This window comes from Priestia abyssalis, assembly GCF_002019595.1.
GTDB classification, from domain to species: domain Bacteria; phylum Bacillota; class Bacilli; order Bacillales; family Bacillaceae_H; genus Bacillus_BA; species Bacillus_BA abyssalis.
Genome location: NZ_KV917369.1, coordinates 2,917,637 through 2,975,307, shown reverse-complemented (window position 1 = coordinate 2,975,307; position 57,671 = coordinate 2,917,637). Strand labels below are relative to the sequence as shown.

General features: G+C 39.4%; 51 protein-coding genes (1 of these 51 cut by a window edge). 45 read left to right on the top strand and 6 right to left on the bottom strand.

The window, feature by feature from the left end:
• Positions 1 to 337 precede the first annotated feature (337 nt).
• Entirely contained in the window at positions 338 to 1,111 is a 774-nt protein-coding gene (locus BK575_RS14200) for a TerC family protein (protein ID WP_078410957.1), read from the top strand.
• 348 nt (positions 1,112 to 1,459) lie between these two features.
• Here BK575_RS14200 and BK575_RS14195 read toward each other — a convergent pair whose 3' ends face one another.
• Positions 1,460 to 2,371, bottom strand: a complete 912-nt coding sequence (locus BK575_RS14195) for a LysR family transcriptional regulator (RefSeq protein ID WP_078410956.1) — start codon at positions 2,369 to 2,371, stop codon at positions 1,460 to 1,462.
• A 146-nt stretch (positions 2,372 to 2,517) separates the two neighbouring features.
• Here BK575_RS14195 and gdhA point away from each other — a divergent pair, with 146 nt between their 5' ends.
• The 8 genes from gdhA (at position 2,518) to BK575_RS14155 (ending at position 11,335) form a co-directional block, all read left to right on the top strand.
• Positions 2,518 to 3,900, top strand: coding sequence for an NADP-specific glutamate dehydrogenase (gdhA, locus tag BK575_RS14190; RefSeq protein ID WP_078410955.1), 1,383 nt, complete (start codon positions 2,518 to 2,520; stop codon positions 3,898 to 3,900).
• A 552-nt stretch (positions 3,901 to 4,452) separates the two neighbouring features.
• Positions 4,453 to 6,978, top strand: coding sequence for a SpoIID/LytB domain-containing protein (locus BK575_RS14185; protein WP_078410954.1), 2,526 nt, complete (start codon positions 4,453 to 4,455; stop codon positions 6,976 to 6,978).
• Between the two features lie 496 nt (positions 6,979 to 7,474).
• Positions 7,475 to 7,642: a hypothetical protein gene (locus tag BK575_RS28635; RefSeq protein ID WP_169907810.1), complete on the top strand. Its 168-nt coding sequence runs from the start codon at positions 7,475 to 7,477 to the stop codon at positions 7,640 to 7,642.
• Between the two features lie 350 nt (positions 7,643 to 7,992).
• Entirely contained in the window at positions 7,993 to 8,574 is a 582-nt protein-coding gene (locus BK575_RS14180; protein WP_078410953.1) for an SMI1/KNR4 family protein, read from the top strand.
• Between the two features lie 76 nt (positions 8,575 to 8,650).
• Positions 8,651 to 9,304, top strand: coding sequence for a hypothetical protein (locus tag BK575_RS14175; RefSeq protein ID WP_078410952.1), 654 nt, complete (start codon positions 8,651 to 8,653; stop codon positions 9,302 to 9,304).
• A gap of 150 nt (positions 9,305 to 9,454) precedes the next feature.
• Positions 9,455 to 9,868, top strand: coding sequence for a hypothetical protein (locus tag BK575_RS14170; RefSeq protein WP_078410951.1), 414 nt, complete (start codon positions 9,455 to 9,457; stop codon positions 9,866 to 9,868).
• Positions 9,869 to 10,531: 663 nt separating this feature from the next.
• The gene (locus BK575_RS14160; protein ID WP_078410949.1) at positions 10,532 to 10,954 is read left to right on the top strand and encodes a hypothetical protein; all 423 of its coding nucleotides are present in this window, start codon (positions 10,532 to 10,534) and stop codon (positions 10,952 to 10,954) included.
• A gap of 192 nt (positions 10,955 to 11,146) precedes the next feature.
• Positions 11,147 to 11,335, top strand: a complete 189-nt coding sequence (locus tag BK575_RS14155) for a transcription initiation factor TFIIIB (protein ID WP_078410948.1) — start codon at positions 11,147 to 11,149, stop codon at positions 11,333 to 11,335.
• Between the two features lie 448 nt (positions 11,336 to 11,783).
• Here BK575_RS14155 and BK575_RS14150 read toward each other — a convergent pair whose 3' ends face one another.
• A complete protein-coding gene (locus BK575_RS14150; protein ID WP_139368146.1) occupies positions 11,784 to 12,668 on the bottom strand; it encodes an AraC family transcriptional regulator in 885 nt (294 codons plus the stop codon).
• Positions 12,669 to 12,780: 112 nt separating this feature from the next.
• On the opposite strand from BK575_RS14150, the gene BK575_RS14145 reads away from it, so the two are divergent.
• From BK575_RS14145 to BK575_RS14110, 8 genes are all read left to right on the top strand, one after another.
• Positions 12,781 to 13,734, top strand: a complete 954-nt coding sequence (locus tag BK575_RS14145) for a DMT family transporter (RefSeq protein WP_078414793.1) — start codon at positions 12,781 to 12,783, stop codon at positions 13,732 to 13,734.
• Between the two features lie 777 nt (positions 13,735 to 14,511).
• Entirely contained in the window at positions 14,512 to 16,050 is a 1,539-nt protein-coding gene (gene nikA / locus BK575_RS14140) for a nickel ABC transporter substrate-binding protein (protein ID WP_078410946.1), read from the top strand.
• On the top strand, positions 16,047 to 16,988 hold the full coding sequence (gene nikB / locus BK575_RS14135; protein ID WP_078410945.1) for a nickel ABC transporter permease: 942 nt from the start codon (positions 16,047 to 16,049) through the stop codon (positions 16,986 to 16,988). The genes nikA and nikB overlap by 4 nt, the downstream gene beginning before the upstream one ends.
• Before the next feature lie 17 nt (positions 16,989 to 17,005).
• Positions 17,006 to 17,821, top strand: a complete 816-nt coding sequence (gene nikC / locus BK575_RS14130) for a nickel transporter permease (RefSeq protein ID WP_078414792.1) — start codon at positions 17,006 to 17,008, stop codon at positions 17,819 to 17,821.
• Entirely contained in the window at positions 17,821 to 18,642 is an 822-nt protein-coding gene (locus tag BK575_RS14125) for an ABC transporter ATP-binding protein (protein WP_078410944.1), read from the top strand. The genes nikC and BK575_RS14125 overlap by 1 nt, the downstream gene beginning before the upstream one ends.
• Before the next feature lie 61 nt (positions 18,643 to 18,703).
• Positions 18,704 to 19,450 carry an ATP-binding cassette domain-containing protein gene (locus BK575_RS14120; protein WP_235867485.1) on the top strand — a complete coding sequence of 249 codons (747 nt, stop codon included), beginning with the start codon at positions 18,704 to 18,706 and terminating at the stop codon, positions 19,448 to 19,450.
• Positions 19,451 to 19,463: 13 nt separating this feature from the next.
• A complete protein-coding gene (locus BK575_RS14115; protein WP_078414791.1) occupies positions 19,464 to 20,798 on the top strand; it encodes an MATE family efflux transporter in 1,335 nt (444 codons plus the stop codon).
• Positions 20,799 to 20,879: 81 nt separating this feature from the next.
• Complete coding sequence (locus BK575_RS14110; RefSeq protein ID WP_078410942.1) at positions 20,880 to 21,218, top strand: hypothetical protein; 339 nt, start codon at positions 20,880 to 20,882, stop codon at positions 21,216 to 21,218.
• A gap of 673 nt (positions 21,219 to 21,891) precedes the next feature.
• Here the strand turns inward: BK575_RS14110 and rpsN are convergent.
• On the bottom strand, positions 21,892 to 22,161 hold the full coding sequence (gene rpsN, locus BK575_RS14100; RefSeq protein WP_078410941.1) for a 30S ribosomal protein S14: 270 nt from the start codon (positions 22,159 to 22,161) through the stop codon (positions 21,892 to 21,894).
• Positions 22,162 to 22,299: 138 nt separating this feature from the next.
• A complete protein-coding gene (locus BK575_RS29600; protein ID WP_078410940.1) occupies positions 22,300 to 22,722 on the bottom strand; it encodes a Fur family transcriptional regulator in 423 nt (140 codons plus the stop codon).
• An 808-nt stretch (positions 22,723 to 23,530) separates the two neighbouring features.
• Here BK575_RS29600 and BK575_RS14090 point away from each other — a divergent pair.
• The 6 genes from BK575_RS14090 (at position 23,531) to BK575_RS14065 (ending at position 30,109) form a co-directional block, all read left to right on the top strand.
• Positions 23,531 to 24,730 carry a GTP-binding protein gene (locus BK575_RS14090; protein ID WP_078410939.1) on the top strand — a complete coding sequence of 400 codons (1,200 nt, stop codon included), beginning with the start codon at positions 23,531 to 23,533 and terminating at the stop codon, positions 24,728 to 24,730.
• A gap of 18 nt (positions 24,731 to 24,748) precedes the next feature.
• The gene (gene dcd, locus BK575_RS14085; RefSeq protein ID WP_078410938.1) at positions 24,749 to 25,300 is read left to right on the top strand and encodes a dCTP deaminase; all 552 of its coding nucleotides are present in this window, start codon (positions 24,749 to 24,751) and stop codon (positions 25,298 to 25,300) included.
• Positions 25,301 to 25,353: 53 nt separating this feature from the next.
• Positions 25,354 to 26,295, top strand: a complete 942-nt coding sequence (locus BK575_RS14080; protein WP_078410937.1) for a CobW family GTP-binding protein — start codon at positions 25,354 to 25,356, stop codon at positions 26,293 to 26,295.
• A 220-nt stretch (positions 26,296 to 26,515) separates the two neighbouring features.
• The gene (locus BK575_RS14075; protein WP_078410936.1) at positions 26,516 to 27,631 is read left to right on the top strand and encodes an NAD(P)/FAD-dependent oxidoreductase; all 1,116 of its coding nucleotides are present in this window, start codon (positions 26,516 to 26,518) and stop codon (positions 27,629 to 27,631) included.
• Positions 27,625 to 29,286: a nucleoside recognition domain-containing protein gene (locus BK575_RS14070; RefSeq protein WP_078410935.1), complete on the top strand. Its 1,662-nt coding sequence runs from the start codon at positions 27,625 to 27,627 to the stop codon at positions 29,284 to 29,286. Before BK575_RS14075 ends, BK575_RS14070 begins: the two co-directional genes overlap by 7 nt.
• 307 nt (positions 29,287 to 29,593) lie before the next feature.
• Positions 29,594 to 30,109, top strand: a complete 516-nt coding sequence (locus BK575_RS14065) for a MogA/MoaB family molybdenum cofactor biosynthesis protein (RefSeq protein WP_078410934.1) — start codon at positions 29,594 to 29,596, stop codon at positions 30,107 to 30,109.
• 234 nt (positions 30,110 to 30,343) lie between these two features.
• On the opposite strand, the gene folE2 is transcribed toward BK575_RS14065, so the two are convergent.
• The gene (gene folE2 / locus BK575_RS14060) at positions 30,344 to 31,237 is read right to left on the bottom strand and encodes a GTP cyclohydrolase FolE2 (RefSeq protein WP_078410933.1); all 894 of its coding nucleotides are present in this window, start codon (positions 31,235 to 31,237) and stop codon (positions 30,344 to 30,346) included.
• Between the two features lie 412 nt (positions 31,238 to 31,649).
• Between folE2 and BK575_RS14055 the strand changes: the two genes are divergently transcribed.
• The 5 genes from BK575_RS14055 (at position 31,650) to BK575_RS14035 (ending at position 35,370) form a co-directional block, all read left to right on the top strand.
• Positions 31,650 to 32,825, top strand: coding sequence for an NAD(P)-binding domain-containing protein (locus tag BK575_RS14055; RefSeq protein ID WP_078410932.1), 1,176 nt, complete (start codon positions 31,650 to 31,652; stop codon positions 32,823 to 32,825).
• Positions 32,826 to 32,987: 162 nt separating this feature from the next.
• Positions 32,988 to 34,169 carry a GTP-binding protein gene (locus tag BK575_RS14050; protein WP_078410931.1) on the top strand — a complete coding sequence of 394 codons (1,182 nt, stop codon included), beginning with the start codon at positions 32,988 to 32,990 and terminating at the stop codon, positions 34,167 to 34,169.
• 21 nt (positions 34,170 to 34,190) lie between these two features.
• Complete coding sequence (gene rpmG / locus BK575_RS14045; RefSeq protein ID WP_046525338.1) at positions 34,191 to 34,340, top strand: 50S ribosomal protein L33; 150 nt, start codon at positions 34,191 to 34,193, stop codon at positions 34,338 to 34,340.
• A 74-nt stretch (positions 34,341 to 34,414) separates the two neighbouring features.
• Positions 34,415 to 34,675, top strand: coding sequence for an ABC transporter substrate-binding protein (locus BK575_RS14040; RefSeq protein ID WP_078410930.1), 261 nt, complete (start codon positions 34,415 to 34,417; stop codon positions 34,673 to 34,675).
• A gap of 368 nt (positions 34,676 to 35,043) precedes the next feature.
• On the top strand, positions 35,044 to 35,370 hold the full coding sequence (locus BK575_RS14035; protein WP_078410929.1) for a hypothetical protein: 327 nt from the start codon (positions 35,044 to 35,046) through the stop codon (positions 35,368 to 35,370).
• Between the two features lie 125 nt (positions 35,371 to 35,495).
• Here the strand turns inward: BK575_RS14035 and BK575_RS14030 are convergent, their stop codons facing one another.
• Positions 35,496 to 36,557: a lactonase family protein gene (locus BK575_RS14030; protein ID WP_078410928.1), complete on the bottom strand. Its 1,062-nt coding sequence runs from the start codon at positions 36,555 to 36,557 to the stop codon at positions 35,496 to 35,498.
• Positions 36,558 to 37,012: 455 nt separating this feature from the next.
• Between BK575_RS14030 and ppc the strand changes: the two genes are divergently transcribed.
• The 17 genes from ppc to BK575_RS13945 all read left to right on the top strand — a co-directional run.
• Positions 37,013 to 39,778, top strand: a complete 2,766-nt coding sequence (gene ppc / locus BK575_RS14025) for a phosphoenolpyruvate carboxylase (RefSeq protein ID WP_078410927.1) — start codon at positions 37,013 to 37,015, stop codon at positions 39,776 to 39,778.
• A 340-nt stretch (positions 39,779 to 40,118) separates the two neighbouring features.
• A complete protein-coding gene (locus BK575_RS14020) occupies positions 40,119 to 41,843 on the top strand; it encodes an ATP-binding protein (protein WP_078410926.1) in 1,725 nt (574 codons plus the stop codon).
• 220 nt (positions 41,844 to 42,063) lie between these two features.
• On the top strand, positions 42,064 to 42,411 hold the full coding sequence (locus BK575_RS14015; protein WP_139368039.1) for a hypothetical protein: 348 nt from the start codon (positions 42,064 to 42,066) through the stop codon (positions 42,409 to 42,411).
• A 448-nt stretch (positions 42,412 to 42,859) separates the two neighbouring features.
• The gene (locus tag BK575_RS14010) at positions 42,860 to 43,702 is read left to right on the top strand and encodes an STAS domain-containing protein (protein WP_407984346.1); all 843 of its coding nucleotides are present in this window, start codon (positions 42,860 to 42,862) and stop codon (positions 43,700 to 43,702) included.
• 229 nt (positions 43,703 to 43,931) lie between these two features.
• Positions 43,932 to 44,804: a permease gene (locus BK575_RS14005; protein ID WP_078410923.1), complete on the top strand. Its 873-nt coding sequence runs from the start codon at positions 43,932 to 43,934 to the stop codon at positions 44,802 to 44,804.
• Positions 44,805 to 44,823: 19 nt separating this feature from the next.
• The gene (locus BK575_RS14000) at positions 44,824 to 45,663 is read left to right on the top strand and encodes a TIGR03943 family putative permease subunit (RefSeq protein WP_078410922.1); all 840 of its coding nucleotides are present in this window, start codon (positions 44,824 to 44,826) and stop codon (positions 45,661 to 45,663) included.
• Between the two features lie 253 nt (positions 45,664 to 45,916).
• Positions 45,917 to 48,139 (top strand): YcdB/YcdC domain-containing protein, encoded by a 2,223-nt coding sequence (locus BK575_RS13995; RefSeq protein ID WP_078410921.1) that lies wholly within the window; start codon positions 45,917 to 45,919, stop codon positions 48,137 to 48,139.
• 161 nt (positions 48,140 to 48,300) lie between these two features.
• Positions 48,301 to 49,635: a polysaccharide biosynthesis protein gene (locus BK575_RS13990; protein ID WP_078410920.1), complete on the top strand. Its 1,335-nt coding sequence runs from the start codon at positions 48,301 to 48,303 to the stop codon at positions 49,633 to 49,635.
• A 167-nt stretch (positions 49,636 to 49,802) separates the two neighbouring features.
• Positions 49,803 to 50,288: an IS200/IS605 family transposase gene (tnpA, locus tag BK575_RS13985; RefSeq protein ID WP_078409725.1), complete on the top strand. Its 486-nt coding sequence runs from the start codon at positions 49,803 to 49,805 to the stop codon at positions 50,286 to 50,288.
• 424 nt (positions 50,289 to 50,712) lie between these two features.
• Positions 50,713 to 50,967 carry a hypothetical protein gene (locus BK575_RS13980; protein ID WP_078410919.1) on the top strand — a complete coding sequence of 85 codons (255 nt, stop codon included), beginning with the start codon at positions 50,713 to 50,715 and terminating at the stop codon, positions 50,965 to 50,967.
• 338 nt (positions 50,968 to 51,305) lie between these two features.
• Positions 51,306 to 52,634 carry an NAD-dependent malic enzyme gene (locus tag BK575_RS13975; RefSeq protein ID WP_078410918.1) on the top strand — a complete coding sequence of 443 codons (1,329 nt, stop codon included), beginning with the start codon at positions 51,306 to 51,308 and terminating at the stop codon, positions 52,632 to 52,634.
• 246 nt (positions 52,635 to 52,880) lie between these two features.
• Positions 52,881 to 53,075, top strand: a complete 195-nt coding sequence (locus BK575_RS13970; RefSeq protein ID WP_078410917.1) for a hypothetical protein — start codon at positions 52,881 to 52,883, stop codon at positions 53,073 to 53,075.
• Between the two features lie 202 nt (positions 53,076 to 53,277).
• Complete coding sequence (locus tag BK575_RS13965) at positions 53,278 to 54,276, top strand: permease (protein WP_078410916.1); 999 nt, start codon at positions 53,278 to 53,280, stop codon at positions 54,274 to 54,276.
• Positions 54,277 to 54,293: 17 nt separating this feature from the next.
• Entirely contained in the window at positions 54,294 to 55,295 is a 1,002-nt protein-coding gene (locus tag BK575_RS13960; protein WP_139368038.1) for a TIGR03943 family putative permease subunit, read from the top strand.
• A 185-nt stretch (positions 55,296 to 55,480) separates the two neighbouring features.
• Complete coding sequence (locus BK575_RS13955; RefSeq protein WP_078410914.1) at positions 55,481 to 56,413, top strand: cation diffusion facilitator family transporter; 933 nt, start codon at positions 55,481 to 55,483, stop codon at positions 56,411 to 56,413.
• Between the two features lie 165 nt (positions 56,414 to 56,578).
• Entirely contained in the window at positions 56,579 to 57,199 is a 621-nt protein-coding gene (locus BK575_RS13950; RefSeq protein WP_078410913.1) for a class I SAM-dependent methyltransferase, read from the top strand.
• Positions 57,200 to 57,207: 8 nt separating this feature from the next.
• Positions 57,208 to 57,671 carry the beginning of a sensor histidine kinase gene (locus tag BK575_RS13945; RefSeq protein ID WP_078410912.1) on the top strand. It continues 922 nt past the right edge of the window, so only the first 464 of its 1,386 coding nucleotides appear in the window; it begins with the start codon at positions 57,208 to 57,210; the stop codon falls past the right edge of the window.

Sequence of the window (57,671 nt, the reverse complement as noted above, 5' to 3'; positions counted from 1 at the left end):
CTTAAACAAAGTATGCCATCATAACAAAGTAACTTCAAAGACCTTAGTCGTAATAGCCAAATAGGCAGGGGAATTGAAGAAGGTGTTAAAAGGCCACGATGTTTTAAAAGTTTATCGACAACCTGAAAAAGGTATATGGATATCGTAAATCCCTAAAGGTCTATACAAAAATTCAAGAATCTGGTTTTTATTTAACTTATAGCGAATAGAGTACAGGGGAATAGCTGCCTAAATAATTACAGCCGTATTCTCAAGGAATATCTGTGCCTTATAGGGCAATTCTATTGTTAGCGGGATCTTTAAATAACATTTTAAGTTTTAGAAAGGAGAGAGGTGGATGGAGTCTCTCTGGCTAGAGTATGCTTGGGCATTGTTAATTCTAATTGGATTAGAAGGATTGTTATCGGCTGACAATGCCCTTGTACTAGCAGTTATAGCCAAGCATTTACCCGAAGATCAGAAAAAAAGAGCTATAAATTACGGAATCGTTATGGCCTTTGCTTTCCGATTTGCTGCACTTTTTGCCATTTCTTTTATCGCAAACGTCTGGCAGATACAGGCGATAGGAGCAGTTTATCTTCTTTACTTAGGCTTAAAGCATGTCATTCAGGCCCGCTTCGGAAAAGAAAATGAGAATATTCAAAAGGACGTTGAAGAGGAATCCGCTGGGAAAGGGTTCTGGCCCACAGTAGGGAAGATTGCTATAGCTGACCTGGCTTTTGCAATTGATTCGATTTTAGCTGCGGTTGCTCTAGCCCTCGGTCTTCCAGATTCACCGCTTGATGACTTCGGCGGCATGGATGGAGGACAGTTTATTGTAGTTCTTCTTGGAGGTATTGCTGGCCTTGTTTTGATTAAGTATGCAGCAACTTGGTTTGTGCAACTTCTTGATAAACGTCCAGCACTGGAAACAACAGCATATGCAATTGTTGCCTGGGTCGGTGTCAAACTTGCTGTCATTACTTTTGCCCATGAGGATATAGGTGTCTTAGATCATCATTTTCCTCACAGTACCGCTTGGACGCTGATTTTCTATGGAGTATTAGTTGGTATTGCTCTAATTGGTTGGTTTGCACCAGGAAAAAAATCACTCGAGAAGAAAAATGCCTAAAAGGTAACAAAGAAAGATTGCCGGGGCGATCTATTGAAGTAGTTATGTTTACAACTATGAAATATTAGTGAAAAACAGACAGAAATTTTATTTTTTCTGTCTGTTTTTCCTCTTAAAATGAGTATGATTCACTGTCATCGGGCACTAATGCATGGAAGAAAACTTTCTAATCATGGATATTGCCAGTATTATGGAATTATTAATTGATTGAGTCAATAAAGAAAATGGTTTCTTGAGGATGATTTTGATTTTATAGGAAAAAATCTAATTTTGTCGAAATATAAGATGAATGGAGATGGTTAAAAGTGATTAATGAAGCAAAGAACCATCCCCTTTCTTTTCCGTTTTTTACTTTCCAAACTCATTTAGTCTTTCATAAGTTTCAAGCAGGAAATCATAAAACAAGGCTTCGGTTGGGAGCAGTTCACGTTGGGTCGGGTAGATGACCCCGACTGTTCTTGTAAGACCTGCATCTGATATTGGAATCATGACGGTGGACCGCGGTGTGTTGTCTACCAAAGTCATCTCTGGCATCAATGCGACACCTAAGCCTGCAGAGACTAACCCTTTTAAGGCATCAATATCTTTCCCTTCGAATGCAATTTGTGGCGAAAAGCCTGCATCATTACATGCTTGCACCACTTGCTTGCGAAATATAAACCCTTCAGGCAGGACACAGAATGGGTCAGCTTTTAACTCCCGTAATCTAATCGATTTCCGTTCAGCTAATGGATGATGAAAAGGGATGAGGGCAACTATATTTTCTGTGAAAAGAGTCGCTCCTTTAATTTTTTTCTCTTTTTCCGGATTGGGCATGGGTGCAATCATGGCCAAATTAAATTCACCATTTACGACACCATCGATTAAATCATAATAAAGTGCATTGCTCATTTGAAATTTAGCCTCTGGGTACCGAGTGCGAAAAGAATAAATGATGGAAGGTAATGTATGAGCCGCCATACTAATAGGGAATGCAATTCGAACGGTCCCTTTTTCAGGATTTAAATATTCTTCTACTTCTCTCTTTGCATCCTCCATCAAATTCCACACTTGTTTCATCCGTTCGAAAAAAATTCTGCCTAGAGGGGTCAGCTTTACGCTTCTTCCCTCACGTATAAAAAGTTCTACACCTAATTCGCTTTCTAAATTGAAAATTTGTCTGCTAACAGAAGATTGGGCGACATGCAAGGCATCTGCTGCCTCTGTTACATGCTCTCTTTTTGCAACTTCCAGAAAATATTTAATTTGCCTCGTTTCCATTTTGATCACTCCATTTTAATGCGTTTAACGCATTAATTTCATCGGAAATTAATATTGGAACTATTAATTATAAAATTATAAAATGAAAACACATTTAAGAAAAGAAAATTTTCCGAACTTTAAAATATATTTAGGGGCTGAATGTTATGAAAGTGCTGGATAAAGTAGAAGAGAATCAAACGCAAATCGTGAAAGAGTACGTAAATCGGTTGTTTCAAAGTGTTCAAATGCGTAATTCGAATGAGTGGGAATTCCAGCAGGCTGTTAAAGAAGTACTGGATTCTTTAGTACCTGTCCTTGTGAAAAATCCGATCTATATGAAACAAGCCGTTCTAGAAAGAATGATTGAACCAGAGCGATTGATTACCTTTAGAGTTCCATGGGTGGATGATAAAGGGAATGTAAAAGTGAACCGCGGATATCGTGTTCAGTTTAATAGTGCCATCGGGCCTTATAAGGGGGGATTAAGATTTCACCCTTCTGTTAACGCAAGCATTATAAAATTTCTCGGGTTTGAGCAAATCTTCAAAAATTCATTAACAGGGCAGCCGATAGGCGGTGGAAAAGGCGGTTCTGACTTCGATCCAAAAGGTAAATCTGATTTAGAAATCATGCGCTTTTGTCAGAGCTTTATGACGGAGCTTAGCAAACATATTGGGCCGGATATCGATGTTCCCGCCGGGGATATAGGAGTAGGGGCTAAAGAGATCGGTTATATGTTCGGGCAATATAAAAAATTAAAAGGTGCTTATGAAGCAGGTGTACTAACTGGAAAAGGCATTGGTTATGGAGGAAGCTTAGGCCGGAAAGAAGCGACAGGATATGGAGCGGTATATTTTGTAGAAGAAATGCTTAAAAATCAGGGATTAAGCTTTAAGGGAAGTACAGTTGTGGTATCTGGTTCAGGAAATGTTTCGATTTATGCAATGGAAAAAGCAATGCAGTTTGGTGCAAAAGTGGTAGCATGCAGCGATTCAAGCGGCTATGTTTTTGATCCAAATGGAATTAACCTAAATACGGTTAAACGATTAAAAGAAGTAGAGAATAAAAGAATTGTTGAATATGTCAACGAACATCCAGATGCTATATATCAAGAAGGGTGTTCAGGCATATGGGCGATCCCGTGCGATATCGCTTTGCCATGTGCAACGCAAAATGAGTTAAATAAGGAAGCGGCAGAAATACTAGTGTCGAACGGGGTAAAGGCAGTGGGCGAAGGTGCAAATATGCCTTCTACTCAAGGAGCCATCGATATATTTATGGATCACCATATTTTATTTGCTCCCGGAAAAGCAGCAAATGCAGGCGGAGTTGCAGTCTCCGCGTTAGAAATGGCGCAAAATAGTGCAAGGCTGGCTTGGACACAAGAAGAAGTGGATATGAAATTACAAGGTATCATGAAAGATATTTATTGTAAAAGTATGAAAGCATCAGAAGATTATGATGCTCCAGGGAATCTTATTGTCGGCGCTAATATAGCTGGATTCGTAAAAGTAGCTGATGCCATGATCGAGCAGGGAGTTATCTAAATCTAGTTATCTAAGAGTGTTTTTGTGATTCTATTTCTTTCATTTTTTATGGTGGTTGGAGTGGCACTTTGTATGTCTCCTTCCGAGGCTAAAATGCTGATTTATCAAGTGTGTATGAATAAAAAAATAGACAAGTCAAAATCCCTTGGGCTTCAAGGGATTTTTTTTTCGTTTTTTCTAACATGAACTCGTATGTCAATTAAAAATGTATAGAACATCCACTGTTCTTTTTCGATTAAATGGAATTTAAAGGATTTTTTTGCGTATGTCAACAAAAAGAGGTTGGGTACTTTTGGGACGTCTAAAAAGGTATCCAACCTCTTTTATTGCTATGGAAACTAATAGGAAATCTCCTGTTTTTTTCTTATAAGAAAGTCTAAATCTGATACGGTACTTGCAATCGATTAGGATTTTTTATACCAGAACGGATTTTGGCATAAAAAGTAGAAGGTTCATAGATAGTATAAAAATTAGTAGAAAATATTTATTGATGTATAATTTTGGAGCGGTTACTATTATTTAGTAAATGATTAACAAGAGAGGGGTTCATACATGAAAACATTACGGAAGGGAATGCTGTTAGCTTTAGTATTTGTCATGATCCTGTCGTTGATTCCAGGAATACCGGCAAAGGCAGCAGAAGAGCCCATTATTCGAGTAAAACTTAAAAACTATCTTGGTAACCGATCCGAGATTATCGTCAGACCAGAAGTATTGTACACAACGAATCTATCAAACTTAAAACTGGAAGCTAATCAGACGTACACGCTGAAGGTTAGCAATGGCAACATTATTATTCTGAAGGGTTCAACCGAAGTGGGCAAAGCCTCGCAGGTGGAAGTGAAGCCTGAGAAAGGAAAAGGTCCGCTTTCCATTAATGGCCGTCGATATTTAGGGAGCTTCACATTTGCTGTTGAAGATCAGAAATACGTCCGCCCAATTAATTCTATTGGTCTTGAAGATTATTTAAAAGGAGTCGTCCCGGCTGAAATGCCACCTTCTTGGCATGAGGATGCCTTGAAGGCACAGACTGTTGCGGCGCGAACCTATGCCATGGGCTATATCAACAAAATTCCTGATGACACACAATATTACCAGGTATACGGCGGATACACTTGGGACGAAAATGCGACGAAAGCAGTTGAAGAAACAGAAGGCCAAGTGATTACTTACGGTGGTAAACCGATTGGTTCCGATGCCCTCTTTTCATCGAGCAATGGAGGGAAGACCGAATCAAATGCAAATGTTTGGAACAGCACAGCGCGGCCATACTTGCCGATCAAAGACGATCCATATGATCTACAAATTGAGTGGAACTTAAGTATTAAGAAGAAACAAATCGACACTTCTGAATTAGACCTCACGAAAGCGGATATGTGGTGGGCTTCTACAATGGAGGCTGAACAAACAACCATTCTGGCTAATATTAAAACTTGGCTGCAAGCCAATGGGTACGCAAACAAGGAAATTAAAATTACCACTATTTCTGATTTTTCTCTGCATGGAAAAACATCTGGCGGCAGGGTAAGCAAAGGGAGCATTACGATTGAATTTTTAATCAAGGAACAGGGAAAAGCATTACTAGAGCGTCGTGAATTGAAAGACGTATCTGCTTCGACAATAAGAGCGATGGTGGGCCTTGACGAAAAGAAAAGATACTTCTTAATGAAAAGCTATTTAGTAGACACGGTTGAGACTACTGACGAAACCATTGAAGTATCAGGAAAGGGCTTTGGGCATGGTGTTGGATTAAGCCAGTATGGGGCCAAGAAAGCGGCGGAATCCGGTAAAACCTATCAAGAGATTCTCGCTTTCTATTATGAAAAAACTAGTCTGATAACAGCTTACCACTCAACGCCTGAGCAGCCTGGACCAGTCGAACCGGCACCGGTTCCGACTCCTGAGCCTGAAAAGGATGTAACAGCACCTGCGATTAAAGACGTGAAGACATCTTATGATTCAAAAACAAATCAGGCCACACTCAACTTCGCTACTAACGAAAACGCGAAAGTGACTGTGTATGTTAAAGATCAAAACGGCAAAGTTTTATCCTACCTTGTCAATGGTGCTCAAAAGCAGGCAGGAATTCATTCAGCCGTATGGAAGGCAACCAGCGTGAATAAGGAGAAATATACATGGAGTATTACAGCTGTCGACAGCCACAACAATAAGAGCTCATTATCCGTTCTATTCACACTAACAAGTCCTGCACCAATAGAACCGAAAGTAATGTGGGGAGCTAATGAATTGGCAAAGGGACAAATTGGAAGAATTGTCTTCCTCAAAGATGTGAAGCTGTATAAACGAGATTCCAGTGGACCTTCTTTCCATAGAGTAGCCAAAAAAGGTTCGATGTGGAGAGTTTACGATATTAAAAATATTAATGGAATTTCGGTTTATAATTTAAGTGGAAATGTTTTTGTATCTCGGTCAAACCTTTCTACCTATGAAAAGGCTCCTGATGAAAAAATCCAAGCATTAGGAGTGAAGGTGCATGACCTTTCTCTTCCATTACTCGGTCAAAGAGAAAGCTCCAGCGGGGTTCCTCTTTCTTATGAAGTGAACTATCCACAATTTTCTGGTCTTTACAACAAAACGATTGAAAACAATATGAATACTTTATTTTTTAATATGGCAAACGAAGCAAGGAAAGAGCAAATCAAATTATTTGAACAGAAGACAGAAAAGCCGAATTATCATGACTCCGGCAGCATGTATTATTCGGTAGAGTACAATCGTAACAATGTATTGAGCACCAATGTCATGTTTCATAAAGACAATAAAGTGATGTATTCAACTGTTAATTTTAACTTAATGACAGGTAAAAGGATTTACCTGAAAGATGTGCTAACAAGAAAAGAGCAAGTTGAAAAAGTAACTCAATACATAAAAGAAAAATATGTATTTGCTAACCGATTTGGCCAGATGAACTTAAGTGAATATGACTTTTACTTTGTTGATGAATTAACATTTAACGGAAATGAACAAGAACATTTATCCGGAATATATATTATCCTTAAAGATCCATTCACATCGGAATGTTATCCAGCTTACGTTCCAAAACATATTTATCAGTAGTTTTTCTTCAAAAATTTAAAGAGGCTGCCTCATAGCCTCTAACAAAACATAAAAACTGGTTTTTTCTTGAAGGACTCGTCACATAATCTCTTGGTTTTACAGGGGACTCATGGGACCTTTCAGGAGGATGACCAAAAAGGGCCGTATTTTGCCCTTTTCGGTCATCCTCTTTTTAGCTTTTTCATTTACTAAGAAATAAAGGCAATATAGATTTTGTGCAGTAAACAAAGAGAAACTGAGTTGGATTAAATGGAGGATGTAGTTGTTTCTGTTCGCAGCGATTGTATCAGAAATAAAGTAAGCTAATATTCAATGCGTTAGGAGGGGCGGTTAGTTATTACATTTTTCAAGAAAAGAAGGGCTGATCTCCACAGAGAAGGTCAACCATTCATTTAGACAAATTGAAAGCTCGATAGCAAATGTTTCGGACGAAGTTCAAAAGGCAGGGGCATCCATTGCACAGGTTCATACAAGCAGCAATGATATCGTTCATGTAATGGATACGGTAAAAGAAGTCGCTGAAAGGGCAGCCTACTTCAGCCGGGAAAGCTCGTCAGCTACTCAGGAACAAGCAGCATCCGAGGAAATTTCCGCTTCTGCCGGCTCGTTAGCCCAACTAGCTGCACAGCTGCAGCAGACATTAACAAAATTTACAGTTAGATAGAACGGTGACAACGAAAGCCCTGCTGTGACGGCAGGGTTTCAACTGAATAAAAAGGAGATTTCAAAGGAATTTGATGCTATTTCATACAGGAGGTTGATTATTATTGTGGAAAACGCTAAAGAAATGAGCTTTTTGTAAAAATAAGAATTGCATAAAAACCTTGTTATTTATTCATTTCCAGAGGGTTTAAATACTGATATATCAATGATGTATAAAATCGTGCATAAACGATAAAATGGGCCAACTTGAAACTCCTTGGCACTCAAGAGTTTTGTTTGTGTTTGATTTTTTGTAAGAAGTTTTATGTAAACTAAAATTGTATACTATATTCATAGCAGGAGGGATGTAAAGTGAAGGAGATTTGGAACAGATTTGAACAATGGGTAGAGTTAAATTGTCCGAGTATTTTAGAGACTTTGAATGATGCAGCGACGGAAGCAGAGATCTCTCAAGTCGAACAAAAAATGGGGCTTATATTTCCAAAAAGTTTTAAAGAATTATTACTCATACATAATGGACAAAGAGATGAAGGTATTGGAGTTATCGGGAACTATTATTTATTATCCCTAGAGGAGATATTATATACATGGATAACCATGAAAGAGCTATTAGATAACAAGGAATTTGAAGACTTTGAAGAGGTAGAACCTGTTGGACCAGTGAAGAAAGAATATTGGTGGAACCCTCGTTGGATTTCAATAGCTACAAATGGTGCTGGTGATGATATTTGTATTGATTTAGATCCAGCTGAGGGAGGAACAATGGGCCAAATTATTACATTTTGGCATGATTGGGAAGAACGTAAGGTTATATCAACCGGTTTAGAGGATTGGTTTAGACGGATTATAGAAAAAATTGAAGATGGAACATACAAGCTAATTGAAGAAGATGGAGAGCTGCTTTTTAACGATGATGGCTTCACTGGAGAGTAATTTAATATAACTTCCACCTTCGGGTTTTATGTAAATTAAAAATGTATTTGTTGGGAAAGAAAAAGAGGAGAACTATATGGATTATATATCTGGCGGATATTATCTTATTAAATCGACGCACAGTTCAGTTCTTTCAGCTAGTGAGTGTATATGTGATAGGTATCCTGATATTTTTAGAGTGTTATGGAGTACTGTTATAAAGCAAGAAGTGGCAAGGGAAGAACTAAATCTAACGATAGAACAATTTTCAACTTTTCAGTCCTGGTTAGAGAAAAAAATAGATAACAGCTCTATTTTAGCTCCACCTACTTCATTTTGTGATTTGAATACAGCAAAAGATGCCTATTTTCACTTTTTGCATCGCATTCCCGATTTAAAGCTAATAGGAATTGGATTACCTCCTGTATTTATAAAGGATTTTGTTAGAATCCAGGGTGAATCGATTGTAGAAAAACAGCTTTATTTACAAAATCAGCTAGATCCTCGTGGAAAAGATTTAGGGTATGAAATATTAGGTTTAGATGATGCAGGAAACACACTACACTCCTATATTTGTAATGGATTAGATAAAGATTTTCAAATGTCCCACTCATTACAGTTAAACAAATATGGTTTTATTAATACTATAGACGAAGCTAAAAAGCTCTCAACGTATGCAAATGATATGTTGGAAGAAACGGATGTTGAGTATTGGGGACCTTGGATTGTTAGAGAATACAATTTGAAATAAGCGATAATTTCCGATGATCTGCACTTATGTGAACTCCTCTTGAAGACAGCAAGGGGGGTGTTTTTATTGAACCGTCTTTTTGCACTAACGGGCGCAGGTTAGTTCAACAAGAAGTATAATGTTTTTAGACCGAGAAAGAGGAGAATAGAAATGAAACGTAAGTTAAACGAAAAACAGTTGTTGAAACTGGCAGAAGAAATTCGTGATAAACAATACAACGGTGAACCCTTTGCCGAAGAGATGAAGGAGTTTCAAAAAAATGTACTATACCCAAATGTAGAAGAATTGTTTTTTAACGACCAAAATGAAAAATACATTGTAAAACGTGCATTGAGCTACAAAAACATAAAGCCAGGTGATTTATCCAGAGACGAGTTAATAAATCTGGTTAAAAGAATCCAAAACAATGAGGCGGACGAAGAATATAAAGCAGACCAGTTGATTCAAATAGTCAGTGACGCTGTAGTAGACCCTTATATTACTGATTATATTTTCTTTGAAGATGAATTAACTGCTGAACAAATAGTAGATAAGGCTCTCTCGTATAAACCGATTATTCTTTAATCTCTTCTAAAATGAGTCTTGTTAAGCTAACGGGGGCATTACTTCAATAAGAGGGATCGCTTTTTCTTATTGAACAAACGTGGTTTGTTAAATGGGGATTTTACAATATATACCGTTATCTGAGATTTTCCTTTATAAGATACAATAAAAAGAAAACTATTAAAGAATGGTGACCTTATATATGAAAAACTTTCTTATTAGGGCTATTTCGGGACTTGTAATTTTGTGTTTTCTCTTATATGTAGCCCCTATTTTAAATATTGAGTGGGTTCAAGAAGGAAATCCGAATCGTATGTTTATTGTACCTGTAGCCTTAGCTGGAGGATGGCTGAGTTCGTATCTTTACAAAGCAATGAAGAAATAAAGGATCTACTTTTTATCCAAATCTTTGTTTTACTAACGGAGGGAGTAGAAGAAGAACCAAAAATATAGCTGCTTATTTAGGCAGCTTTTTTACTTTATCGAAAGTATGATTTTAGATAAGAGCTTACATTCGCTGAATTTTATCCTAAATTAAAATTAATGTATAGCCGATTATATATTTAGAAACAAATACAACTAGCATATGGAGAAGAATATGGCTAACGAATTGCTTACTTGAGGAAAAAGGTAGAACAATAAGATATTAAATGAAATTCAGCCTATTATAAGGAGTTTATGAAAATGAGTATGGCAACTTATATTGGTTTAAATTTTGCAGTAAAACTTAGTGAATATTATACAGAGGATGAAGTTGAAATAGATTATGTTTTCTCTGAAGAAGAAAATCGTAATGTAGTTAAGCAGAAGCATTTTACTACGCCATATATTTATGAAGTATCTGAAAAAGGTCATCCTATTTGGCAAATGAATAAACATCACAAGATTCATTCACCACATAATTACGAAAAATCTAAAAATACTTTTCTCTATTTATGTCACCTACTGAAAGAGTTGCTTCCACAAGGGGATTATTGTGAAATTTATATTTGTTGGTTAGGTGAAGAGGATGAAGAACGTGAGAATGAGTTGAAAATTAATTTAGATAATCTACAAATTGAAACAATAGATATTTATGAAAAATGCTTTATTCGAATAGAAAATTAAATGGTTCAACTGAAAATAGATTAGCACTACTTTTTATTAGACTTACTAAATTAAAGTTGAGCTTTAGTTGAACAAAAATGGAGGAAACCCTATTTATCTGAGTTTCCTTTAATTTTGAGCCTATTATTAACATTAAAATTTAACAGAGCTAATAAATAAAGAAGTGATCCAAATGAAAGTTAGGTGGTATCTGTGGCAAATGAAAATTGCAATAAATGTGGGAATAGAACTTTGAATGAAGGGAAACTAAGTGGTTATGCTTCTGTACAACCAATTAATAAAATCTTTAGTACTGGTTCACCAATAAGGGTTTACTTTTGCTCCAAATGTGGTGAAGTAATGTCTATGCAAGTAGAAAATCCAGAGAAGTTCAACAAATAAAGGTTAAACTAACAGAGAAGTTTAAGCAGAGATAAAAAGCGAGCTGACTATTTAGGTGGCTTTTTCATTTATGAAAGTATGATTTCATATAAAAATCATACTTTCATTCCTTTAAATTTATTTGCTTTTATCGGAAAGGATATTACAGTGAATTCATCCAAAAGAATCGTACATTCAAATTCTTTATTTTAAAGGTGTTTAGAGAGTGGCTGGATTATCAACTGTTCTCCGGTATAAGAAAACAGGCGTAAAGAGCTAAACTCTTTACGCTTATTTCATTTCATTTCATAGAAAATGCATTTTAATTGGGATTTACGGGAAAAATTAAGATTTTATGTCGAAGTGGGCATTGAACCAATGGTCTTCGTTCAAATTTACAGCGGCCGATGCTACCATATGCTCTTTTCCTTGTTTGGACTCATTCGTGCAAATAAGCCGAAAATTAACCCTATATTTTAACAGAACTTAATTTTTTGTATGCCAATGGAGTCATGTTCATTGACTTTCGGAATTGATCAATGAAGTAGCTCGTGCTATTAAATCCCACTTGATAGGCAACCTCTGTCACGGTAGATTCTGCTTGTTGCAGCAGGATCAGGCTTTTCTGAATGCGATAATCGGTTACGTAATGGAGCGGTGTTTTCTTTAACACTCGTTTGAAATATCGACAGCACTCAGAGCGGCTCAATTGGCCGGCTTTGGCAATATCGTCTAATCTGATTTTCTCCGCATAATGAAGATGAATCCAGTTCAACATTTGTTTCATTCGCTGGCTTTTTACCATTTCCGTTTGGTCGTATTCCAATTGAATGCCATTGATGATTAAGTTTTGCCAGATTAACGTCAGCTGTACAGAAATGTCAATTTCATAGTACGGTGATTGTTGTTGAATCCATTGATTGATTTTTAGAATGGCATCGAAAATGTTTTTTGCCCAAAGTTCATTTGCGTCTAAGTATACGTAAGGTAAATTTGTCGCTTGGATATAGGGATATACATAGGTTGTATACAGTTCTTGCGATAAAACGAAATGAGGAGAAACATTTAAACAAATGTAGACACAGCCCGACTGATTTTTTTCTTCCGCCATGTGCAGGCAGCCGCTGTTAATAAATAGGCCGTTTCCTTCTCCGATCACCAGTTTTTCTTCATTGATTTGAAAGAGGGCTTCTCCTTTTACAATCAACACAAATTGAATTTCATCATGCCAGTGAAGGGGGATATACCCGTTTATATTTTGATGAATCGTTGTTTCATAACAGGCGATCGGCAGCACGACTGTACGGTGTTCGGTTAGCTCTTTTAAGTTTTGATCGATCCTGAAATTTTTTATTTGCAAACGATCACCTCAATATATTGATATTTTTTTGTTCAATTTAAGTATTTTTTACACGAATTTTCACTTATTATAACACTATTATGATATTTGAGGTGGAGAATCAATGATGAATAAATCTGCTAGAAAAATAGGATTAATTCTCGTGATGACGGGAGCAGTATTTTGGGGTGTTGGCGGCACTGTTGCACAAAAACTCTTTCAGCAATACGCCATCGATGTCAATTGGCTTGTCACGACACGATTGCTCGCGGCTGGTTTTTTACTATTGGCCGTTCAATTTTATGGAAAAGACCGTTCGCAAATTTTCGGTGTCTGGAAGAATAAAAGAGCAGCTTTTCAACTGATGATCTTCGGATTACTCGGCATGCTTGCAGTTCAATACACGTATATGGCATCGATTAAGCATGGGAATGCCGCTGTGGCCACGTTATTACAATATTTAGCACCTGTCATGATTATCATTTATTTACTTTTACGTAAACAATCCGTTCTGACACGACAGGATGTGGTAACTGTTTCGCTTGCTTTAGTGGGTTGCTTTTTCTTGTTGACGAACGGCTCCATCTCCCAGCTGTCTGTACCGGCCTCCGCCATCATTTGGGGTCTTTTATCGGGGCTGGCGTTAGCCTTTTATACGTTATATGCCGTTCCTTTATTGAAACAATACGACTCGCTTGTGATTGTCGGCTGGGCGATGGTGATCGGCGGCTTGGCCTTAAGTTTTATCCATCCGCCTTGGCGAATCGACATGACGAACTTAGCGGCAGAAGCCTATATTTACTTAGTTTTCGTCATCATCTTCGGTACGATGCTTGCCTTTTGGTTTTATATAGAAAGCCTGCAGAGCCTTTCGCCGAAAGAATCAAGCCTTCTCGGCAGTATAGAGCCCCTGGCAGCGGTTTTGACGACGGTTATTTGGCTAAAAGAACCGTTTGGCTTGTTTCAATGGGTGGGGACAGCGTGCATCATGGGCATGATTTTATTATTGGCATTGAATAAAAAGTCTTCTTCAGATAATGGCCGGCCTGTAAAAAATGAAAAGCCCCTCAGAGTCAGCTAATTTTGTTTCGAACGGTGAGGGGACTTTTAGGGAGATGAGTAAAAAGGGTGTTTTTTGTTCCTTTTTACTCATCCCCTTTTAGTTCAAAATCCTTCGACTTTGTTTGGGCGGGAAAAATGGATGGTTCATCTTTCTCATAGACTTCAATAGTTGTCGGCTGAAGCGGGATATCGGCGTTGTTTTGTAAATGGTTATGCTTGAAACGATCCCGATGACGGCATTGAATTATTTTTGTTCAATGAGCATCCATAATTATGATTGACTAGGGTGGCATAAGGTGGTAAGATTTCTTCAGTAAATCGTAATTCTTACGATTTTCAAAAAAGGGGATAGAAAATAAAATAGAAATGAGATTCAGTAGGGAGGGGAGCATGAAAAACGATGTCATTCTTGTCATCTTATCTTCGTATCATCATGAATGCACGTGTAAAGGTAGTCCGTTTATTGATTCCTTCACCGGAGTCCGGTTTTTTTTAAGATTGTAATCGTAATTGTTCTTATTTATCTAATGATGAAACAGAGAAGAGTCACTTTATTGAAGGGGAAATGTCCCCGGAAGCAATGGCTTTGCTCGTGTTTACTATCACGGATGCTAATCCTTCTGGGAAACTGTTTTACTATTCTATATACTCGATTTACATACCATTTTGTTGACGGCGGCTGCCGCTGCGAGTATCTGCTATTTAAGCAAAATAGCAATCAAAGACAGTATAAAACCATTAACTTTTAAGTCTTACACATTTTAAATCGTAATGATTTCAATTTAGGGGGGGCCATATGTTGGTACATAAACTAAAGATGGGTGTGGTCATGAGCATTTTGCTGCTCGTTCTATCTGCATGCACATCTTCACAAGAGAAAAGCACATCTTCAACCGATCAAACTGAAAAGAAGGAATTAACGTTTTTATCGAATTTTCCGAGTGAAACATTAGATCCGCATTTAAACTGGACACCGGTGAGAGCCGGGATGGCGGAAACACTTGTGAAAATGAATGAAGAATTGAAGCTTGAACCATGGATTGCAAAAGAATGGAAGGGCGATGAAAGCGGCCAAGTGTGGACGTTCATCATCAGGGATGGCGTGACATTCCAAAACGGTAAAAAAGTCGACGCCGAAGCGGTAAAAGCATCATTGGAACGAAACATCGAAGTGAGCGAAGCCATGAAAAACGCGCTGAAAATCAAGACGTTGGAAGCAAGCGGCCAAACGTTAACGATCACGACGGAACAGCCTCTGCCGCAATTCCCGTCCGAGCTTGTCCACCCGAACGCTGCGATCATTGATGTGAGCGAAGCGAACGTGGACCAAAAACCGATCGGTACAGGTCCATTTAAAGTTGTGTCATTTGAAGCGAACAACAAGCTCGTATTAGAGCGTTATGAAGACTATTGGGACGGTAAAGCGAACCTTGAGGGGGCGACGCTTACATTCAATGAAGATGCAAATGCACGTACATTGGCTCTTCAATCAGGAGACGCCGATATCGTGTATCGTCCTGCCATCGAAAGCCTTGAAAGCTTAAAAAGCGACAAAACGATTAAAACGGATGTCGTACCAAGCTTGCGAACACATTTATTGATGTATAACACGAGCGACGAGGCCTTGGCGGATGTGAATGTAAGAAAAGCGTTCGATGCGCTAATCGACCGTGAAGAAGTCGTTAACAGCATCATGGCCGGGCAGGCAATGGTTGCCGAAGGCCCGTTTTTGTCAAACTTCCCGTTTACACCGGCTTATGAGAAAAAAGAGTTTGGAATTGAAAAGGCAAAGGATTATTTAGAGACGGCGGGATATGAGATTAAAGACGGCAGGGCACTGAAAAACGGAAAGCCTTTATCACTCAAGCTCATCACCTATTCCTACCGTCCGGAGCTTCCGTTAATCGCACAGCTTTTGCAGTCGAATGCGAAACAGCTTGGAATTGCTATTGACATTCAAGTCGTGGAAAACATTGATGAATATTTGGCTGCAAATGATTGGGATTTGGCGACATACAGTTTAAACACGGCACCTAGAGGAGATGCGAGCTATTTCCTTAATTCAGCTTACATGCCAGGCGGTGCGATGAACTTCGCAAACGTTCAACACGAAGAAGTGTCCCGCATTGTCAACGAGTTAAATCAAACGGTAGAGGAAGAGAAGCGCAATCAGCTGGCAAAAGAGGCTGTGACGATTCTTGATCAAGAAATGCTTCATTCATCAATTGTTCATCCAAATAATTTCGTGTCCTATAAAGACTATGTGGAAAATTGGATGACGAGCATCAGCGAGTTTTATGTGATTACGAAAGATTTAGGTGTGAAGACAAAGTGAAGACGATAGGAAAAAGGTTACTCGAATTCGTCTTGTTTTTCTTTTTGTTGTCTTTTATCAGCTTTGCATTCATGAAATTGGCTCCGGGAGACCCTGTCCGACATATGTTGAACGTCATTGATGTGCAAACGTCCGATGAGCAAATCGAAGGGCTGCGAGAGGAATTAGGGTTTAATGATCCCATCTATATTCAATATGGAAACTGGCTGCTTCGTTTCGTTCAACTGGATTTGGGAAATTCCTATATGACAAACAAGCCCGTATTTGAGGAATTGGCGGCAAGAGTCCCGTCGACGCTGACGTTGACAGGGGCTTCCCTCCTTATTATGACACTGATCGCCGTACCGGTTGGAACGCTCGCTGCCGTCTATAAGCATACGTGGATTGATCATACGAGCCGAATTTTTTCTTTAATTGGTGCAGCAGTGCCCAGCTTTTGGCTGGGCCTGCTGTTTATCCAGTTTTTTTCCGTAAAATGGGGACTATTGCCGTCAATGGGAAAAGGAACGATTCTTCATTTGATTTTGCCTTCCTTAACATTAGGGCTGGCAATGTCGGCGGTATATGTCAGATTGCTTCGTTCCAGTTTACTAGAAACATTGGGGCAAGATTTTATCCGCTCGGCCAGAGCAAGAGGATTAAGCAATAGGAGGATTTTTTTCTTCCATGCCTTTCGTTACAGCCTCATCCCGGTCATTACGATTTTTGGTGTGAGCCTTGGCAGCTTGCTTGGCGGCACGGTCATTATTGAAGTGTTGTTCGCTTATCCCGGAATTGGAAAACTTGTAGTCGAAGCGATTGCCCGCCGGGATTATCCAGTCATTCAAGGGTACATTTTGTTCATGGGGCTTTTTGTCGTTACTATTAATCTAGTTGTCGATCTTGCCTACCGGTATTTGAATCCGGAGATACGATTAAAGGAGGTGGACCGCACATGAATCCAAAAGGTGCTCGTATGTTTCCTTTACATTCATATGGAATCACCGGCTTCTTTTTATTCTTTATCCTCTTTTTGGCGACTGCTCCTTTCATGGCACCCTTTGACCCGACGGAGGTGCAGTTAGGGGAACGATTACAGCCTTTAAGCCGGGAACATCTTCTAGGGACCGATCACCTGGGCAGGGATATTTTTTCCCGTATGCTGGCAGGAGCTCAAACAACCGTTGGAACAAGCATCTTTGTTTTAGCCGTCTCGATCACTATCGGGCTGCCGGTCGGGCTTCTTTCCGGGTACATAGGAGGAAGAGTGGATCGTTTTTTTATGAGGATTGTCGATGCTTTTCTTGCCTTTCCCGATTATATTGTCGCGATTGTGCTAAGCGGCTTATTGGGGCCTGGGTTATTCAATCTCGTCTTCGCCATTGTGGTTGTAAGATGGGTGCAGTATGCCCGATTGGTTCGCAGTACTGTCATATCGGAAAAGCAAAAGGATTATATCGCAATGGCCAAAATTAACGGACTCGGTTCTTTTGCGATTTTACGAAAGCATTTGCTTCCGCATGTGGCGGGCAATCTGCTGGTGCTGGCCAGCTTAGACCTCGGGAAAATCATTTTAATCATTGCCTCGCTTTCTTACATTGGGCTAGGAGCACAGCCTCCCGCGCCTGAATGGGGGGCCATGTTGAACGAAGGAAAGGCGTTTTTTCATAATGCTCCTCAATTAATGATTATTCCGGGTTTGGCCATTATGGTGGTGGTCCTGCTTTTCAATCTGTTGGGAGACTTCCTGAGGGATCATTTTGACGTGAAAAATGAAAAGGGAGAGAGGTAATGGTGATTTTAACGATTAAGGATCTTGCGATTAAGCATCAAGGCGAGCTGATTGTTCATAACGTTCATTTGACGATCCGAGAAGGGGAATGGCTCGCATTAGTCGGCGAAAGCGGAAGCGGCAAAAGCGTGACGGCTTCCGCCATTGGAGGCCTGCTGCCATCCGGGTTGACGGTTTCGGCGGGAAGTGTGCTGCTGCAGGGCCAAGATTTACTGAGTGTAAAGGAAAAGGAGCTTCAACGGATTCGCGGCAAGGACATCGCCTATGTTTTTCAAGATTACCAGGGGGCTTTTACCCCGTTTATCACAGTTGGAAAACAGTTTGACGAAGTGTTGAAAACCCATACGGATATGTCCAAAAGCGAGCGCAAAGAATGTTCTTTGAATGCCTTAAAAAGTGTATGCCTTCCTGAAGAGAGAGTGTATAAAAGTTATCCTTTTCAGCTGAGCGGCGGGCAATTACAGCGGGCAGCCATTGCCATGGCCATGATGTTAAAGCCGAAATTGCTCATTGCGGATGAACCGACGACCGCACTTGACAGCATGACGGCAGCAAGCGTACTGAAGCTTATTCATGATTTAAAAGAAGAAACGAATTGTGCGGTGTTATTCATCACACATGATTTGCGGCACGTTCGTAAATATGCCAATAAGATGGCAGTCATGCTGCACGGTCAAATCGTCGAAGCAGGCGAGAAGGAAGCGGTTTTTGCCAATCCGGAACATACGTATACAAGGCAATTGTTTGCTGCCATTCCGCCATTAAGGGAGACGCCGTCACGTCTGTTGACGATCCATGAAAAAGAAGCCGTGCTTGTGTAGGAAAGGAGGGGAAGAAGCATTGCTAAAACCGGCAGAACAAGAGGTGTTATGGGCGCGGGATATGACAAAACGATATTCATGCGGCCATAAAGCGGTCGATCACGTATCGCTGGACATTCAAAAAGGGGAGTGTTTAGGACTGGTGGGAGAGAGCGGCAGCGGGAAAAGCACGTTAGCGAGATGCTTGCTGATGCTCGAAAAAATAGATGAAGGAGAAATCCGGCTGAATGGAAAAGCGCTTCATCAACTGTCCAAAAGTGAAAGAAGAAGTATGAGAAAAGATATTCAAGCCGTTTTTCAAAATCCGACCGCTTCCTTAAATCCAAGATTGAAAATCCTGGATTCGTTAATGGAACCGTTGGATGTTCAAAAAGAGGTGAACCCTTCTTTTTTGAAGGAAGTTCGCCATGACCGCAGGAAAAGCGCGGAACATTTGCTCGCAATGGTAGGTCTTGAACCGCATTATCTCCATTCCTATCCCCACGAGTTGAGCGGAGGGCAGAAGCAGCGGGTCATCATCGCCCGGGCGATCAGCATCGAGCCTTCACTCATCATTTTAGATGAACCGACAGCCAGTTTGGACGTGTCCATTCAGGCGAAAATATTGAATTTATTAAAAGACTTACAAGAGGAATTGGGTCTATCGTATTTGTTTATTTCTCACGATCTGGCTGCCGTCAAGTTTATGAGTCAACGCATCATGGTGATGCAGCGCGGTCAGGTGGTAGACAACTTTCATAGCGAGCAGCTGTTTTCTGAGAATAGACATTCTTACACGAAAGAATTGATTCAGATGTTTGAATCGTGAGGAGGAGAGCATGTTGAACCATCGATCATATCTTGCTTTAGCGATTCCTCTTATTATTTCAACAATCACGACTCCCTTACTCGGAGCGGTCGATACAGCGGTTGTCGGACAGCTGCCTGATCCTGCCTATATCGGGGCAGTGGCGGTCGGAACGATGATTTTTAACACAATGTACTGGCTATTTGGTTTTTTGCGGGTCAGCACATCCGGTTTTGCGGCTCAAGCACACGGGGCAAATCACAATCTTCAAGGTATGCTGGCCTTAACCAGACCCTTCATAATTGCCATCACGGTAGGAATAGGCTTTATTCTGTTTAAAGGTCCCATTGAATACGCAGCCTTGACTTTAATCAATCCTGCATCGGATGTCCGGACGTTTGTATCCGATTATTTCGGCATTCGAATATGGGGTGTCCCTTTTACGCTGTTGAATTACGTCATCCTCGGCTGGTTAATGGGCATGTCCATGATTAAAGTCTCTCTCATGTTACAAGTGTTTATGAACCTCATGAATATCGCCCTGGACCTGTTGTTTGTTCACGTATTTTCCTGGGCGGTATCCGGCGTAGCTGTCGCGACTCTAATATCGGAAATAACGGCTTTCATCATTGGGCTGATCATGATATGGAAGGCATCTCCTGTTAAGCTGACGTTTCCACCGTTAAAAGAGATTGTTGATGTTGTTTCATTGAAAAAAATGCTGGGCGTCAATCGGGATTTGTTCATTCGAACGCTTTGTTTATTAACCGTTTTCAACTTGTTTACGGCAAAAGGAGCTTCTTTTGGCACGGAGGTGCTGGCAGCCAATGCGGTTCTTATCCAAATTCATTACATGATGGCCTATCTTTTTGATGGATTCGCCAATGCTTCTAGTATTTTGGCTGGGAAAGCAATCGGAGCGAGAGATGTTTCTTTATATAAAAAAACGCTCAAGCTGTCGTGTCAGTGGGCGGTCTTTTCGTCTCTTTTGATTGCAGGCACATACTATTTGTTCAGTGAGGGAATGATACGGCTGTTTACACGTATCCCCGCTGTCATGGAGTTGGCAAATACATACGGGGCATGGCTTATTTTGTTTCCCCTAGCCGCAAGCTTCGGCATCGTTTTATACGGCGTATTTACAGGGGCGACGGAAGCGGCGCCTGTCCGAAACTCGATGATATTGGCTTTGACGGTTTACTTGGTCGTTCAGTTGACAGCCGTACCGAACATGAATAATCACGGCTTGTGGCTTGCGTTTATCTCATTCAGTTTAGGGCGCTCCTTATTTCTCGCCATGTATGTTCCATCGTTAAGCCGGAAGTTATTTTTTCAGAAAGAAGTAGAAGAAGGGTGTATTATTATTTAACGGAAGGCCAGCAATGGTTATACTTTTATGCTTTTCAGGGAATAATCTCAAGGAAAATACAAGTTGAAGGGGAGATTAGAAATGGAACATTCTAGTCATGCAGGAAATCATAATCATCGTCATAGTATCGCTTGCGGGCATACAAAAATTCGACACGACGACCATATTGACTATGTTCATAATGGCCATCTTCACCATGAACATGAGGGTCATTGGGATGAATGTAAAATCCCGGTTAGCAAAACCAATCCGGATGAATGCCAACCTATTGCTTGCGGTTGTAACCACGAAAATGATTGTGGACATGAAATGGTCCCTCACGGCGATCATATGGATTATTTAGTTAATGGGAGATTGCATCATGTTCACGATGGTCATTGTGATGACCATGGTCCAGTCGAAATTGTTACAATAAATTAATGTAGAAAAAGCCTGTAAAACATGTTTTGCATAACTATTTCTATGTTAGGAATGTTCTTTAATCAACTGATACACTAGTGAATCAGGAAATGGAGTGACACAAGACTTTTTGCTTCTCTTAATATTAAATATGTGGTTAGACAAAAGAGTAAAACCGTATCAGTTGATACGGTTTTACTCTTTTGTCTGATATAAGTGGTGTCTGATTTTTACTTTATTACCGTAGTCTGGAAGAAGTAATATGGCATTTTACCTTTGTGAAGGAATTGTTCGATAAACGTAATCATTCCTATTTACACTTAAAATATACCATGTAATTTTTAGCATGTAAAGTGAAAATATACAAATAATTTCACCGGAATTTGGGCTGAAGTATCTCAAAGTAAAAAATCTGTGTAGTTCTGTTCATCTTTTAAAATCTTATCTAAGGCTTTCCATGTCATTAAGGCACAATTATGTCTAGCTTTTAACTGGTGTACACCTTGCAGAGATCAACTATCACCTAAGTCGCCATATTGTTATCCTCCTAAACACAAAGCGTAATGATTACGATTTAAAAATCATTATTACCCAATTTTTCGTTTAACAAACTACCTGCATTCATTTTTATCTGCATGATGTATCAAGTAATAACTACAACCAAGAGAGAAGAGACGTTAAATAAACTTTTTATTCACCAACTCGACTTTTTGACGCCTGGAAGCTGTCCCTTATAGGCTAATTCTCTAAATGCAATCCTTGACATCTTAAATTTTCTTAAATATCCTCGAGGTCTTCCAGTAACTTTGCAATGATTGTGCAGGCGGGTAGGGGAGGAATCTCTCGGTAATTTTCGTAAAGATTCATAATCTCCCTGGGCTTTTAACTCTCTTCGTAAATCAGCATATTTTTCCACTAATTTCTGACGTTTTCTTTCTTTGGCTACTTTAGATTTTTTTGCCATATGATTTCATCCTTTCTCTTTACTCATTTTTTCTTCCTGTTTAAAAAGTTTATGTGTGTATAAAGCATAATCATTCCTATTTGTGTTGTGTTATTTTAACTTATCTTTCAATCATGTGCAAATGACTTAACGTTCCTTCTAAGAGATCTTATTGCATAAGGAACAATTACCATAAACTTCAAAGAGGAAGTGTTGGACTTCAAGTTTGTTGACCATCATGTGCAAGTTTAAACTCAGGTTAAGCGGATGAACTGAACCACATTGCTCACAAATAAAATATCCGTACAATTGATCTGAGTGAACTGGACTAACCAAGAAAAATCGTTTTTCACCATTTTTAACTCTTGTTTCAAGGAATCCCAATTGAACAAGGAGGTTTAGATTGCGATAAATTGTATCGTGACTAATGTTAGGGTAGATTTTTTGCATTTTAATTATAAGCTGTCGTGCTGAAAGAAAAGAACGGCTCTCAAATAAGAAGCGTATAAGCTGTTTTCTCTTATCGCTTAGAAGATATCCTTTTTCCCTTATAGATTGAAAGAGTGATTGAAGAGAATTCATATAACTCCCTCCCTATTTAATAAATAGTAATTATTTCGATTTAAAGTCTAACTTATCTCCATCTTATTTGTAAATAGATAAACGGTTTTTTTTCGTAATAATTCCGATTTATTGTAAATAATCATTTATTAAGCAAACAAAATGGGGTAAAGGTTCATGAAAACGACCAAAATTCCTGTTTATTTAATTAATTAATGGTTTCCTTGGAAGCGGTAAGGCAACAGCATTTATTAAATGAAAGAGGAATTTAGAAATGGAAAGCCATTATTCATTACAGTTCACATGAGTTTTTTCAAGTGGGTAAGTATTTTATCATTGGTGCTTTTTTGGCAAGCCTTGCTCAAGCCTATTTTGAGCGTTCGGCTTTAGCACAAGCTGTATCCGGTCCTGTTGCTGAAACAACAGTTTTGTTATAAGAGGATGGACCGGAGAAAACTCTCGGGTCTATCAAATTTGGAATAGTAATAGGGGCAGAGGAAGCTAAACTATAATATACCGCAAAGAAGCTAAAAAGTGTGTATTACAAAATTACCCTACAGTTTACTTTTGCATTTATTAAGTAAATGTGTTTAAATATTCTACATAAATCGAAATGATTACTATTTTCATTTGTGGGTTATAGGGGCTTATAAGAAAAACGAGTAACTTAACTTGTTGAGCCTTTTTTCTCTGGAAAGGGAGAGAGCCACATGTGAAGGCTTCAAACTAACAGAAAAGAAGAAACAAAAAGGAATGGTGAGGTCCAGTTTCTAAAACGTTTTAGCAAGACATGAATAGTAAAAATCTTAATGACTGAGAGGGAATGACAATGAATAAAAAAATACCTGTGACAGTTTTAAGCGGATATTTGGGAGCCGGAAAAACGACTCTTTTAAATCATATTTTGCAAAATCGCCAGGGGCTTAAGGTAGCCGTTATTGTGAACGATATGAGTGAAGTAAATATCGATGCTGAGTTAATAAAACAGGGGGGAGAGTTTTCTAAAACAGAAGAGAAGCTAGTAGAAATGTCAAACGGCTGTATTTGCTGTACGTTAAGGGAAGATCTATTAATAGAAGTAGAAAAGCTTGCAAAACAAGGAAATATAGATTATATCGTCATTGAGTCGACTGGGATTAGTGAGCCAATCCCAGTTGCTCAAACTTTTTCTTATATTGATGAAGAACTTGGAATTGATCTAACGCGCTTTTGTCGTCTAGATACCATGGTAACAGTTGTAGATGCAAATCGATTCTGGAAGGACTTCCAGTCTGGTGATCGTCTATTAGACAGAAAGGAAGCGTTGGGGGAAGAGGATACCCGTGAAATTGCAGATCTTCTCATTGACCAAATTGAATTCTGCGATGTACTTGTCTTAAATAAGTGTGACCTAGTATCTGAAAGAGAATTAGTAAAGCTGGAAAACGTATTAAAAACGTTACAACCTAAAGCGAAATTAGTTCGTGCTGTAAAAGGGGTTATTGATCCTCAATCAATTCTAAATACTGGATTATTCAATTTTGAAGAAGCAAGCTCCTCAGCTGGATGGATTAAAGAATTAACTCAAGGACATCATCAGCACATACCGGAGACAGAAGAATATGGAATTTCTTCTTTTGTTTATCTAAGACGTTTGCCTTTTCATTCAGAGCGTTTTAACAACTGGGTTCACTCCATGCCGGAGAATGTTGTAAGGGCAAAGGGAATTGCGTGGTGTGCTACTAGAAATAACCTAGCACTTTTAATGTCTCAGGCAGGGCCTTCTGTTAGTATTGAGCCAGTCTCTTATTGGGTGGCTTCTTTGCCAAAAGTAGAGCAGCAACGAATTCTAAGGCAAGATCCACATTTGTTAGACGAGTGGGATATAGAATTTGGAGATAGACATACAAAATTGGTGTTTATTGGAGTAGATTTACAGCCTGATGAAATCATAGAGGAATTAGATAAATGTTTACTAACCGACTCCGAATTTGATGAAGACTGGTCCACTTTACCTGATCCATTTCGTTGGAATTTGCAAAGAGCTTAGCGAGAGGGAGTGAAGAAGTTGATTTTATCAGGAAAAACAATCCTCACAAAAATACAAAATAACGAATTGGTTATTAATTTTTTAACAGAAGAGCAAATTCAACCTGCTTCTGTAGATTTACGTCTTGGAAATCACTTTCTATTGATTGACGAACATGCAAATGATCACCTTTCACTAGAAACTCCAGCAAAGTACAGGGAAATAATAGCGGAAAATGATAAGATTGTCATTCCACCTCATTCATTTTTACTTGCTACTACACAAGAAACAGTCGAGCTGCCGAATGATCTAACCGCTTTCGTAGAAGGAAGAAGTTCTATAGGCCGTTTAGGATTATTTGTTCAAAATGCTGGTTGGGTTGATCCGGGATTTAAAGGTCAAATCACTTTAGAACTATTTAATACGAATAGTCTTCCAATTGAATTAACGATAGGAAGAAGAATCTGTCAACTTGTAATTTCGAAAGTAGATAGAGAAGCAAAACCATATGAAGGAAAATATCTATTCCAAAAAGGGGCTACAGAAAGTCGAATTTTTCATGATTTTGATCTAAATAAAGGAAGGGATTAATATTGGCAAAATTACTTTTAAAACAGATTCAACAAAGAAATGGATGATGGCAGATGAAAAAAGTAGAAATATATATACTAGGTGGTTTCCTAGGAAGTGGAAAGACAACCTTATTACAAAATTTTTTGAAGGAAGAGAAAATAACAAATCGCAAAGTAGCCGTATTGTTGAACGAGATAGGAGAGCATTCTGTTGACACAGACATTATCGGAAACGAAACTCCTCTAAAGGAACTTTTAAACGGATGTATTTGCTGCACCATGAAGGATGAGCTGGAAATTCAACTTCTTTCCCTCTATGAACAGCATCAACCGGATGTGATTTATGTAGAAACGACAGGGGTCGCCCATCCAATAGAAGTATTAGATGCCTGCCTTTCACCTGTTCTTGCACCATACATTGAAATTAAATCTATCGTCAGTGTGATCGATTCAAAGAGATGGCTAGATCGAGATAAACTTAGCTTACGATTAAAGAAGCTACTTGAAGAACAAGTGAGACATGGTGATCATGTGTTAATTAATAAAGTGGATCTGATTACAGAGGAGGAACGTGAGTACATTCAAAGAGAAATAATAGAAATCAATCCAAGAGCGAAGGCACATTTAACAAATTACTCTAACATTTCAATAAAAGAACTCAGCCAATCGAGTCGTTCCTCTATCGACAATCACGAAAAATTGCATGTACACAATCACCTGCATATTCAAACCATGACTTATCAATTTCAAGGTCCAGTAATAAAAGAGGAATTTGATGAATGGTTAAAAAATATTCCAGAGTCTATTTACCGTATAAAAGGTTTTCTTCAGTTTAGAGGTGATGAAGTGTACACTTATTTATTTCAGTATTCCTATAGGCTTCCTTTCTTTTTTCCACAATCAATAAAATTCCCTAAAAACCTCGTGTTTATTGGAAAAAACCTTAATAAAGCAATCATAAAGGAAGAATTAATGCAGCTAGAACAGAATGCCAAAAGGAAAGTCATGATGTGAAAACGAACTCTGCTGCAAATATTAAGGGACAGAAAAGTAAAATGTTTGATTCCTTTTAAATCATAAATTTTTACAAAATATACTGACTTGTAAGCCCCTTTTTGCAAAATAAGTCAAAATTTATTGATTGAAATGTTTAGCTATGTTGTTATATGGTCAATTCTTAAATCGTAATAATTTTGATTTGTAGATTATTTTATTCAAAGAGGAATGATAGAATATGAAACCCAAAAAAATAATTATAGTTGGAGCTGGTCCTTCTGGGATTGGTTTTGGCATTTTGTTAAAACAATTGGGAATTGAAGATTTTTTGATTCTGGAGAAAGACATGGTTGGTTCTACTTTTTTCAAATGGCCAAAAGAAATGAAACTAATTACCCCATCGTTTACTGGACACGGTTTTGGCTTACTCGACCTGAATGCTATTACTCCTGACACATCGCCGGCTTATACATTTGATAAAGAACATTTAACGGGTGAAGATTACGGATCCTACTTGGAGTTAATGGCAGAACATTTTGATTTACCCATCTATGAGGAAGCTTTTGTTCATGAAGTGGTTAAAGAAGGGGAGCATTTTAAGCTGACTGTTAATAATGAAGAGATAGCAGTTGAACATCTTGTATGGGCAACAGGTGAATTTCAATTTCCTAGAATGCATTCTATTGAAGGGGCTGAACTTGGCATCCATAATAGTCGAGTGCGTTCTTGGGGAGAACTTCAAGGGGATGAATTTATCATTATCGGTGGGTATGAAAGCGGCGTTGATGCAGCTTATCATCTGATTAAAAATAATAAAAAAGTCACCGTTCTATCTAGATCCTCCATTTGGAATTCTGAGGACGCTGACCCTAGCCTATCCTTGTCACCTTATACAAAAGAAAGACTGTTGAGTATACAGGAGTCGGGACAATTAAACCTTGTTGGAAATGCAGAAGTCGTTAAAATAACAAAAGAAGAGAAATCATACTTTTTACATCTCGTAGACGGTACTGTGTATCAGTCAAAAACGCAGCCAATCTTAGCAACAGGGTTTCTATCTGGAGCAAACCAGATCCAGTCCTTATTTGAATGGGGAGAAGATGGCGTTCCCGTTTTAACAGAGCAGGATGAGTCAACCATTACATCGAACCTTTTCTTGCTTGGACCAAATGTTAGACATAAACAAGTCATCTTTTGCTTCATTTATAAGTTTCGTCAGCGCTTTGCCGTTGTTGCGAAAGAGATCCTTGAGCGAAATGCCGTGCCATATAAAGAAGAAATATTTGAAAAGTACAGGCGCAACCAAATGTTTTTAGAAGATTTGTCTTGTTGTGAGGTTAAGTGCGAATGTTAGTTCAGGCAAACACTATTTCAAGAAGCCTCCTATTAGGGTTTGAATCATCAGGTAAATCCACTTTATTTTCACGATTAAGTGGAGAGAGTGTCGGGGAAGAGACCAATGTTAAGGGTTCGACATATAGTATACGTTTAAATAATGTAGATGGCCAAATTCTTGTGGATGCACCTGGTTTGAATTTTTCTGAATCAATCACTAATCAAATGACTATAAACGAAGTGGAGAAATCGACGAATATAATTGTTGTGGTTAGAGGAACTCATTTACAAGAGGAACTTACTAAGCTTTACCCTCTTATTCAACATAAACAAAGACGAGTGTTAATTGTAGCTACTCATGCAGATAAGATGACAAAGAAAAGTAAACAACTATTAAGTGAGGCTATTATTACATATAAACTTCCACTATTTATAGTAGATACTAGAAATCTGTCAATGGATATTATTCAGCAAATAATGGAGCTGTTAAGAAAGCAAAAAAACCTTTCGTATGAGAAAATTCAATATCTATTGGAAGTGGATCTTGAAAAGGTTGAACCAAAAGAATTAATTTTTGATTATCCATTAGTAGGACCGATAGTGGCTATCATAAGTTTAAATAGTATGTTTCTATTGCCTGTTATTGCAGCCTATTTCATTTCTACTTACATTCAGCCATTATTTGATAGGTGGTTTATCCAGCCTTTAACTCATTTATTTAGTGAGACTCATCCTTTCATAGAGGATATCTTTGTTGGCGATTTTGGTGTTTTATCCTTAGGGATTTATTCATTTATTTGGGCGTTCCCAATCGTATTTTTGATGGGATGCAGCACTGCACTTGCTGATGAAACAGGTTTGAAAGATCGAATAATAGATGTATTAGATCCGTATTTACGAAAAATTAGATTGAATGGAAGAGACCTTATTCCCATCATTTCTGGATTTGGCTGTAATGTAGTGGCTGTATTTCAAAGTCGCAGTTGCAGCTTATGTACAAGGAAACAGTGTGTATCATTCATTTCGTTTGGATCTGCGTGCAGCTACCAAATCGGAGCAACGTTGTCTGTCTTCAATTCAGCTAACAATCCTTGGATGTTCTTTCCTTACATCCTTGTCTTGTTTTTAGGAGGAGCTCTCCATTCAAGAATCTGGTACAAGAATAACTCAGCTTCAAATTCTGTTGCAGGTTTAAGAAGGAGCTTTCTCCAAAAGCCTACTATTAAAGGATTCTCCTTCAAATTGAAAAGCGATTTAAAACAATTCTTTACACAGGCTATACCAATTTTTATTCTTATATGTTTCATAGCTAGTATTCTGCATTTTATAGGAATCATTGAGTATTTCTCTTATTTATTTTTACCATTGTTAAATCTTTTCCAGATGCCTGTCGAAGCTGCATTGGGATTGGCATTTTCCATCATTCGCAAGGATGGTATTTTAGTCTTTAATGAAGGTAATGGTGCACTATTTACACAATTGTCCGATGCTCAGTTATTTATTTTGGTTTTTTTAGCCTCCACGATGACATCTTGTCTTGTCACGATGCTAACCATTTGGAAAGAATTTGGTCTGAAATCAGCTGCAAAGTTTGTTTATCAGCAATTCCTAACTTCAATTGTTTGCACCTTTAGTATTTTGGGAGGGGTGTATATGATTAGTGAGTTATTATAGTATAAATCTTCTCCTAATTAATGGCTGCAATCATTATGTGGAAGATTTAGAGGTTATTTGCAAGTATGTTGAAGTGCTTGCACCAGAACAGAAAATACTGTGGTCAAAACAAAGTAACTGAAAGCATGGTCTGTCTTAATGAAGAAACTGGGGGATTAAAGACCAGGATGAACCAAAAGTTTAAGGAAGTTGATTAATTTCTTAGGGCTATCTAACGTTTTAGCTTAATATGTGGGATAATTCAAAAAAATGCTGGAAAGAAAGCGGAGTGAAATGAGAAACTATCTCAAAGAAAAGAGGGAAGATGATGAGTGTTCAACAACACAAGAAAGAAGCGCCTAGAAAGGTAAATTGCAAAGTCATCACAGTCAGTGATACACGTACGAAAGAGACAGATAAAAGTGGAAGTTTGATTATAAAGATGTTAGAAGAAAACGACCATTCTATACATGATTATGACATCGTAACCGATGATTATGAGGTAATAAAGGAAGCCGTCAAAAAGGGCTGTTTAGATAAAGAAATCGATGTTGTCTTATTAAACGGTGGAACAGGTATAGCAAAACGTGACGTTACAGTGGAGGTTGTTCAAAGTTTATTAGAAAAAGAGCTAACAGGATTCGGGGAGATATTCCGTATACTTAGTTATTTAGAGGATATAGGTTCTGCTGCGATTTTAAGCAGAGCAATTGCTGGTGTATCTTACGGGACAGCCATTTTTTCTATGCCAGGATCCAGTGGGGCGGTCAAACTAGCGATGGAAAAACTGATTATTCCAGAGATATCCCATGTAGTGAGAGAAATACGTAAAGATTCTAAATAGGAGAGGAGAAAGTGGAACTTAGGAACGGAGATGTCAACTAAAGCTGGGGCAGGAAGTACGAGAAAAGTTTCTACAACACGTGGTCAATAAATCAGCACGTCTATTTGTATGCCATTATCCGTTCCTTAGGTTAGGTATATATTATGCAGGAAGAATTAGGATGGGAATGAGTATCTATAACTAAGGAAGTATAAAAAGAAGCTGATTCTGCTCTAGAGTCAGCTTCTTTTTATCTTATTTGGTATATGTAAGGGTAGCTATGGCATCATGTAAATGGATAGATTCCTCGTTCCTGCACTCTACTGTAAAAGAGGTTATCCACTCTATCTCATAAAGGTCAGATGCCACAAGCCGTACCATATCCTCTACAAAACGAGGATTTTCGTATGCTTGTTCCGTAACGGCTTTTTCATCTGGTCTTTTTAATACGGGATGAATACACGCACTTGCATTAGATTCGGCGGCATCCAATAAAGCTTTTTTCCAATCCTGTTTTTCATCATAATCGTTTGAAAGGCGAGCTTTCATCGTAACATATCCACGCTGGTTATGAGCACTATACTCACTAATCTCTTTAGAACATGGACATAGGGTAGTAATTCCGCATGTTAAGGTCACTTCATTCATAAAACCTGTCTCTTGATTATAGAAAATACTTATTTTTGCATTTGCATGGTTTAACCCAATCAGACCGGATGAAGGACCTTGACGTTCATAAAACCAAGGAAATTCTACTTCAAGTTTTGCATCTGTTTGCTCTAATCTTACTGATAGTTCTTTCACAAAGTCATGTAACATAGAAAACTCTAATATAAAGCCCTGTTGTCGATACTTTTCAAGTTGCTCCGTAAACCGGCTCATATTTGTTCCCTTATGATTATATGGAATACTAGAGGTTAAAGTAAAAGTAGCGACAGTCGTTTGTTGAACTGGCTGCAGCAAGCTGTTTACATTAACGGGCATTTTTACATTACTAATACCGACTTTGTTTAAAGGAAATAAGAAATTGTTCTTCTTATTCTGTAAATCGGGCATTTCATGCTTTTGTGTAGGTTTTGTCTTAGAACCTGGAGTAACTGAGCCGAAAAGAATATGCCTCTCAGCCTTAGATGGTAGTTGAATATTCATTGTTTCACCCTATCTATAACTTTTTCTAGAAGTCTTGATTTAAAACAAATACTTCTACAATTTTTTTGTATTTGTAATTTTATAATCATCGTTTTTTAAATCTGTCAAAATCCTTTCTACCGGATACTTATTCTTTGTTCTCCTTTCTCTAAGCTGCGATTGCCTTATACAATAAATATAATCACAGTTTAATAAGCTTATCAGGATAATATTAATTATAATCAGATAAAAATATATTGTAAAACGAAATGATTACTATTTATATTATTTATTTGCAACATGCTCTATGTACCTACATTTTCTTTTTCTTTCAAATTCCTACTTGTTATTTTTAAAAAAACGTGATAAATTATCAATTGCACTCATATAAATCGTAAATATTACGATTTAAAAGTGAAAGGAGAGCATACATATGTATGAATGGATCATTGTCGGCGGGGGCATTCAAGGGGTTACAATGGCTACCTTTTTGCTTAAGCAAGGCAAAACATCAATTGATAAGCTTGCAATTATTGATCCACATTCTGAACCGCTTGCAAACTGGAAACATTGCACAAATATCATCTCCATGCCTTATTTGCGCTCTCCGTCTGTTCATCATCTAGATGTTGAATCATTTGGTCTGCAAGCATTTGTGAAAAGTAGCTCGCATGATTGGAGTACCGCTTTTTACGGACGATATAAACGTCCCTCTCTGCAAGCGTTTAATGATCATTGTGAACATCTCATTGACGATTTATTACTGCACAAAGCTTGGATTCAAGGTCGTGTAAGAAAAGTTAATCGAATGGAAAACGGCTGGAGTGTCGAACTACATAATGGACATGAACTAAGAGGGAAAAATCTAGTATTAGCTATAGGGATTAGCGAGCAGCCGTCCTGGCCCGAATGGGCAGAAAAGTTAAAACAAAAATCGGATTCTTCCGTGTATCATATTTTCGATACGGATTTGCCAGACTTTGGGCAGTTAAAATATCCCTTTACGATTATCGGCGGAGGTATTACGTCTGTTCACCTAGCCATAAAGTTAAGTGCTTTATTTCCAAAGAATGTTACATTATTAAAGCGGCATCCGTTTCGCCTTTATGATTTTGATAGTGATCCTGCTTGGTTAGGACCCAAAAATCAGCAGTCTTTCCGTAAACTAGCGAGCTATAAGAAACGGCGGGAACAAATTATAGATGCACGCCATAAAGGCTCTATTCCGCGTGATCTACACGTAAAACTACTACATCAACTCCAACAAGGCAAGCTGCATATAGCGGATGGGCAGGTTGAACAGGCTGAAGTAAGCAACGGTCAGATCATGTTGTATGATAATCAAGGCAGTATGTTTCATCAGACGGGCACTGTTTTATTAGCGACAGGCTTCAAGCCGACATTACCAGGAAAAGAATGGTTGACGCCAATGATTCACAAACATCATTTACAATGTGCCGAATGCGGCTATCCCATCGTATCAAAATCATTACAATGGGGACCGGATTTATATGTAACTGGAGCTTTGGCAGAACTTGAAATGGGGCCGATTGCCCGCAATATTTCTGGCGCCCGTCAAGCAGCGGAGCGGATTGTTAGTAGTTTATAAAGATTTATTTTTTTATGGTTATAAATAGTAGGGGGCAATATCCCTCTATGGAAATGGCCATTTTTCAATGATAAAGAACCAACAACAGCTTGTTATTAAGAAAAAGAACAATTCTATAATTTCATAATCGGAATGTTTTCGATTTAAAGAGAGGTTTATGTTATGCAGAAAGTACCTGTAATAGTGTTAAGCGGTTATTTAGGTTCAGGAAAAACGACACTATTAAATCACATTCTAGAAAATAGAGAAGAAAAGAAAGTAGCGGTCATTGTCAATGACATGAGTGAAATTAATATTGATGCTTCGCTTGTCAAACAGGGCGGATTTTCTCGAACGGAAGAGAAACTCGTTGAAATGCAAAATGGCTGCATTTGCTGCACACTTAGGGAAGATTTAATCAAAGAGGTAGAAAAGCTTGCCTCATTGGGCGATATCGATTATATCGTGATCGAGTCAACCGGAATTAGTGAACCGGTGCCTGTGGCCCAAACGTTCACATATGTAGATGAAAATTTGGGGATTGACTTATCCGCATTTTGCAGACTTGATACGATGGTAACTGTTGTAGATGCCAATCGTTTCTGGCATGACTTTGCTTCCGGAGAGAGTTTACTCGATCGGAAAGAGGCGACGGATGAAACAGATACGAGAGAGGTCGTCGATTTACTGATTGATCAAATTGAATTTGCCAATGTCATCTTGCTAAATAAGATTGATTTAGTGGCAGAAGAGGATGTAGTTGAATTAAAAGCGGTCCTGCAAAAATTAAATCCAGAGGCCCGTATTATTGAAACGGATCATGCTCGTCTTCCACTTGACCATGTGCTGAATACACACTTATTTGATTTTGAAAAAGCGAGTCAAAGTGCAGGTTGGATCAAAGAATTAAATAGTGAACATACACCGGAAACAGAGGAATACGGAATTTCTTCTTTCGTTTACCGTAGAAGGCTTCCTTTCCATCCGGAACGATTCATGAATTGGTTAGAAGATTGGCCTGTCGAGGTTGTTCGGGCAAAAGGATTTATCTGGATCGCCTCCCGCAACAATATGTCTGCCTTGCTGTCACAAGCCGGTCCCTCTATTATTTTTCAAGGGGCAGGGGAATGGATTGCGGCTTACCCAGAAGAGGAGAGAGCACAAATGTTAAAGGAAGAACCGGAGCTGCTTGAGAGGTGGCACGAAGTATATGGTGACCGGATGACAGAACTCGTCATGATTGGAATTGACATGAATCAAGCTGAAATCGAGAAATCACTGGATGCCTGTCTGCTAACGGAGGAAGAACTGAAGGAAGACTGGTCTTCATTCAAAGATCCTCTTCCGCCGTTTGTAGAAGCTTAATTAAAAGAGGGGGAAATAATGATGAGAGTAAAAATTACATTAGCATGTACAGAAACGGGAGACAAAAATTATATCACGACGAAAAACAAGCGTACAAATCCAGACCGTCTGGAATTGAAAAAATATAGTCCTCGTTTAAAAAGACATACGCTTCATCGTGAAACAAAATAAGTAATGTACGATACATCTCATTACGGAAGAGGGATTTGCTCAATTGAGTAAATCTCTTTTTTCAATTCGATAAGATTGAAGCAGATAGCTATACATTGCATATTTCAACAAAACCACCTTTTCTGGAATTTGTTTCTGAGCTGGTTAACCCCAATGTTTCGATTATTGATGTAATAGAAGAGGACATTGTTAACAAACCCGTTGGTACAGGACCTTTTGTATTGAAGTCATTTACACCCGGAAGCAAGCTTGAGCGCTGCGCTGATTATTGGGAGGGTGCTTCAAATCTGGATTCAGTGATACTCGCTTTCAATCACAATTACAAAATCTCTTGAAAAGTGTAGTTTTAATGTAGAGAGCTTATGAAGCTTCAAGTACCCCAAAGTACATTTATTAATTGAAGAAATAAATGCAGTTTTGAATCACAAGACGAATACGGGGGTGAGTTAATAGAAGTTGGAGTATGCGTTACTCAAATCACAAAAATTCAACATGACTTAATCTACTGCTTCCCGATACCTATCAACTTTACAGGAAGCTGGTTCATTCAAGGTAACACGAATAGGTAAATGGACTTTTTATAAAAGGGATGAGGAAGTCATAAAAAATCTTGGTAATATACACAATCTCTCTGTACTCTTGTCTATGCATTTTTTTGCTGATTGCATATTTTATGGTAGGCAAGGGAAAGGAGGAAAAGTGAATGTCTGATGATAAAAGGCGTCGCAATGAGGACGTAGCGGGTATTAGCGATCGTTCAAATGTGGGTAGATTGTTGATTCGTGCGGACGAAGTGATCGTGATTGAAGATGATAAGAGAAAACATCATCATCGATTCGACGACAACGATGTAGCAGGAATTGGCGATCGTAATGACGTAAGGGTAATCCATGCCGATAAAGTGATTATCCGTTCAGACGAGGTAAAAGTCATTAAAAACGATGATTTCTGGGATGACAAAAAAGATGATCGAAGAGATGACCATAAAGACGACAGAAGAGACCATAGAAGAGGATTCTCCTGGATTTAACGTTTATGGTTGATTTTTATCTCATTTGTGCTTTTTTGTTCGTTCATCCTGAATAAGGTCACAAATGTTCTTGCATAAGCATTCGGGAAGCGGCCATTAGGACGCTTCCCGAATGCTTATATTATTTACATATTGAAAAACTTGATGCATACCGGATAAGGGACGGTAACATCAGACTGAAGAAGCGTCAATGTTCCTGCCGCCTCGTCTCTTGAAAATAACACAAGATTATGGGATTCCTGGTTGGAGGCAATCAGGAATTTTTCCGTTGGATCCAACATGAAATCACGAGGCCAATTTCCTTCCGTTGAGGTATGTTCAACAAAAGTAAGCTCCCCGGACTCTTGATTCACAGAGAAGACGGCAATGCTGTCATGGCCGCGGTTTCCGGCATATACGAAGCGGCCGTCAGAAGAGAGGTGGATGGCGCTTCCCTGGTTGTTTTCCGTAAAGTCTTGAGGGATGGTCGAAATGTATTGCAGCTCGGTAAAAACGCCGTTTTCTGCATTGTACGCTAAAACAATGACTTCTGAACTGAGCTCTGTCATGATATAGGCGTATTTTCCGTTCGGATGAAACGCAAGATGTCTTGGTCCGCTTCCTGGTTTGACGGACAATGTGTTCACTTTTGTTAACACACCATCATTCATTTCATATGTAATGAGTTCATCGGTTCCTAAATCAACGCCCGCTACATATTTTTCGTCAGGCGTAAATCCGGCATAATGTGCGTGTGGTTTTTCCTGTCTTTCTTGATTCGGGCCGGATCCTTTATGCTGCATAATGGAGATAGCCGGTTGAACGGTTCCATCCTCTTGATTGACAACATACGATTCAATCGTTCCTTTATGGTAATTGGCTGTCACGACATGGCGATTTTTGCTGTCAATGCTCACATGACAAGGGGAAGCTCCTTCTAATACTTGGTCGTTTAGTGCTGTCAGTGCTCCCGTTTGCTGGTCAATGGAATAAGCGGCTACACCGCCTGTATCTCCTTTTTTGACGACTGCATAAAGATATTGATTATTTTGGCTGACGGTGACATATGTAGGGTTCTCCAAGTGCGCTGCTTCTTTCACATCCGTAATTTTCGCCGCTTCCGTATCGAGCGTAAACGTATAGATTCCTTTGCTGTCGCCTTTTGTGTAGGTTCCTACATACCCGATAAATTTCCTGTTATCTGTCATATTTCGTATGCTCCTCTCAAAGTATCCCGCAGGACGGGCCTTTTCTCGACAACATTATAACATAAGCTTTATCGAAGGAAATAAGGTTAAGCCTTTCCTTGAACTATTCCCCTTGGCAGAAAAAAAGCGTACGTGCCAACCCATCTTTTACATCTGAAGAGAAAACCGTATTTCGCTTCTAAGAACCGCTGGGAATAAACAACCAATTAAATAAAAATTCTAAAAAATATAATAACTTATTGTGAAAAAAGTTCAACACTGGTAGAATAAAAAACACTATAGTAATGATGGTATCATTCACTTTAATAGGGACGCAATACGTCCTTTTGGGACGTATTGTGTCCAAGTGAGGTTTGGAACTCATAAATATGAGGGGGAGAACGACTGTAATAAGTCAAGTATCCAGTATCATCATGAAAAACATGACGATACTATTTTGAAAGGTGAGGGGAAACATGACAGTGACATTATCGGAAAAGAAAGAGAACTCAATCAACCCATTAGCGGAAGATGCAAAATTCCTCGGACAACTACTGGATCAAGTTCTCCTTCATGAAGGCGGACAAGCTCTAGTTGATAAAATAGAAAACATTCGAACGATGGCAAAAACATTGCGCGAGGATAACGATTCTTCTACGTATGCACAGCTAAAAGAGGAAATGCGCCAGTTACAATCGCCGTTAAGACAGCAAGTCATTCGCTTTTTTTCGATTTATCTTCAACTTGTGAATGTGGCCGAACAAAACCACCGTATCCGCAGGCGCCGTGAATATCAATATTTGGAGGAGACCGCGATCCAACCCGGTTCTCTTGAAGAAGGGGTTGCTTCTTTGGCGGAAAATCAAGTTTCTCCCGACATGGTGACAGAGCTCCTGCAAACACTATCGCTCGAGCTTATCATCACAGCGCATCCGACAGAAGCGACAAGACGAACCGTGCTGCAAATCCATCAGCGAATCGCGCGTTTATTGCAGCAATTGGATCAACCGTGCTCAAAACGCGAGAAACAGGCACTTGAAGAAAGTTTGTTTAATGAAATTACGGCGCTATGGCAAACAGATGAACTGAGAGACCAAAAGCTGACGGTCATGAATGAGGTTTCAAACGGACTGTATTATTTTGACGAAACGTTATTTGATGTACTGCCGCAAATCCATCAAGATTTAGAGCAGCTGCTTTTTGAACAATACGATCAAAAATGGCATGTTCCTACATTCCTTCGATTTGGTTCATGGATTGGCGGCGACCGTGACGGGAACCCGAATGTAACGGCTGAAACGACGTGGAAAACGCTGCAAAGACAACGCCATTTAGCGTTAAGTAAATATAAAGAGGGGCTGCAAGAACTGCAAAAACGATTAAGCCACTCAACTAGAAGGGTGAAGGTCAGCGACGAGCTTTTAGCATCCATCGAAAAGGAAAAAGGATTGCTTGAAGAAAACGAAAAATGGCGGAACGAGGATGAAGTATATCGCTGTAAAGTCACAATTATGCTGAAGAAGCTGCAAAATGTCGGCAAAGACAGCAACGGCTACACATCATCTGAAGAGCTCCTTCATGATTTATCGATTATCCAAAAAAGCATTGAAGCGCACCATCCAAACGGTTATACGCTGAAACTGCTGCAAAAATTGGTTCGCCAAGTGGAACTGTTCGGCTTCCACCTAGCGTCTCTTGATATCCGAAACCATAGCGGTGAGCATGAAGCAGCAATTGCTGAAATCTTCCAAAACGTCAACATTGCCTCTGATTATAAGGCATTGACGGAAGAAGAGAAGGTACGTGTGTTAACGAATGTTCTGCAAGACAGAAGGCCGTTAATTTCCATTTTCGACAAATTTTCACCGGAAACGCAGGAAATCATCGAAGTGTTCCGAATGATTAGACGAGCGCATGAGGAATTTGGTGACCGTGCCATTGAAGTATATTTAATCAGTATGACGCAATCAGCAAGCGACCTGTTAGAGGTACTTGTGTTAGCAAAAGAAGTGGGATTGTACCGCGTGTATCCGGATGGACGGGTTACAAGCAAGCTGCATATCGCACCATTGCTTGAAACAATTGATGATTTAACATTCGGACCGAAGATGATGGAACAATTGTTCCAAATGGATTTATACCGCAAGCATCTATCCGTCCGCAACGATTTGCAGGAAATTATGCTTGGCTATTCGGACAGCAGTAAAGACGGCGGAACGCTGACGGCGAACTGGAAATTATATAAGGCGCAGCAGGAAATCCACGATATGGCGAAAAAGTATGATGTTCGCTTGAAGTTTTTCCATGGACGCGGGGGCTCATTGGGACGCGGGGGCGGTCCTCTTACACGCAGCCTATTATCACAGCCGGCCGAAACATTGGGAGACGGCGTGAAAATCACAGAGCAAGGGGAAGTTCTATCTTCTCGTTATTTGCTTCCTGACATTGCCTATCGCGGCTTGGAACAGGCCACTTCTACTTTGCTGACAGCAATTGCCCGTGTTTCAAAGGAGGCGGAACAAAACTTTTCTCGTTCTACTGAATGGGAGCAGGCAATGGATGAAATTTCAGCGATCGCATTGGAGAAATACCAATCTCTAGTCTTTAAAGATCCAGACTTTTTGACGTACTTTAAGCAGGCGACACCTTTACTTGAGCTTGGAGCGCTTAATATCGGTTCAAGACCGATGAGCCGAAAGGGAAGCGGACGTTTTGAAGATTTGCGGGCCATTCCGTGGGTGTTTGCATGGACACAAAGCCGCCAACTGCTTCCGGCATGGTTTGCCGCAGGCACGGGCTTGAAGCGTTTTGCCGAAAAGCAAGAAAACTTGGAGCTGCTGCAGCAGATGTATTGCAACTGGCCGTTTTTCCGTTCCACAATCGATAATCTGCAAATGGCATTAACAAAAGCGGATGTGACAACAGCAAAAGAATATGCGGATATGGTCAAAGACGAAACGGTCGAAAAAAGAATCTTCGGCGAAATCCTGAATGAATACAATCAAACGAAAGAAATGGTTCTGCATATTACAGGACAAGCAGATCTGCTTGATCATATTCCAAACATTAAAGAATCGGTCAAGCTTCGCAATCCATATGTCGATCCATTGAACTTCCTTCAAGTGCAATTGATTTCAGAGCTTCGCGGCAAGGCGGAAAATGACGAAGGGGCAAGCCAGCTATTACGTGAAGTGCTGCTCACCATTAACGGCGTTGCAGCAGGGCTTCGCAATACAGGCTGATAAGCAATCTTACGCTTCTCACCAAAAGGGCCGAGCATTTACAAGAGAATGTTCGGCCCTTTTTTAATGTTTAAACTCTATCGAATCCATATGTATCCCCATGTTCAACTGCATGTGCACCTCTTCAAAATGAGCTGCCTTCTTTTTATAGAGCAACCAGAGCAGCATTCCTATCATGTAAAACAGTCGTTCGTATGTAATAGAAAGGGAAGAATCACTCAATATTTTTTAATATTAAGAAAATAAATAAAATTTAAGTTTTTTTAAAGATTAAATGATACTATTAAGGCAGGAAAATCCGGGTATAATTGATGACAAGAAATGGTTAGGAGAATGAGATATGCATGGTGTACACCGAATTAATACATTGACAAATCATTCATCAGCTCTAGAAGGAAGAGCCCATATTCTTTATATCTATAATGAAGTCGATAAATACATTGCTAATGCCATTAGTTTTATCCTCGAAGGACTAGCCAAAAATGAGGTTATTCTATTTGTTGAGACAAAAGAGTTGATCGGACAAGTTAAGGATGCAGTGAAATCAAAGAGGCTTGTTACGGCTCTCCTCCACAATGTCATTTTTATGGACAGTACGGAAATGTATATGGTAGGAGATCAGTTTAATGTGAATGGTGACGAAAAGCTAATTAGCTTGCTTATGCCCTTTCTTGAGAAAGGCTATACAATACGAACCTGGGGCTGCGTTCCCTTCCCGGAGAATGAATCTACTTTAGAAAAACTAAGAATATATGAATGTAATTGTGAAGAATTCATTTCCAAAAACAAAATGATTTCGGTCTGTGCATACAACGGTTTAATCATACCTGCCTACGTCCAGAATGAGTTAATGAAGACACATACTCATTTTATGACAGATAGTGAATATTGTTTATCTCCTTTGTACAAAAGAGAACATCTTTATTTTCCGTCTAATGAAGAAATGGAAAGGCTGCGAAGACTGGAAAAACAAAATAAGAAACTTCGAGATCGAAACAATCATTTAATGATAGAGAATAGTCTTGTTAAATTAAACAACGAGTTGATTATACAAAATGAGCAAAAACTTCGAAATATTATAGACGAATTGCCCATACCTACCATTATTAGGAGGGAAGCCAGTATCCTTTTTCTAAACGGTGTAGCACAGGAACAATTCTCGATTAGAGAAGGGAATCTTGGAGTAGAAGATCAACTGTACATATTTTTTGAAGACTATGATAAAAATGTTGTTACCCCCCATAATAGGATTCCGCGAGAACATCAATTTAGCTTTAAGAATGGTAATGTAAGACAATACCTAGTAAAATCTATCGAGATAACTTATGAGGAAGAACCCGCCATTTTGCACTCTTTTGTAGATATTACCCACGAGAAAGAAAATGAAATGTTAATGATCCGTTCTGAGAAAATGAATATTGTAGGAGAGCTTGCGGCAAGTATTGCGCATGAATTACGTAACCCTTTGACTGCCATTAAAGGTTTTTTTCATATGCTGAAGGCCACGAATGAGGGAGAAGAACTGTATTATAGCGTGATAGAGGGGGAACTTTCTCGGATCGAGCAAATTTCAAGTGAGTTGTTAACTCTTGCAAAGCCCCATTCTGACAATAAAAGAAGTTATAATATCATTCAGCTAATTGACGATGTCATAGTGCTATTAACCCCTCAGGCAAATATGAAAAATATAGAGATAATCAAACAAGCAAATTGCGAGGAACTGTATTTGAACTGTGAAAATACGAAAATGAAGCAAGTCTTCATCAATTTGATTAAAAACGCAATAGACGCGATGGACAGTGCTGGAAGTATCGTTCTTACTATAAAAGAAATGAAAGAAAATATTGTTATTCAAATCCAAGATCAAGGGAACGGTATCCCAAAAGAACTATTGAGCAGGATAGGAGAACCCTTTTATACCACAAAAGAAAAAGGAACGGGTCTTGGTCTGATGGTTTGTTTCCAAATTATCGAAAGCCATGAAGGGACCATTCATGCGGATAGCAAGGTCAACACTGGAACCACCTTCACCATTACATTACCTTTGTCAAGGGAAAAGCAATAGCTTTCCAAGAACGATCAGAGAGCCATTTACTTGAATGATTCCTGCTGAACGAATGTTTGGTGTTAGAGCGTAACGGGATAAGAAAAGCCCGTTTCTTGCTTCTTTTTCTCTTGTTCAAATATTAATATTATGATTTACATGAAATATATGTTTAAAGCAAAAAGAAGCGGGGTAATTCTTCTGTACATACTTACTTTGTAAAGAACAGAAGGAGGAACTAATGATGAAATCAATTTGGAACAAAAAACTACTAGTTGGGGGAATGGCTGCAGCATTAACACTTGGAGGATTAACCGCGTGCGGCGATGGAGTCGACCAGGATAACGGCGTCAGCGACGGAGAGCAACAAGATGAGCTGGATAAAGAAAATGAAGCTGAAGTGAACGAAACTGAAAAACAAGCTGAAACAGAAATGGAGCAAGCAGAACAAAAAGCTGAGCAAGAAGCAAATGAAATCGAGCAAGAAATGGAAGACAGTGGAGTCGGTGATGGAGTCGACCAAGACAATGGCATCAGTGACGGCGAGAAAAAGGACGAGCTGGATAATAAAAATCCAGAAACCAATTAATGAAAAAATCTTTCTAATTATATAGTAGGAAACTTCCATGCTAATAAATCACGAAAACGAAGGTCTCTTTTACAGCGAAGGGCCTTCGTTTTCGTGTCGATGCATCTATATACATTCCACGTAATAACTCGACACGTCTTCATTTTTATCCAGAGCAATTCACAATCGGTGGTCCAGATAACTTGAATCCGCCCCTAAGGGTTAGAAGAATAGACAGGGCCGTTCTTTGGTCATGTCAAATCTTCTAAATCAATTTATATAGTAGAATAGTCTTCAAGCGAATCATTCACTGAAAGAGAGCAGGTATGTTATACTTTGGAAAATAGCAAAATCTAAAGTCAACCTTCAACCAGTGAGAATTTTATTGCCTATTAGAGCAGAATCATCTCATTTCTTCCAACCTGACAGATGGATGGGAATGACGAAGGTGTTTGGAAGGGGAATGAAATTGGAGAAGAATCATGCGTTACGTACTTTTTTATTAAACCATGCCCGGCAGCTAACAGAAGAATGGCACGGTTCCTTGAAAGACAACGATCCTGCATCCGTTTATGCTTCGGCAGACCTGGAAGTAGTTCAAACGTTAAAAGAACAAAATTATGAGTTCCATCTTTATTTTGCTGATATCTTTGTTAAAGAGGAATCCTCTTTTTTTCGCTCACTTGAAGAGTGGGTCGTCAAAATTGCAAAAGATAGCCAACATTTGAGAACACCCATTCATTATATTATTAGAGAATTTATGAGAGTTCGGGCACAGTATCTGGACTATATAAAAAAATTTGTCAGCGAATATGACGGAGAAATTGATCAAAATGACGTGGATAAATGGAATGGGCTTATTATTAAAGGTCTTGATATTACAATACTTAAATTTGTGGAAGGGTTCCATAAGTATTCAAATATCCAGCTAAAAGCCCAGCAGGAAATGATCAATGAGCTAAGTTCGCCCGTTATTACACTTAATAACGACACCGCGTTGCTTCCATTAGTAGGGGATATCGATACGGCAAGGGCGAAAATGATTTTGGAAAATACGCTTAAACAATGTGCCGGCAACCGTGTAGCCCATCTTTATATCGACTTATCAGGGGTCGTGATGGTCGATACGATGGTTGCCCATCAAATCTTTCAGTTGATTGAGGCGCTAGAGCTTCTCGGAGTGAAATCGACGATATCAGGTATCAGACCTGAAATCGCAATGACCGCTTTGCAACTAGGATTATCCTTTGACAAAATATCGATTAAATCGACGCTTTCACAGGCGATTGCTTCTCATACTGAGTTAACCTAGGATGGATTAAAAAGATACAGAACATGAAAAAGAAGAGGATAAACGTTTATTCCTCTTCTTTTTCATGTCTAAATACCAGTGGGGGATATTTTTATAAAAAAAGAAGTGAATTCTTTCATGGATAGTATAATTTTGCCTTAATGAAATTTTTTTGCATAAACCAATCATTTTCGCTAAAATGGATGGAGTCGGTATTTGAAAAATAAAGAGTAACTGGGTGAGGAGTCTTATGACATACGAATCTTTCTTACAACTGAATACAATTTTTATTAGTTTATTGATAGAATCATTACCTTTCGTGTTGATTGGGGTGGTTATTTCCGGCATCATTCAAATGTTTGTAACAGAGGAAATGATGGCAAAGGCTATTCCGAAAAATAAATTTCTTTCCGTCATATGGGCGGCCTTTTTGGGTGCATTATTTCCAGCCTGCGAATGCGGGATCGTTCCGATTACCCGCCGTTTGATGGCAAAAGGGGTGCCGCTGCATGCGGCCATTCCATTCATGCTGACAGGACCTGTCATTAATCCGGTTGTCTTGTTTTCAACGTATGTTGCGTTTGGGAACGATTGGGGCATGATGCTGAACCGCGGTGGTTTGGCGTTTCTTGTTGCCTTGCTTGTAGGTCTTATCTTGTCCATTCAATTCAAGGATTCGCAGGTGAAGAATGATCATCATGCACATGTCCACCATTATGCCAACTTTAAAACGAAAATTAGCGGAACCATTAAACATACGATCGATGAATTTTTTTCCGTCGGGAAATTTCTTATCATTGGAGCATTTGTCGCCGCTGCGATGCAAACATTCGTGAAAACGTCAATCTTACTGGACATCGGCAGCGGGGAATATTCATCTACGTTTGTCATGATGGGGCTGGCATATGTGCTGTCTTTATGTTCTGAAGCGGATGCGTTTATTGCTTCCTCGTTTCGCAGTACCTTTTCGGAAGGATCCATTGTTGCTTTTCTGGTGTTCGGGCCGATGTTTGACATCAAAAACACGTTAATGATGCTTGGACAATTTAAAGCGCGATTTGTCCTGTATTTGTTTCTATATGTAGCGATATTCGTTTTTATCGGTTCCATTCTTCTCATTTGATTGAAAGAGGTGAGCGAGTATGTTTCGTGTGATTATTTTGCTGGGATTTACGTTCGTATTCATGCATCTGCATGCAACGGGTAATATCTCAAAATATGTAAATATGAAGTATTCATGGATTTCGTTTAGTACGATTTTTTTGCTGTTCTTTTTAACAATTGCAGCTTTATATTTCTATATGAAGGAAGATGAACATGAGGAGGGCTGCGGTGAATGCGGATGTGACCATGGGCACCATCATTCCACTGGAAAATGGCAAAAGTGGCTGTCCTATCCTGTTTATATCTTTCCGGTTGTTACAGCATTGTTTTTTCCGGTAGCTACGCTGAATTCTGATATTGTTGAAGCGAAAGGGTTTCACTTTCCGATGTACGACAATGAGAGTCCTTATGAGCAGCATCAATTTCTGCAGCCGGACACAAGCGTCTACTATGGCAAAAAAGGTTATGATGAAATGATGGGAGAACAATTGCCAAAGTATACGCGGCTTGATAGAGTGGCGTTAAATGACGATAACTTCTTGACCGGAATGGAAATCCTCTATAACCATACAGGTGAGTTCATGGATAAGACGATTGAATTTAAAGGGTTTACGTTTCATACAAATGAAATGCATGAAAATCAGTTTTTCGTTTTCCGTTTTGGTGTCATTCACTGTGTAGCCGATTCCGGAGTATTCGGGATGCTGGTGGAGTTTCCGGAAGGAACCCATTTTGAAAATGATGAATGGGTGAGCGTACAAGGGACAATCAGCACAATGTATTATCAACCGTTCAAAAAAACGATTCCGATCTTGAAGGTGACGAATTGGAAGAAAATTAATGAACCGTCCGATCCATATGTTTATCGTAACGAATAGTCAATTTTTTAAGCATCCATGATTATATAATATGGAAAAAAGATAAGCTAATAATAAATGACCCTGGGCATTGAGCCAGGGTCATTTTGATTTTATCAAAATATTAAATCAGCTTTATTTTAGTATCTGGTCTATTCACAAAAAAGATTAGTTTACTTGGTATAACTCGAAGATAAAATATGTAAAAATTGGTTTTTATAGTAAAATATGTTATTATCTAAAGGTTAATAGGGATAAAAAGGGGGACTATCTTTTGAAAGTAACAAAGTTGGGGACGCTATCGATAACTGCTGCACTGTCTTTTGGTGCATTTTCGTCACAAACGTTTGCAAGTGAATTACATACCCAAAGCCAGGAAAAGCCAATGATTATGATTGCTAATGTAGACTCAGAGATTAATAAAGAGGTTCTTATTCAAAAATTAAAGAAATTGTTTCCTGGCAAGTTCGATTCTTTGACAAGTAAGGACTTTCATTTTGACACAGGACATCGCTATACAGAAGATAACGAAGACACTATCCGCTATCATCTCTCATTCCACAAAGAATATGCGGGCAAGCAAGTGTATGGCGGCGTTGAATTTGTCGGTGAAAATCTTGACCTTCAGTCATTCTATTATTCACCTTCAGATGTAAAAGATGCTCTTTTTCCTGCGAAGGTAACAGAGAAAGAGGCTCTTGAAATTGCGGTAAAATTTATCAAAAGTCATTATTCGAACGATTCATATCGATTGAATGATAATCATCCAATATATAATCAGGTACCGACAAATCTGACAGAACCAGTCCGTTATCAATTCGCTTTTGAACAATTGAAAAATGATGTCCCTGTTATGGGTCAAAATATGAATATTACGGTTCTGGGGAATGGAGAAATCGTTGAGTTCAATAGCGGAGAACATCAAAAGAAGAATGTGACATATGAAGAAAAAAGTAACTTTGTCAAAGCTGAAACGGCTTTACAACAAATAAAGGACAATTTTGATGTCACCTTACAATATATGGTTGACTATGATTATCGTAATGAAGAGACACAAGTAGAGCTGGTATATGGAGTAGAAAGACCTATTGATGCTATGCATGCTAAAAGTAGAAAGTGGTTAATCGGACAAGAATTTACGGATAAATTACCTGATTCAAGCAAAATAAAAATGTTATCGGATGCCCCGATTAAAGAAGGAGCCAAGCCCATTACAGACAAAGAGGCAAAGGCAATTGCCGAAAAGCTACTGAGACCGGGCAATGATGATATTAAGCTGATTATTGAGAGTGTATCGGAACAAGAAAATAAATTGTTAGGCAAAACGGTTTACTCTGTTCAGTATATGTATCAAAGCAGAAACTCAGGTCATGGAACAAGTATAGAAATTGACAAGAATACAGGTGAAGTAGTAAGTTTTTATGATATTTCTGAGGATGTTTTTGGTAAAACGAAGGATGCCGGCAAAACAGGAAAGATAACATATAGTCAAGCCGTGGAGAGAGCGATTGCTTTCATAAAAAAATATTCACCATCCATTATGCACGAATATTCTTACCCAACACATGGTGAATTGAAGCAGTCTCGCCAAGGGGAGTTTTATCTATCATTTCCTAAAGTCAAAAATGGTATCCAAGTCATAGGAGACTCTATCAATATAACGATTAAAAGTGATGGTTCTATGAGTCACTACAATGTTCAATCACCAAATATAAAAGAGTGGCCAAGTGCCGAAAAGGTAGTTTCTAGGGAAAAGGCATTACATGATTACTTGGATCAACTGAAAGTAAAAATGGCTTATACAAAAACTGCTCCTGAAAAAAATCATTATTCTTTAGTATACTTCTGGGAATTTGAAAATCAGTTTCATTACTATGATGCGATTACCGGAGAATGGAAAAAATCTAGTGAATACCAAGGGCAGAATGGTACAGAAGTGAAAGTGTCACATCCAACCGCTGAAAAAGAATTAAATCATTTAATCCAAGCAGGAATCATTAAAGTGACAGATCCGGATACATTTAATGCTGATCTCCCTTTAACAAAAGGAGAAGCGCTTGAGGTGCTTATGAGATCAATTATGCATTACTATGAATTCGAGCGTACTGAGCACCAAGAGAAGCCGACTTTCTCGAATATTACGAAGGATCATCCGTTATATTCAATTGTTGAGTTGGCAGCCCAGCAAAAGATTATAGATACAACACAAGAAACGTTTTCGGCAGATGAAACCATCACAAATGAAGAGCTGGCGTTTTGGTACATTCGCGCACTTGACTTGGATTTAGCAGCGAAACATAGTGATATCTATACGCTGCCATTTAAAGATGCAGCGCAAGTCCAGAAACGATACATCGGCTACGTTGCTCTAGCGAACAAATTAGGTCTGTTTCCTATAAAAGACAACACATTTTCTCCTGCACATCAAGTGACGTTAGCAGATATTGCTTTGTCCAATGTTCGCCTTGCACGAAAAATGGAAGTATCAAATAAATAGATAATATACGTTCGGATTTAATTGGAGAATGCTCATAAACAAGAGAGTATTCTCCTTATTCAGTTTTTTATTTCATGTATTACTTGAAAGTCGATTCATATACTTCCTGCTTGTCTACATATATATGAAAGAAAGGATATGTTAGCAGAGGAGTTTATAGCATGAACACTTTCTTGAAAGGAACCTTTATTTTAGCCGGGGCTGCCTTTGTTTCAGAACTGGTGGAGTTTTTGGTGAATATGGTATTGGCACGGGAGCTGGGGAAAGAAGGAATGGGCATCTATATGTCCATTTTGCCGACGATTTTTTTGATTATGACCATTGCCAATTTGGAACTTCCTGTGTCCGTTTCAAAATTTTTGACCGAACATGACCGGAAGGAGCACCGGCACATGCTGGGCCATGCGCTTTCGTTCGTAACGGTTCTGGCGGCAGCACTGATGGCGATAGGGCTGCTTGTGTTTCCATATATTCCTATTTTTCACGAGCATCATCCGCTCATTAAATGGGCCGTACTTGCGTTTATTCCAATCGTTTCGTATTCTGCCGTATTGCGCGGATATTTCATGGGCATCCATAATATGTCAACCATTGCTGTGTCCAATTTCATTCGAAAAGCGATTCAGCTGTCGATTTTGTTTGCCGTGTTTCAGGCATTTCACTTTGTGAAGACGGAAATGGCACTGTTTGCGGCCATTTGTACGCTCATTGCCAGTGAAGGAGTCGTTCTTTTATATTTGCTCATCATCTATATTTCACAGCTTCATTATATTCCTAAAAACAGCCAGCATCAAATGAGCGGTGCTCAGGTGCGGCGAAAACTGTTATCTGTGTCTCTTCCAACTACAGGCCTTCGAATTTTCAACTCTGTAGCCAATGCGATTCAGCCGTTTTTGATTAAAAAAGCGCTCATTTTGTCGGGATTAACAGCAAGTCTCGCCAATCAGCATTTCGGGTTAATGGCAGGAGTGGCCATGTCCATTGGTTTTTTTCCTGCTTTTTTTGCTCACTCGCTGCTCGTGGCTCTTATTCCATCCGTGTCTGAAGCGTATGCCAAAAACGATATGAGGAAATTAAGGCAATTATTGCAGCAATCGATGCAAATTACCGTTTTATACGGATTACCCGCGATCGTAATTATGTATGTGTTCGCAGAGCCGCTGACGAATTTATTTTTCCGTTCACCAGAAGCGGTATTTTATCTACATGCGCTATGGCCCTATTTTTTGTTTCACTTTTTTGCCGTTCCGCTTCAAGCTTATTTAATCGGATTAGGGCTCGTAAAAGATGCCCTGTATCATACAGTATGGTCTCATATCGTGTCGTTTTCGATGATTTATTATTTCGGTTCCCAGCATGACTTTGGAATGGTCGGGGTGATTATGGGAATGAATACCGGCATTTTATTATTGATGCTGCTTCATTATGCGACGATTTGCCAGGCAATCGGCGTCTCTTATTTTTTAACAAAACGAAAAACTCCGCAATGGAAATGACCTTTCACAAAGTTGTCAAAGCGAAAGGTTCTTTTTTGTGGAAAAGAAAACCCTAGGCTAGGCCTAGGGTTCCAAAAAGCTTATAGCGTGGTATTAAAAAAACTCCTCCGAGGTGCTAAAATATTTTTGGTTCGCCAACCAAAATATCAGCACACGGAGGAGTTTTTATGTCTAAAAAAGACACTAATAGTTTAGCACATACAACTTGGAATTGTAAGTATCACATTGTGTTTGCGCCGAAGTATAGAAGACAAGTGATTTATGGGAAAATCAAAAAAGACATTGGAGAAATACTGCGTACCTTGTGCGAAAGAAAAGGTGTGGAAATTATCGAAGCAACAGCGTGTAAAGACCACGTACATATGTTGGTAAGCATTCCGCCTAAGATCAGTGTATCTTCATTTGTAGGATATTTAAAAGGAAAAAGCAGTTTAATGATCTTTGATCGTCACGCAAATTTAAAATATAGATACGGGAACCGAAAATTTTGGTGTACAGGATATTATGTGGATACCGTTGGGAGAAATAAGAAGGTGATAGAAGAATATATACGCAATCAAATACAAGATGATATAGTCGCAGAACAATTAAGTATGATGGAATATATCGATCCATTTACAGGTGAAGAGGTGAAGAAAAAGAAACGAAAGTAAGGAGGAGGCCTTTGAGGTCTGGCCAGTAGAAGTAGTACAACTGGCGAACCATTCAGTAGCCCTTTAGGGTTTGGTCAGTAACAAAGGCTTCCAGCCGTAGAGCAAACCACCCGTTATCACGGGTGGTTTTGACTTTTAGAGGTTGTTCAAAAAGTCCGGGAAAAATGACTGTCGAATTTCGGCGTCAGCTTGCTTTTCCGCTACTCACGTATTAACACCATACGCTCCGTTGCTCAAAGCGGCGCTTCCTTGAACTTCTCGGTCCTTTTTGTCCTCCTTTTTGAACACGCATTTTTAGTGCTTCAAAGAAAAAGAAAGGTCGTCTTTTCCGTGTTCGCACATATATTAGTAGCAATACAGAAGTGAAGATTGGTGGGCGTCGGGTCTTTATTTTTGAATTCTACATGTTTAAGGGGGAATGGGCATGAAGATGGGGCTTTTTAGCGGGATATTGTTGGTGTTATTTATGATAACGCTTTCGCAGGCGGTGGATGACTATTTTTGGCTTGTTTTAGTCAGTGGGGGATTAGGGGCAGGAGCGCTTGTCCTTTCCGGGATGCTGGCAAAAGGTTCAAAGAGTCGGTCTGAAGAGGATGAGCGGACGGCATGGTCCTCCAATTTGTTTTTCTTCGCCCTTACCAATTTAGCGGCCGCATGCACGGGTTGGTTTTTAATCTAGATGAGGGGGATGAGGTCGAACAAGTGTGATTTTGAAATAAATTGTGATAATTTGTAACAAAGTTCAATCAAAAATCCTGTATTGATATGCAGGATTTTTTCATGTTCTTTATGTTCTTTACTTTTTTTAGTTTTTTAAATGGGAACACTATTTTATATCTGGTAATCTCATTTTATAGAAGTTGTTCAAAATATAAAAGAAACATGAACTTAATCGATTGGAAACGCTTTATTTATGAGGCGTAAAATTGTAGAATGGACAATAACGTTTCTTATTCAAAACAAGTTACCTCGCCTAACGGCCAGTCATCATGAAAATGTATTTGGAGGAATTTGGTTATGATCAATAAACATATTATTCGCACTTTACTTGTACAAACCCCATCCACTCCTGGAAATCTTGGGAAAGTAGCGACGGCCATCGGCCTTGCCGGAGGAGATATCGGAGAAATTGAAACCGTACATGTAGGGGCAAACTATACAAAACGCAACATTACGGTTCAAGTCGAGAATGAAGCAAAGCTTGAGTCCTTACTAGAGGCCGTTCGCGAGCTTGGAGGGGGCATCCAGTTACATACTGTTTCAGACGATGTTCTTCGTGCACATGAAGGCGGAAAGATTCAGATGAAAAGCAAGATGCCGATTCAATCTCTTGCTGACTTGAGACGTGTCTACACGCCAGGTGTGGCAAACGTTTGCCGTGTGATCGAACAGGAGCCGGAGAAAGCGAAAATTTATACGAACATCAGCAATACGGTTGCGATCGTGACGGACGGAACAGCGATTCTAGGACTTGGAGACATTGGTCCGGTTGCGGGAATGCCTGTAATGGAGGGGAAAGCTGCCCTTTTCGATCAGTTGGCCGGCATCAATGGCATTCCTATTCTTTTAGACACGAAAGATCCGGATGAAATTGTTCAGACAGTCAAACATATTTCGCCTGGCTTTGGCGGGATTCTTTTAGAAGATATTGGTTCTCCGCATTGTTTTGAAGTAGAAGAGCGCCTCAAGAGGGATTTAGACATTCCAGTTATGCATGATGACCAGCATGGTACGGCTGTCGTAACCCTGGCAGCAGTCCTGTCCGCTTGCAAAAGCGCTGGTGTTGATTTAGAAAAAGCGACAGTAGGACAAATTGGCCTTGGGGCAGCCGGCTTGGCAATCTGCCGTATGTTCATGGCTTTTGGCGTAAAGAACGTTTTCGGAGCGGACAAGTCCCCGGAAGCGAAAGAAAGATTGAAGGGCTACGGAGGAAATCCGGTTGAAAGCCTCGAAGAATTGATGGAACAGTCGGATATTGTCATCGCCACTACCGGCGTCCCAGGACTTATTAAAAAAGAGTGGGTGCGTCAAGGGCAAATTATTCTCGCTTTATCTAATCCGAAACCGGAAATTGAGCCGGAAGAGGCATTAGAAGCAGGAGCTGCTTATGCAGCGGACGGCCGTTCTGTTAACAATGTTCTTGGGTTTCCGGGCATTTTCCGCGGTGTGCTGAATGCCGGAGCTCGTGATATTACCCATGAAATGCTGGTTGCTGCTGCAGAAGCTATTGCAGCAGAGACGAAACCGGGCGATCTGGTTCCGCATCCGCTCGATTTATCCGTTCATGAAAGAGTAGCTGAAGCTGTAGAGACAATGGCCGTCCAATCAGGCAAGACGGACCGCTAAGCGCAGAATGAACTATTACTTTAACCTATAAAAGACGAGTCGATGCGACTCGTCTTTTTGCAGTTCAAAGAAATGTGTTATCCTCCAATTACCGTCAGCTGTGGAAAAAGCTTATTCTATTGAAGTAGTTAGACGATCCATAAACAATAAAATGTAAATATTTAAGAGGTATTTGTGTCAATCTAAGCTTCTTCCGAATATATTGAGCTTTGTAGGAAATAAGATTGCAGGGAGAATGTGATAACGATGGAAAATGAAAAAAGAATCATGGGAGAGGGAAGCGTTAAGGGAAATCGGGTTTCGGAAGAGTTTAGATTACAAATAAAACAGATGCCATATTATCAAATCATCCAAAAAAAATTTGAGAATCCAAATGACCATCTATACGCGGTTGTAACCCCGGTTGACAATATGGAGACGTTTCAAAAAAAGTATTTTTGAGAAGAGAACAGCAAAGGCGTTAGTTGTCTTATAATATTTAAGATAGATAACGCCTTTTTGTATAAAGATTTTTCGTTAACATTTAACCGGAATTCATGTAAAATGGAACTTGTTATGCATAAGTTCTTTTTTTTATCATATAAATCGTAATGATAACGTTTATATGCAATAAGGTAAATTGATCATAACATGGAGGTCTTATATGAGGACAAGCTTTCAAAAGCTCAGGCAAGATGTAATTGGCTACAGTTTACTGCTTTTATTTCTTTATTGTTTTTTTGTTATTGATCCGAAAGAGCTGTCATTTGCGCTCCCGGGAGATTGGATGAATGTTAACTCCATCTTTTTAAGTATCGTGCTGGAGGCGATTCCGTTCATTCTACTCGGAGTGTTCGTGTCTTCTTTCATTCAAATTTTCGTATCGGAGCGGACCATACAGCGCTTCATTCCAAAACACCCGATTGCGGCACTGCTGCCGGCGGCGTTGGTGAGCGCCATTTTGCCGGTGTGCGAGTGCGCCATCATTCCGGTCGTGAGACGGCTTCTTAAAAAAGGGATGCCTCTTCATGTCGGAGTAGTATTGTTGGTAGGGGCCCCGATATTAAATCCCATTGTATTTGCTTCTACATACTATGCATTCGGCACCCAAAAGATGGTCGTCTACGGACGGATGGGACTGGCTTTCGTATTATGTATCACGATCGGTTTTCTTGTGTATCTGTTCTTCCGCAATCGCAATCAGCTGCGGGAAGAGGAGGCAAGTTTGCATGTTCATCATAGTCACGGGGAAGGGAATCGGTTTAAGCAAATGCTGTTCCACGCCAGTGATGAGTTTTTTGACATGGGAAAATATTTGATTATGGGGGCATTTGTCGCCAGCCTGTTTCAGACGTTTTTGGACCGGAACGTTTTAATGGACCTGGGTTCTAACGAACATTTATCGCCGCTTGTGATGATGGCTTTTGCATATGTGCTGTCTCTTTGTTCGGAAGCGGATGCTTTTGTGGCCGCTTCGTTCACTAATACGTTTTCGACAGGTTCGCTCCTTGCCTTTTTAGTGTACGGTCCGATGATTGATGTGAAAAATACGCTCATGATGCTGTCCGCCTTTAAAGCGAAGTTTACGGCGGCCTTCATTGTCATTGTAACGGTATGTGTATATGCAGCCGTTTGGCTGTTTCAGCAATGGTTCATTTTATAAACGAGAGAGGTGAGAACATGGAACATCAAACAGATCAGTCATTTCAGGCTTTTATCCGTGGTGTGATTTTAGTCGGTTTCTCTCTTTTAATGTTCAAATTGATGCTATCGGGAGATATTCGGTTGTTTATTGCTCCGAGAATGATGCCGTTTATCTATTTTGCGTCGTTGACATTTTTTCTGTTGGGAGTGATGCAAATTTGGAGGAGCGGCTCAAAGCATGAACATCATCATGATTGTATGTGCGATCATGGTCATCATGGCCCGAAACGGTCATGGCAAACTGCAGTCATGTATGCGTTATTTATTCTTCCTGTGATAACGGGGTTTTTATTTTCCAATAATATACTGGACAGTTCCGTTGCCGAGAAGCGCGGCATAAAATTCGGGGCGAATGCCACGGCACGCCCTGCACCGGAAGAACGGCAAGAAGCGGCAGCACAAGGGATGTCTGAAGCGGAATTGTATTTGGAAGATCCGGAGAAATATATGGAAGAGCTCGATAAGCGCGTGCAGGGAGAATCGGCTGCCGCCCAAGAAGGGGATCTCCCGTTAACACATGAAGAAGGATTTCAGGTCCAAGATCCGCCGGAAGGATTTTACGATAAGCTGGAAGCCAGCATGTTGACGAAAGATCACATCACTGTGCCTGACGAGACATTTATTCCGCTCATGAATATATTTGACCGAAATCCGGAAGCTTTTGCCGGGAAAGAAATAGAATTGATGGGATTTGTTTACCGGGAGCCTGATTTTGCTGAAAATCAATTTGTTATCGCCCGTTTCGGTCTTTCCTGTTGTGTGGCGGATGCGTCCGTTTACGGGATGCTTGGAGAATCGAAAGGAGCCGAAAAACTTGGAGTCGACCAGTGGGTGAAAATAAAAGGAACATTGACGACAACGGAGTACAACTCCATCCGTTTGCCTTATATTAAAATTAGCCAATTTGAAAAAATAGACGCGCCGCCGACTCCGTATGTGTATGAGTTTTATGAAGGAGAAGAGCTTGTGGCGCCTTAATGGTTAGAAATAGTGAATGAAATGAAACGAAACAGCCGGAACTCATAAGGTTTCGGCTGTTTTTTTAGTTTATTCACCATGACACAAGGGGAATAATATCCAAAAAAGGTTGCACATAATCATTTTATATTACATAATATATGAGTATATGTTCATATATTAAAATTAAAAGGGAGATTGATAAGATGGGACACTCTCATCATGGTCACAATCACGGCCATTCTCACAGCCATGGACATCATCACGGTACTGGAAATAAAAAGGCATTACAACTATCTTTTATCCTTATTGCTGCTTATATGATAATAGAGGTCATCGGAGGAATCTTAACAAATAGCTTGGCGCTATTATCAGATGCCGGTCATATGCTGAGCGATGCAGCCGCCCTGGGATTAAGTTATGCGGCTTTGACATTCGGCGAGAAAAAAGCGACATTAACGAAAACATTCGGTTATAAACGTTTTGAAATTTTAGCGGCATTCATAAATGGTATTACATTAGTTGTCATTTCTCTCTATATTTTCTGGGAGGCTTACCACCGGGTGATGGACCCGCCGGAAGTCGCCAGTTCAGGGATGTTGGTAATTTCGTCCATCGGCTTAGTTGTTAATATGGCGGCCGCGTTTATCTTGATGAAAGGTGACACGAGCGGAAACTTAAATGTACGAAGTGCCTTTTTGCATGTGCTTGGGGATATGCTTGGTTCATTTGGTGCTATCATTGCCGCTTTGCTAATGATGTTTTTCGGATGGAATATTGCCGATCCGATTGCCAGTGTCATCGTAGCGCTCTTAATTATCATTAGCGGCTGGCGTGTCACGAAGGACTCGTTCCATATTTTGATGGAAGGGACACCTGCTAACTTGGATATGAACGAAATAAAAGAAACGCTTTTATCGATTGAGCATGTAAACGAAGTCCATGATTTGCATGCCTGGTCGATTACATCCGATTTTCCGGCATTTAGCTGTCATTTGGTGGTCAATCCAGAGACCAATCATGATGAAGTGTTGGCATCCGCCAAGCACATTCTTCATGAGCATTTTCATATCGACCATACAACCATTCAAATCGACAAAAGCGATTCAAGATGTACGGATAACGATCATTGTAATTAATTTCTTTTATATCACCATAACGCAAGAGCTTTCTCGCAGAAATGAGAAAGCTCTTGCGTTATGCATAAAATCTGCAAATTTTTTCGGTAAGGTATGCTTAGATTGATTTTGACAAACCCATTCATCTGACAACAAATAATCGGTTCTTTTAGGGGGGAGGAAAAAATGAATAATCAATGGAATCAAGCTATCTATGGATGCTGGGCGCCCTTTTATGATTTCTTTTTTAATAAAGGGATATTTTATCGAGCGAGGAAGCGAGTGTTTCAGGAAGTGCAATGGAAAAAGGGCCAAAAGGTTTTGTTTGTCGGAATCGGGACGGGTGCGGATTTGGGGTTCATCCCTTATGCTGACTTGGAGGTCACGGCGATCGACTACTCAGAAGAAATGCTGCAAAAAGCGGAAGAGAAATACGTAAATAGTTCGATTCATTTTCGGCAGATGAATGCTCAAATGTTGGATTTCGAGTCAGGATCTTTCGATGTAATTGTGGCGAGCTTAGTATTAAGTGTTGTACCCGATCCGGTAAAGGTCATGAAGGAAATGGTCAGAGTGGCGAAAGATGAAGGGGAGATTTTAATTTTTGATAAATTTGCCCCTGCAAATGAACGGCTCTCTTTTGGAAAGAAATTAATTCGTCCCGTCATCAAAATGTTGGGAACGGATATCGGACTATCCTTTGACAGAGTTTATCAAAATGTCAATCATCATTGTCGAATTCAGTACAATCTTGATGTTATGATGAAAGGGATGTACCGAAAAATTAAGCTGCAAAAGATAAGGTGATAAGAAACGTGAATCGTATTTCGATTAAATTAGGTGTTTATTTCTTGATTTTTGTCCTTGTTCTGGAGGCAGGGTTATTTATCTACTTGTATCACGAACTGGCCAACAGCCGAATCACCGAGGAATTGGAGAGTTTAAGACTGAGAGGAAACAGCCACCGGGATGTTTTGGAGAAAAATTTTGACTCTACTACGCTGCATCACGTTGCTTTAATGGAGTCGGAAGCTAAAACGGAGGTAGTAATTGTCGATGAAGGCGGGAAAATCCTCAGTCATTCTAATCCGATTAAGGAAGAAATCAGGCAGCTCATGAAAGAGCATGACCGAAAGCAAGGTCCTTATAGAGGGAAAATTATTCAGGGAGATTGGAGCCATCGAAAATATATCGCAACCGCCAGTCCCATTCATATAGATGGTAAAGAGGCCGGAACGGTTTATATGTTTCAACATACCGATTCGATTCGCTCCATGAT

What these genes read in the sequence shown, in the direction of transcription:
- BK575_RS13965 (WP_078410916.1), top strand. Translation starts at nt 53,278, where the DNA reads ATGAGGACAAGCTTTCAAAAGCTCAGGCAAGATGTAATTGGCTACAGT.
- tnpA (WP_078409725.1), top strand. Translation starts at nt 49,803, where the DNA reads ATGTCTAAAAAAGACACTAATAGTTTAGCACATACAACTTGGAATTGT.
- nikC (WP_078414792.1), top strand. Translation starts at nt 17,006, where the DNA reads ATGTTTCCTTTACATTCATATGGAATCACCGGCTTCTTTTTATTCTTT.
- BK575_RS14200 (WP_078410957.1), top strand. Translation starts at nt 338, where the DNA reads ATGGAGTCTCTCTGGCTAGAGTATGCTTGGGCATTGTTAATTCTAATT.
- BK575_RS14000 (WP_078410922.1), top strand. Translation starts at nt 44,824, where the DNA reads ATGTTTCGTGTGATTATTTTGCTGGGATTTACGTTCGTATTCATGCAT.
- BK575_RS13975 (WP_078410918.1), top strand. Translation starts at nt 51,306, where the DNA reads ATGATCAATAAACATATTATTCGCACTTTACTTGTACAAACCCCATCC.
- nikA (WP_078410946.1), top strand. Translation starts at nt 14,512, where the DNA reads ATGTTGGTACATAAACTAAAGATGGGTGTGGTCATGAGCATTTTGCTG.
- rpsN (WP_078410941.1), bottom strand. Translation starts at nt 22,161, where the DNA reads ATGGCAAAAAAATCTAAAGTAGCCAAAGAAAGAAAACGTCAGAAATTA.
- ppc (WP_078410927.1), top strand. Translation starts at nt 37,013, where the DNA reads ATGACAGTGACATTATCGGAAAAGAAAGAGAACTCAATCAACCCATTA.
- BK575_RS14110 (WP_078410942.1), top strand. Translation starts at nt 20,880, where the DNA reads ATGGAACATTCTAGTCATGCAGGAAATCATAATCATCGTCATAGTATC.
- BK575_RS29600 (WP_078410940.1), bottom strand. Translation starts at nt 22,722, where the DNA reads ATGAATTCTCTTCAATCACTCTTTCAATCTATAAGGGAAAAAGGATAT.
- BK575_RS14090 (WP_078410939.1), top strand. Translation starts at nt 23,531, where the DNA reads ATGAATAAAAAAATACCTGTGACAGTTTTAAGCGGATATTTGGGAGCC.
- BK575_RS14170 (WP_078410951.1), top strand. Translation starts at nt 9,455, where the DNA reads ATGAAACGTAAGTTAAACGAAAAACAGTTGTTGAAACTGGCAGAAGAA.
- gdhA (WP_078410955.1), top strand. Translation starts at nt 2,518, where the DNA reads ATGAAAGTGCTGGATAAAGTAGAAGAGAATCAAACGCAAATCGTGAAA.
- BK575_RS14185 (WP_078410954.1), top strand. Translation starts at nt 4,453, where the DNA reads ATGAAAACATTACGGAAGGGAATGCTGTTAGCTTTAGTATTTGTCATG.
- BK575_RS14015 (WP_139368039.1), top strand. Translation starts at nt 42,064, where the DNA reads ATGATGAAATCAATTTGGAACAAAAAACTACTAGTTGGGGGAATGGCT.
- BK575_RS14195 (WP_078410956.1), bottom strand. Translation starts at nt 2,371, where the DNA reads ATGGAAACGAGGCAAATTAAATATTTTCTGGAAGTTGCAAAAAGAGAG.
- BK575_RS14080 (WP_078410937.1), top strand. Translation starts at nt 25,354, where the DNA reads ATGAAAAAAGTAGAAATATATATACTAGGTGGTTTCCTAGGAAGTGGA.
- BK575_RS14055 (WP_078410932.1), top strand. Translation starts at nt 31,650, where the DNA reads ATGTATGAATGGATCATTGTCGGCGGGGGCATTCAAGGGGTTACAATG.
- BK575_RS13950 (WP_078410913.1), top strand. Translation starts at nt 56,579, where the DNA reads ATGAATAATCAATGGAATCAAGCTATCTATGGATGCTGGGCGCCCTTT.
- BK575_RS14160 (WP_078410949.1), top strand. Translation starts at nt 10,532, where the DNA reads ATGAGTATGGCAACTTATATTGGTTTAAATTTTGCAGTAAAACTTAGT.
- BK575_RS14175 (WP_078410952.1), top strand. Translation starts at nt 8,651, where the DNA reads ATGGATTATATATCTGGCGGATATTATCTTATTAAATCGACGCACAGT.
- BK575_RS14070 (WP_078410935.1), top strand. Translation starts at nt 27,625, where the DNA reads ATGTTAGTTCAGGCAAACACTATTTCAAGAAGCCTCCTATTAGGGTTT.
- BK575_RS14145 (WP_078414793.1), top strand. Translation starts at nt 12,781, where the DNA reads ATGAATAAATCTGCTAGAAAAATAGGATTAATTCTCGTGATGACGGGA.
- folE2 (WP_078410933.1), bottom strand. Translation starts at nt 31,237, where the DNA reads ATGAATATTCAACTACCATCTAAGGCTGAGAGGCATATTCTTTTCGGC.
- BK575_RS13960 (WP_139368038.1), top strand. Translation starts at nt 54,294, where the DNA reads ATGGAACATCAAACAGATCAGTCATTTCAGGCTTTTATCCGTGGTGTG.
- BK575_RS14120 (WP_235867485.1), top strand. Translation starts at nt 18,704, where the DNA reads ATGACAAAACGATATTCATGCGGCCATAAAGCGGTCGATCACGTATCG.
- BK575_RS13970 (WP_078410917.1), top strand. Translation starts at nt 52,881, where the DNA reads ATGGAAAATGAAAAAAGAATCATGGGAGAGGGAAGCGTTAAGGGAAAT.
- BK575_RS14125 (WP_078410944.1), top strand. Translation starts at nt 17,821, where the DNA reads ATGGTGATTTTAACGATTAAGGATCTTGCGATTAAGCATCAAGGCGAG.
- BK575_RS13980 (WP_078410919.1), top strand. Translation starts at nt 50,713, where the DNA reads ATGAAGATGGGGCTTTTTAGCGGGATATTGTTGGTGTTATTTATGATA.
- BK575_RS14050 (WP_078410931.1), top strand. Translation starts at nt 32,988, where the DNA reads ATGCAGAAAGTACCTGTAATAGTGTTAAGCGGTTATTTAGGTTCAGGA.
- BK575_RS14030 (WP_078410928.1), bottom strand. Translation starts at nt 36,557, where the DNA reads ATGACAGATAACAGGAAATTTATCGGGTATGTAGGAACCTACACAAAA.
- BK575_RS13955 (WP_078410914.1), top strand. Translation starts at nt 55,481, where the DNA reads ATGGGACACTCTCATCATGGTCACAATCACGGCCATTCTCACAGCCAT.
- BK575_RS14065 (WP_078410934.1), top strand. Translation starts at nt 29,594, where the DNA reads ATGAGTGTTCAACAACACAAGAAAGAAGCGCCTAGAAAGGTAAATTGC.
- BK575_RS14005 (WP_078410923.1), top strand. Translation starts at nt 43,932, where the DNA reads ATGACATACGAATCTTTCTTACAACTGAATACAATTTTTATTAGTTTA.
- BK575_RS14035 (WP_078410929.1), top strand. Translation starts at nt 35,044, where the DNA reads ATGTCTGATGATAAAAGGCGTCGCAATGAGGACGTAGCGGGTATTAGC.
- BK575_RS28635 (WP_169907810.1), top strand. Translation starts at nt 7,475, where the DNA reads ATGGATACGGTAAAAGAAGTCGCTGAAAGGGCAGCCTACTTCAGCCGG.
- rpmG (WP_046525338.1), top strand. Translation starts at nt 34,191, where the DNA reads ATGAGAGTAAAAATTACATTAGCATGTACAGAAACGGGAGACAAAAAT.
- BK575_RS14075 (WP_078410936.1), top strand. Translation starts at nt 26,516, where the DNA reads ATGAAACCCAAAAAAATAATTATAGTTGGAGCTGGTCCTTCTGGGATT.
- BK575_RS14020 (WP_078410926.1), top strand. Translation starts at nt 40,119, where the DNA reads ATGCATGGTGTACACCGAATTAATACATTGACAAATCATTCATCAGCT.
- BK575_RS13990 (WP_078410920.1), top strand. Translation starts at nt 48,301, where the DNA reads ATGAACACTTTCTTGAAAGGAACCTTTATTTTAGCCGGGGCTGCCTTT.